This is a genomic window from Alloyangia pacifica (assembly GCF_003111685.1).
Classification (GTDB): Bacteria; Pseudomonadota; Alphaproteobacteria; order Rhodobacterales; family Rhodobacteraceae; genus Salipiger; species Salipiger pacificus_A.
Genome location: NZ_CP022189.1, coordinates 1,390,936 through 1,447,420 on the forward strand (window position 1 = coordinate 1,390,936; position 56,485 = coordinate 1,447,420).

Genomic DNA, 56,485 nt, shown 5'->3' on the forward strand with positions numbered 1-56,485 from the left:
CCAGAGGTCTTCTGAAATCGACGACCATCCTCGCGCTCGCCGCGAGCCTCGCCATGCCCGTGGCGGCCCAAAGCCAGCTGGCCGAGGTCGATTGTGCGCAGACGCCCGACGCCAAGGCTTGCCAGGACGCAGAGCCCAAGGCCAAGGGCGAGGAGGCTGGCAATAAGGAGGCCGGCATCAAGGAGGGTGAGGTCGCCGCCGAGACCGGAGCTTCCGCCGAGACACCCTCTGCCGAGGCAGATGTGAAGGCCGGCGTCGAAGCTGAAGCCGAGACCAACGGCGCGATCGAGACTCCCGAAGCGAGCGTCGAGACCAGCGCCCCCACCGAGGAAGCCCCCGCCGCCGCAGCGCAGGCGGAGCCCGAGCGAGCCCCCGCCGACGCAGCGCAGGCAGAGCCCGAGAAAGCCCAGACTGAGACTGAGCAGCAGACTGAGCAGCAGGCCGAGGCACCCGCGCCCAAGGCCGAAGCCGAGACCCTGAGCGCCGAAGAGGCGCCGGCCCCGGAGGCCGCGCAGGCAAAGACCAGCGACTCCGCCGCAGCACCCGCAGCTGAAACCGAGCCGCAAGCCGCCGAGACCGAGGGTTCGGACGAGCTGAAGCAGGCGCTCGAGGCGGAGCAGGCAGCCCAGGGCGAAGCGACTTCGGAGCCGAAAGCCGAGGCAACCGCTGAGTCCCCGTCGGAACCTGCCACGGCAGAAAGCTCGGACGAGCTGAAAAAAGCCCTCGAGGCTGAACAATCGGCAGACGCCGAGGCGACCGCCGCCCCGACCGAGGCCCCCGAGGCTGATGCTGCGACGGACACCACCGCCGAAGCCGAGGCGACGCCGGAGGAGGCCGAAGGCGCAGACGAGCTGAAGCAGGCGCTCGAGGCAGAGCAGGCAGCCCAGGGCGACGCGACCGTGACGCCGGACGCACCCGTTGAGGAGGCCGCCACCGGCGATGCCGCTGCGGAGCCCTCCGCAGCCGAGGCGGAGGCCGAGCAACAGGCGGCCACGCCCGACGCCGAGACCGAGCCGCAGACCACCGAAGCCGAGCCCGAGGCGCCGAGCGACGAGCAGCAGGCCGAGGCCGTCGCCCGCGAGGAAGAGCAGGCGCAGACCGCGGCGGCCGCCGCGTCGTCCGAGGAAACCCCGGAGGATGCCGAACTGGTCGAGGAAACCCTGACCGAGGCCGACGTGCGCGCCTCTGACGAGGATTTCGCCACCGACCTGCGCACGCAGGCAGAGCCCGAGCAGCAGGCCGAGGAAAGCGCCAAGGCCAAGAAGAAAGACGACGACGAAGACGGCCTCAGCAACTTCGAGAAGGCTGCGCTCGTCGGTCTGGGCACCTTCGCGCTGAGCCAGATCCTCGATGATGGCGCGCAGGTTGTGCAGAACACCGGCGACCGCGTCGTGGTCGAGCAGGACGGCCAGTACCGCGTGCTGCGCAACGACGACGTGCTGCTGCGCCAGCCCGGCTCGGACGTGAAGACCTACCGCTACAACGACGGCTCGACCCGCACCGTTGTCGCCTATGGCGACGGCACTTCGGTCGAGACGATCAAGACCGCCGATGGCCGCGTGCTGCGCCGTGCGCGCATCCTGCCGGACGGTCAGCAGGTCGTGCTCTTTGACGACACGCAAAGCGCGCAGCAGGTGGTTGTCAGCGAGTTGCCGCAGGCCCGGACCCAGCGCCTGAACTTCCGTGACCTGGAGGGCGAGGACCTTGCCGCCGCGCTGGCCTCGCGCGAGGCCGAAGGCGTGAACCGGGCCTTCTCGCTCAACCAGATCCGCAACATCGACCGTGTGCGTCATCTCGTCCCCGAGATCTCGGTGGACACGGTGACCTTCCAGACCAACTCCGCGGCGATCCGCCCGGGTGAGGCAGAAGAGCTGGCCGCGCTTGGCAATGCGATGAAGCGGATGATCGAGCAGAACCCCTCGGAGGTCTTCCTGATCGAGGGCCATACCGATGCCACCGGCCCGGCGAGCTACAACCTTGCCCTTTCGGACCGTCGCGCGGAATCCGTGGCCCTGGCGCTGACCGAGTACTTCAAGGTTCCGGCTGCCAACATGGTGCTTCAGGGGTACGGCGAGAGCGATCTCGCGGTGCAGACGTCGGGTGACGAGCGCGAGAACCGCCGCGCCGCGGTGCGCCGCATCACCCCGCTGTTGCAAGGCAACTGATCCGCGGCGGCCTGACCCTAAACGAAAAACGAAAACGCCCGCCCGGTTTATCCGTGGCGGGCGTCTTCACGACCGGCTCTTCTTTTTTGAAAATACGCAGGGGTGAGCTGCAGAGCGGCAAGGGGGCAGCGCCCCCTGCGCGCGCGGGATCAGCCGCCGGTGTGGCTCATGTGGCGCGACACGCGGCCGTCCACCGATTGCCGGGAATAGTCGAAATCATGCCCCTTGGGCTTGCGCAGGATCGCCGCGCGGATCGCCTCTTCGAGCGGAGCGTCGGTGTCGGGGTGGTTGCGCAGCGGCGCGCGCAGATCGGCGTTGTCTTCCTGACCGAGGCACATGAAGAGCTCGCCGGTGCAGGTCAGCCGAACCCTGTTGCAGCTTTCGCAGAAGTTGTGGGTCAGCGGGGTGATGAAGCCGATCTTCTGGCCGGTCTCTTCAAGCCGCACGTAGCGGGCCGGGCCGCCGGTGCTCTCGGGCAGGTCGGTGAGCGTGTACTGCTCTGAAAGCTTGGCGCGCACGTCCGAGAGTTTCCAGTACTGGCCGAGCCGGTCCTCGTTGCCGATATCGCCCATCGGCATGACCTCGATCCAGGTCAGATCGATGCCGCGCGCAGCGCACCATTCGGTCATCGAGAAAAGTTCGTCTTCGTTGAAGCCCTTCAGCGCGACGGCGTTGAGCTTGACGCGCATGCCGACCTTCTGCGCCGCGTCGATGCCGCGCAACACCTGTGGCAGGCGGCCCCAGCGTGTGATGTCGGCGAATTTGCCTTCGTCCAGCGTGTCGAGCGAGACGTTGACCCGCCGCACGCCCGCGTCCCAGAGCGGCTGCGCGAAGCGTTCGAGCTGCGAGCCGTTGGTTGTCAGCGTCAGCTCTTTCAACGCGCCAGATTCGAGATGCCGAGTCATGGCGTTGAAGAAAGTCATGATCTCGCGTCGCACCAAGGGCTCGCCGCCGGTGATGCGCAGCTTTTCGACCCCGAGGCCGACGAAGGCCGAGCAGAGGCGGTCCAGCTCCTCGAGCGTCAGAAGCTCCTTCTTGGGCAGGAAGCTCATGTTCTCGGACATGCAATAAACGCAGCGGAAGTCGCAGCGGTCAGTGACCGAGACCCGCAGGTAGGAGATCGGCCGCAGGAACGGATCGACGAGGGGTGTGATGGGCGAAGTCATGACACGAATGTATGCGCGAAACCCTGCCGGGACAAGCATCTGCGCGATTGCCAGAGGCAGGGGGGCGGCCTAGCTTCGTACACATGAGAGTGATCCTTACCCTTCCCGCCCTTGTTCTTCCGGCGTTGCTGGCGGCCTGCGCGCAGCAGGCGCCGCAAAGCTCCGCGCCAACACCGGCGCCGACAACCCCCACGGCCGCCTCGGCAACTCTGCGTCCGCCCAGCAATGCGCGGACCGAGGAGCAGTTCGACACCACCAGCGCCGAGGAGCGCAGCGCCGCCGCGGCGGCGCCTGCGGCCGCCGAGCGCAATCTCGGGAGCACCGTCGCCTCGCTCGGGGATCCCACCGATCCGGGGTTCTGGCTCGAGACACCGCTGGTTTCGAGCGTCACCAAGGGCAGAGTGGTCTACCCGGCAAACGGTAAGTCGGCGCAGGTCGAGCTGCGGCCGATCGAGGGGCCTGCCTCGGGTGGCAGCCGGATCTCGCTGCCGGCGATGCGGCTCATCGGCGCGTCGCTCACCGATCTTCCGACGCTGACGGTCTACGCGGGCGGGGCCACGGGCTGAGGCCTGCTGCCGCGGTCTTGGGATCGCGCGCGCCCGGTGCCTCTGGCAATTCCGGGCGCGGCAGGACCTGTGCGCTGCCTCGACGCTTGAAGGCACCCCGGCGCTGGTTTATGTCCCCCCAGAACCAAGACGTCCCATTCGCAGGAACATCCGCATGCGCGCCGAGACCCAGAACACCGTCGAGAAAATCCGCAAGTCCCTCGGCCTGTTGGAGCAGCGGCTCGACTGGGAAACCGCGGAGTTCCGGCTCGAGGAATTCAACGCCCGTGTCGAAGACCCGAACCTCTGGGATGATCCAGCCGCCGCGCAGAAGCTGATGCGCGAGCGCCAGCAGCTGGTGGATGCCATCGACACCTACAAGTCGATCAAGCAAGAGCTGGCCGACCAGATCGAACTCATCGAGCTCGGCGAGATGGAAGAGGACGACGAGGTGGTGAACGAGGCCGAGGCGGCGCTGAAGGCGCTGGCCGAGACCGCGGGCACCAAGGAACTCGAAGCGCTGCTCGACGGCGAGGCGGATGCCAATGACACCTTCCTCGAGATCAACGCCGGGGCCGGCGGCACCGAGGCCTGCGACTGGGCCGCGATGCTGCAGCGCATGTACGTCCGTTGGGCGGAAAAGCGCGGCTACGAGGTCGAGTTGCAGTCGGAAGAAGCGGGCGCCGAAGCGGGCATCAAGTCCTGCGCCTACAAGATCTCCGGCCAGAACGCCTATGGCTGGCTGAAGTCCGAGAGCGGCGTGCACAGGTTGGTGCGCATCTCGCCCTTCGGCAAGGGCACGCGCGAGACCTCCTTTGCCTCGGTCTGGGTCTACCCGGTGGTTGACGACAACATCGAGATCGAGGTGAACCCGGCCGACATCCGCGTCGACACTTACCGTTCCTCCGGCGCCGGCGGCCAGCACGTCAACACCACCGACTCGGCCGTCCGGATCACCCACCATCCCACGGGCATCGTGGTGACCTCGTCGGAGAAGTCGCAGCACCAGAACCGCGACATCGCGATGAAGGCCCTGAAGTCGCGGCTCTACCAGATGGAGCTCGACAAGCGGAACGCGGCGATCAACGAGGCGCATGAGAACAAGGGCTCGGCGGGCTGGGGCAACCAGATCCGCTCCTACGTCCTGCAGCCCTACCAGATGGTCAAGGACCTGCGCACCAACCACGAGACCTCGGACACGCAAGGCGTTCTCGACGGCGATCTCGATCCTTTCATGGGCGCGACGCTGGCGCAGCAGGTCTCGGGCAAGTCCCGCGCCGACGCGCGCGAGGACTGAGCGGGCCGCAGCGAGGACGCGTTTCGGCAGGCCGCTCCGGGGCGCTCCGGGGCGCCACCGTTCAGCCACTTGCCACATGGCGTACATCTCGGCTTAAATCCTTGGCAGCAGGGGGTTTGAGGGAGAGGCGCCATGGAAACCGTCATGAGCGACGATGCGGCTCCGCCGGGGGTGCCGGAGTTCTCGGAGGTGAGCTTTGCCACGCTGAGAACGGCCTTGCGACTCGGACTGAGCGATCTGATCTTCGCGCCCGGTTTCGCGCTGGTCTTCGGCGGGGTCTACGTGGCGGCGGGACTGTTCCTGACATGGCTGACCCTGGCCACCGGCACAAGCTATTGGCTGGTGCTGGCGGCGATCGGCTTCCCGCTGTTCAGCCCCTTCGCGGCGGTGGGCTTTTACGAAGTCTCGCGGCGGCTGGAACGCGGCCAGCCGCTCGAGTGGATGCAGGTCTTCAGCGTCATCCTGCGCCAGTCGAAGCGCCAGTTGCCCTCGCTCTGCGCGGTGATCGTGATCGTCTTCCTGTTCTGGTTCTTCCTCGGGCACATGATCTTTGCGCTCTTCCTCGGGCTTTCGCCGATGACCAATGTCAGCTCGAGCCTCGATGTCTTCCTGACGCCGAACGGGCTGGCCATGCTGGCAGTGGGAACGCTTGTGGGCGCAGGCTTTGCGCTGCTGATCTACATGATCACCGTGCTGGCGTTGCCGCTGCTGCTCGACCGGGACGTGGATTTCGTCACGGCGATGATCACCTCCTTTGACTACGTGCAGCGCCATCCGCTGCCGATGCTGGCCTGGGGGGCGTTCTTGGCGCTGGTGACCTTCGCGGCGATGCTGCCGTTTTTTCTCGGGCTTTTCGTCGCGCTTCCGGTGCTGGGCCATGCGACCTGGCACCTCTACGACCAGCTCAGGCTGCCGGAGGAAGATTGACGTGGAACCGGCACCGCTACGGCGGTGCCGGCGCTGCTGGTCAGCGGAAATCCTCGTCGACGCGAAGCTGTTGACGGTGGAAGGGAACCAGTTCCTTTGCGGTGCGGTAGCCGGTCCCTCGTGCAGCCGCGAGCACCTTGTGCCTGTCGTTGCCCAGATACTCGTAGACCAGTCGCGCGGCGCGGCGGCCGGAGGGGTTCTCGGGTGTGGTGCGCACGGCGTAGCCGACCCAGAAATGGTTGGTGAGCCCGCCCGTCTTCGACAGATAGTTGAACGAGGTGGTGATGGCGCCCCGGCGGCTGACAAGCGCTGCAATGCCTTCGGCCTGGCGCAGCACCAGTCCGCGGTATTCGCGCGACGCGGCGTCGGTCGGCAGGTCGTACATGGCCAGCGCTTCCTTTGGCTCGAAGCCGCGCAGGAAAGTCATGCCGTCTTTCCGGAAGATGCGGACCAGACCCACGACGAACCGGGATTCCTCGGAGAAAGCAGCGCGGGAGAAGCGATACAAGCCCGAAGGGAATTCATCCTCGCTCAGCCCCAGCAGCCCGGCGCCGACAAAATCGGCCAGGTAGGGGTGCTGCAGGAGGCTGGCGGGTTCATTGCGGATCTCCTCCACCGGTTCCAGCAAGATGCGCGCGTCCACGCCGAAGAAACTGCAAATCCGGTGCAGCACGTCGGGCCGCGGAAAGGATTCTCCGGCCAGATACCTGTTGAACTGCGTGCGGTTGATTCCGAGGTCCCGGCAAAGAGCCGAGATGGAGGCCGCGCTGCTTCCGAGCTTCCGGAGATTGGCTCCGAAGACGCTGCGCAGCTCTGCCGGACTTGGGGGCGGTGCCTGATCCCTGGGCGCGGTGGACATTCCGTTTTCTTTCGTGCTTGCGACAGTTCTTTTCAAGGTGACGCCTTCCACGCGTAGTCCCTCCCTGTGAACTTCTTCTTGTTGCTATATAGCGTCACTGCTGATGCCATATGGAGACAATCGTGATTGATGCAGACACAAAAATCAAGCATACGTCACGTTTCGCCGCATGTGAGCGATCCGGCATCTGCGTCAGTCTTGTCAGGGGCGAGATGTGGGGAAATGTATGTCACAGAAGATGATAGGAGTTGTGCTCTGGTCTGATCGGACGGATCACAAAGCGGTAATCTGGTGCGAAGATCACGGCGAACTCGCGTTCTGGCATGAACCCGAGAATGGCCCGGAGGGCGGAACTCCGCTCAACGTGGGCGACCTGGTCGCGTTCGACATGCATGACGTCGAGAACCTGCGTCATGCAAGCAACCCCCATAGGCTTGAAGAGAAAAAGTTTTTTGGATTGGTGGAGACGCTGTTCAGCGCCGATCCGCGCCCTGCGGGAGGACTTTCAGGCGCGGGCTCGAGGGGGCGCGTCATTGCCTTTCGCGATGCGCAGCGGCCCGAAAGAGATGTCGCCTGAGCAAGATCCACCGGCGGAGCGCACAGCCAAACGGGCCCGAAGTATCGGGCCCGTCAGCGTTTCTGGGGTGAGGTGTGAGGCCGCGCGGCTCAGGCCTTGCCGCGGGCGAGGGCGGCGACGCCGGTTCGCGCCACTTGGACCAGCCCGAGGGGACGCATCAACTCGGCGAAGGCGTCGATCTTGTCGGGCGTGCCGGTCAGCTGGAAGACGAAGCTCTCGAGCGTGCTGTCGACCACCTGCGCGCGGAAGATGTCGGCCAGCCGCAGGGCCTCGACCCGCTTGTCGCCGGTGCTGGCGACCTTCAGCAGCGCCAGCTCGCGCTCGACCGAACTGCCCTCGGCGGTAAGATCGTGCACGTCGCGCACCGACACGATCCGGCCGAGCTGCGCCTTGATCTGCTCGATCACCTGCGGCGTGCCGGTGGTCACGATGGTGATGCGCGACAGGTGCCCCTCGTGGTCCACCTCGGCCACGGTCAGACTGTCGATGTTGTAGCCCCGGCCAGAGAAGAGGCCGATGACGCGGGCCAGAACCCCGGGCTCGTTCTCGACGAGAACGGTGATGGTATGGGTTTCCTGAACGTCCGAGAAGGTGGGCCGTAGGTTGTAGGCCGAATGCTTGGACGAGCCCTTCTTGATCTGTAGCGCGGACATGGATTTCAGCTCCTGAGTTGTCTTGTGCGGAATGGTGGTCGTCGCGGTGGCGGACGGGGCGGGGCCTCGTCCGCGCGAGCCGTCAGACCAGCACCGCACCCTTGCCGGCGATGGCGTTGGTGGCCTGCGCGTCGCCGAGCAGCATCTTGTTGTGCGGCTCGCCCGACGGGATCATCGGGAAGCAGTTCTCGTGCTTCTCGACGAGGCAGTCGAAGATCACCGGCCCGTCATGATCGAGCATCTCCATGATCGCGTCATCGAGATCGGCGGGATCCTTGCAGATGATGCCCTTGGCGCCGAAGGCCTCGGCGAGCTTGACGAAATCGGGCAGCGCCTCGGACCAGCTCTGCGAATAGCGCTCGCCGTGCAGCAACTGCTGCCACTGGCGCACCATGCCCAGTCGCTCGTTGTTGAGGATGAACTGCTTCACCGGCAGGTTGAACTGCACCGCGGTGCCCATCTCCTGCATGTTCATCAGCCACGAGGCTTCGCCCGCGACGTTGATCACCAACGCCTCGGGGTGGGCGACCTGCACCCCGACCGAGGCCGGGAAGCCATAGCCCATAGTGCCGAGCCCGCCGGAGGTCATCCAGCGGTTCGGATCCTCGAAGCCGAGGTATTGCGCCGCCCACATCTGGTGCTGGCCGACCTCGGTGGTGATGTAGCGGTCACGGCCCTTGGTCAGCGCCTCGAGGCGCTCGAGCGCGTACTGCGGCTTGATGACCGTCTCGGACTGCTTGTAGGTCAGGCATTTGACCTTCTTCCACTCCTCGATCTGCTGCCACCACTTGGCAATTGCCTCGCGGTTGATCTTACGGCCGCGCGCCTTCCAGATCTTCAGCACGTCTTCGAGCACGTGGCCAACGTCACCGACGATCGGCATGTCCGCTTTGATCACCTTGTTGATCGACGACGGATCAATGTCGATATGCGCCTTCTTCGAGCGCGGCGAGAAGGCGTCGAGCCGGCCGGTGATGCGGTCGTCAAAGCGCGCGCCGATGTTGATCATCAGATCGCAGCCGTGCATCGCGAGGTTGGCCTCGTAGAGACCATGCATGCCGAGCATCCCGAGCCAGGACTTGCCCGAGGCCGGGTAGGCGCCGAGGCCCATCAGCGTCGAGGTGATCGGGAAGCCCGTGGCCTCGACGATCTCGCGCAGCAACTGGCTGGCGCCGGGGCCCGAGTTGATCACGCCGCCGCCGGTGTAGAACACCGGGCGCTCGGCCTTCTCGATGGCCTCGACGAGCTGGGTGATCGTCTCGATGTCGCCCTTCACCTGCGGCTGGTAGTGGCCGACGGGCGCCTGCGGCTTGGCGGTGTACTCACCCGTGGCGAATTGCACGTCCTTGGGGATGTCGACCAGAACCGGTCCCGGGCGGCCCGAGGTCGCCACGTGGAACGCCTGGTGCATGATGCTTGAGAGCTTGTCGGTCTCCTTCACCAGCCAGTTGTGCTTGGTGCAGGGGCGGGTGATGCCGACGGTATCCGCCTCCTGGAAAGCGTCCGAGCCGATCATGAAGGTCGGCACCTGGCCCGAGAGAACCACGATCGGGATCGAGTCCAGCAGCGCGTCGGTCAGGCCGGTCACGGCATTGGTCGCGCCGGGGCCCGATGTCACCAGCGCGACACCCGGCTTGCCGGTCGAGCGGGCATACCCCTCGGCGGCATGGATCGCCGCCTGCTCGTGCCGGACGAGAATGTGCCGGATATCGTTCTGCTGGAAGATTTCGTCGTAAATCGGTAGCACCGCGCCCCCGGGGTAGCCGAATACCGTGTCCACACCCTGATCCTTCAGGGCTTGAACCACCATCTTCGCTCCGGTCATCTGACGTGTCATCGCGGTCTCCGTTACAGACGTCATTTCGATTTTACTTCTCATTTGCGCACAAAAAAGCCCCCGAGGATTTCGGGGGCGCATGGGGGTCCATTATGGTTCCGGTTACCGGCCCATGCGCCATGTCTCTACGATAATTACAAGTAGGCCCATCTGGCGGACTCCCTTCGTGCGTGGGGCGGACCATAGGCGGCAGGGGCCGGAGGGTCAACACCTATCGGCTCAGAAAAAGTGCTCTGGATGCGAGATATTTGTACTTTTATTGCGTTTGATAGGGTGTATCGCGCAGTTTCGCGAAAAATGGCCGAAGCTGCGCCATGTTTCGCGCAATGTTTCGGGCTTCACACGGGCTTGCGTGAAGTCGTGAATTGCCGTGGGTTGAAAGCGCTGCAATACTGAACTGAAGGGTTCACTTGTGTGCAGGAGGCTGTCATGGCGCAGTATCAAAGGTTCTATCGTCACGCTCGGGATTTCAGCGCGCTGAAGGCTGTGGCGCTGGTGGGACTGCTGGTCCTCACCCAAGCGTTGGCCACCGTCGAGCGGCATCGCAACGCCGAGGAGGCGGCCTTCGACGGCGTGCAGATCCCGCAGGTCATGCCGGCGGAGTTCCATGCTGCCGAAGACCTGGTGATCCGCGTCGGCAAGATGATCTGAGCGCCTGTCGTGGCCGGCACGCGGGGGCTCTGCCTCCGTCTGCCGGCGCCGACTCCCCGGAATATTTGTGCTCGGAACGAATTGCCCGCTGACACTCGCGGCGTCCGCTGCGGAAGACGTCAGCTGTTGACGCCGGTGCCCTGCAGTACGCCATGCTCCAGCGCGTAGCGGGTAAGCCCGGCGGTGGAGCTGATCCCGAGCTTGCGCTTGATATTCTTGCGGTGGGTCTCGACCGTGCGCACCGAGATATCGAGCACCTGCGCGACTTCCTTGTTCGACTTGCCCTGCGCCAGCTGCAGCAGGATGGTCTGCTCGCGGTTGGTGAGCTGCTCGCGACCGCCGGTCATCACCGGGGCCAGCGCCCCCTCGGCGCCGGTGCAGAGATAGCGCTTGCCCTGCATGACGGTGTCGATGGCGGTCTTGATCTCCTCGGTGGGCACATCCTTGAGAAGATAGCCCGAAGCGCCATGGCCGAGTGCGGTGGTGATATACTGCGGCGTGTCGTGCATCGAGAGCACCAGCACGCGGGTCTCTGGGCGGCGCTCGAGGATCATCTCGGTGGCCGAGAGACCGCCGAGTCCGGGCATGTTGAGATCCATCAAGATGACGTCGGGCGTAAGTTCGTCGAGCCGGTCGATCATCTGCTGGCCGTCCGAGACCGTCGCCAGCACGGTGATGTCATCGTAGCTTTCCAAGAGTGCCTCGATGCCCTCGGCGACCAGCGGGTGATCATCGACGATGACGACTTTGGTAGGTTCGGTCATGCGCTTGCCTTGGGTCTGGATGTGGAGGCGCCCTCTTCGGGAGGAAGCAGGTGCGACAGGGGGATCTGTGCCTCGATAACCGTGCCGGATCTGGAGGACAAGATTCGCAGGTGTCCGCCGAGTTGGTCCATGCGCTCCTGCATGTTCCTCAGGCCGATGCCACGCTGGCCGCGGACCTTGTCGGGGTCGATGCCATGGCCATTGTCCTCGATCCGCAGGGTTGCGCCGCGGCGGTGGCCGCGCAGGTCGAGCGTGACCTCGGTGGCACCGGAGTGGCGCTCGATATTGGTCAGCGCCTCTTGGGCTATGCGGTAGAGCGCGATGCGCCCCTCCTGGTCGACGCGGTTGCGGAAGACCACGGTCTCGAGCGTGGTTTCGATGCCGGTGCGCGCCTCGAAGTCGTCGATCAGCGCTTTCAGCGCCGGGCCGAGGCCGAGGTCGTCGAGCACCCCGGGGCGCAGGTCGCGGCTGATCCGGCGCACCTCCTGGATGGCGCCGGTGAGCGCCTCGTGACCGCGCTCGAGCGTGTCCATGGCGCGCGGATCCTCTTGTGCGAGGCGGCGCTTGGTGATGTCGAGCGCGTATTTCACCCCGACGAGGATCTGGCTGATGCCGTCGTGCAGCTCGCGCGCGACACGGCGGCGCTCGTCCTCCTGGGCGTCGAACACCCGCTGGGTCAGCTCCTTGAGCTTGGCATCCGCCAGCCGTCGCTCGCGCAGGTTCATCGCGAGCCCCGAGAAGAAGACCACCAGCAGGGCGCCAAGGGTGATGCCGCCGATATAGAGGAAGGTGCGGCGGATGCGGGCCTGCACCTCGGCCCGGCTGGCACTGACCGTGGCCAGCACGTCGTCGATCCAAACACCGGTGCCCACCGCCCATTGCCAGTCCTGGAAGCCGAGCACGAAGGCGATCATCTCGGCCTCCTCTCCGGTGGAGGGCTTGGGCCAGAGAAACGACAGGTAGCCCGAGCCCTGCCGGGCGATCTTGATCATCGGATCGACGATGGGCGTGCCGGCGCTGTCGGTGAGGCCGGACCAATTGCGGCCTATCATGTCGGTGCGGCGCGGCGAGACGAGGTTGGTGCCGTCGTAATCGTAGACGAAGAAAGAGCCGTCCTCGCCGTAGATCATCGCCGCGAGGATCTGCGCGACCTGGGTCTTGGCTTCGTCGTCGTCCGGGGCGGCGGCGCCGTAGATAAAGTAGAAGCCGTTGCGCGCCTGGGTGACGTAATTGCGCAGCTCCTGCTTCTTGGCCTCGAGCAACTCGTTCTCGAGCTGCCGGATTTCGCGCTCTGCAAGCATGCGCGACTGGAAGGCGACGAGAAGGGCGATGGCGGCGCAGGCGAGGATGAGCGGCACCGAGGCCAGAAGAAAGAGCTTCTGTCCGTAGCTGAGCCTGAAGGACTGCCGGAGATTCTGAATGATCGCGCCCATTCCCTTTGAATTACGTCATGATTCGGCGTCTTGGGAAGGCGCGAGCGCGCATTCGCTTAGGAGTGCCGCAACGGAAGGCAAGGGGAGGCTACGTTTTTGTGACGTGATGGGCAAGTTTATGACCCATTCTACGCAGTGCTGGGTATTTCGCTTGCGCAATAAAATGTCCTAGGGTGCCCGAACCGTAACGATCCGCGCCGGGACGGAGGAGACCGCCAGGCGCCGAATAATCTATGGGAGGATTTACATGGATCGTCGTTCTTTTCTGAGGGCTTCCACCGCAGGTGGCGCAGCCGCCGCTGCAACCGCGCTCGCCGCTCCGGCGATCGCACAGGGCCGCCGCACCCTCACTCTCGTGACCACCTGGGGCCGTGGCCTCGCCGGTGTGCATGACAGCGCGCAATATTGCGCCGACCAGATCACCGCGGCCACCGATGGCGAGCTGACCGTCGAGCTGAAGGCGGCGGGTGAACTCGTCGGTGCCTTCGAGGTCTTCGACGCCGTGTCCGCTGGCCAGGCCGACATGTACCATGGCGTGGACTACTATTTCCTCGGCCAGCACCCGGCGCTGTCGTTCTTCAGCCAGGTGCCCTTCGGCATGAACTTCATGGAATATTCCAACTGGATCTACCATGACGGCGGCAACGAGCTGGCGGACGAGCTCTACTCGATCTTTGGCCTCAAGGCCTTTGCAGCCGGCAACACCGGCCCGCAGTCGGGTGGCTGGTTCAAGAAAGAGATCAACTCGCCCGAAGACTTCCAGGGTCTGAAGTTCCGCATGCCCGGCCAGGGCGGCCAGGTGCTCGGCAAGCTCGGCGCCTCGGTGCAGAACCTGCCCGGCGCGGAAGTGTACCAGGCGCTGTCCTCGGGTGCGATCGACGGCACCGAGTGGATCGGTCCCTGGGCGGACGAGAAGGCCGGTTTCCAGGAAATCACCAAGACCTACTACACCGCCGGCTTCCACGAGCCGGGTCCGAACCTGAACCTGACGATGAACCTCGAGGTCTTCGAAAGCCTGAGCCCGACGCAGCAGAAGATCGTCGAGCAGGTGGCGCGCGCGTCCAACCTCTGGACCATGTCGCTGTTCATGGCGAACAACTCGGCGGCCCTGCAGCGTCTGCAGTCCGGCGGCGTGAAGCTCGTCGAATTCCCCGACAGCGTCTGGGACGCCTTCGGCGCCGCAGCCAAGGAAGTGGTCGAGGAGCCCATGGGCGACGAGATCTACAAGAAGTGCTACGACAGCTACTACCAGTCGATGAAGTCCTCGGCTCAGTGGATCAGCCGCTCGGAAGGCGCCTTCTCGGCCCAGCGTAACCGCGTCATGGGTCTCTGATCCGCCCAATCGCGTGTCTGTCGCCCCCGCGGTTCGCGGGGGCGCTCCTGCTTTGAAGACACAGCCCTGTCCCGGCCGGCAGGAGACGCCGGCCGGGCAGGGCACCCAACAAGACCAACAAGAGACATAAGGGGGCACAGGTCATGGAAGAGACAGCCTCGGGCGGGGCATTCGGTGCGATACTGGATGGCCTGACCTGGTTCTTCGGCAATATCGCCATGTCCTTCTGGAACCTCGGCTACGCTGTGACGCATCCGTCGAGCTGGCTGAACTGGACGGACAACGAGGCGGTGATGCGCTTCGTCTATTACGGCGCGTCGGTGGAACTGTTGTTCGTGGTGCTGACCGCCTTCTTGGTGCTCACAGCGATCGGCATGTGGCGGCACAGCTTCATGTGGGGCATGGTGCGCGGGCTCGAGGGCTTCCACAACACCGTGGGGCGCATCGCAGCCTGGGCCGGCCTCATCATGGTGCTGCAGCAGGTGATCATCATCCTCGTGCAGCGGGTCTTCGCCCGTCCAGACCTGTCGTTCGGCTTCGGTGTGCCGGTGAGCTTCGACGTCAGCTGGTGGTCCGAAGAGCTCAAGCTCTACAACGCCATCGTCGTGGCGCTCTGCCTGGCCTACACCTTCGTGCAGGGCGGGCATGTGCGCGTCGATCTGGTCTATTCGCCGGTCAGCTACCGCGCGAAGAAGATCATCGACATGTTCGGCAGCCTGTTCTTCATGATGCCGATGGCGGTGCTGGTCTGGCTCTATTCGTGGTACTTCCTGTGGCGCCACCTGATCGTGCCCAAGCCCTCGGCCTCGGAAGGCCTCGAGCGGCTGGTGATGAAGGCGCGCGCTCTGCGCTGGAACGTCGAGACCATTGGCTTCAGCCCCAACGGCTTTTCCGCCTACTTCCTGTTCAAGATCCTGATCGTGCTGATGTGCGGCTTCATCTTCCTGCAGGGGGTCGTCTTCTTCTGGCGCTCCTACCTCGAATGGCGCGAAGGCCCGGAGAGCGAAGGCAAATATCACGATCATGACCGGGTCGAGGCAGGCGAAGAAGCCTACGACCACGCGGAATTCTGAGAGGGACATAGGTAAATGCTATTCGGACTCGATGGCGTCGAGATCGGCCTGATCATCGTCTTTCTCACGCTTTTCTCGGCGATCCTTTCCGGCTTCCCGGTGGCCTTTGCCATCGGCGGGGCGGGGGTGATCTCCTTCTTCATCATCGCGGCGCTCGACAGCGCCGGCCTGCTCGTGCACCAGGCCATCGACACCGGATCCGAGGCCTATCGGACGCTGGTCGCCAGCGGCGTGCGCGAGGACGCCATCTCCATCTTCCGCTACCCGGACCTGCCACGCTACGCGATGCCGGTTTTCGACCGCGGCTGGGAAGTGGCGCTCGATCGCAACGTGTCGTTCATCGTCAACCGCATCAACGAGCGGGTCATCGCGGGCCAGTCCATCGAGACGCTGCTCGCGGTGCTGATGTTCGTGATGATGGGCATCGTGCTGGAACGCTCGAAGATCGCCAACGACCTGCTGACCACTATGGCGCGCGTCTTCGGACCGCTGCCGGGCGGCCTTGCGGTGTCGATCGTGGTCGTGGGCGCGTTCCTCGCGGCCTCCACCGGCATCGTCGGCGCAACCGTGGTGACGATGGGCCTGTTGGCGCTGCCGACCATGCTGCGCAACAACTACTCGCCCGAGCTGGCGACGGGGGTCATCGCCGCGTCGGGAACGCTCGGCCAGATCATCCCGCCGTCGATCGTCATCGTTCTGCTGGGTACGCTCGCGGGGGATCTTTACGCCACCGCCCAAGAAGACCGCGCGCAGCTTGCCGGCTGCACCGACGCGCTGACCCTGCTGGGCGAGCCGGCGGTGGTTTCCGTGGGCACGCTTTTCCAGGCGGCGCTGTTGCCGGGCATTCTGCTGGCGGTTCTCTACGCGCTCTATGCCTTTGGCTTTGCCATGTTCCGCCCGCAGTCCGCGCCTCCGGTGCAGATCGAAGGCGGCGGCGGCGAGCCGGTGACCCGCGGTGAGGCCTTCACCTGGTACCTCGGCGTTCCGGCGCTGCTGATCGTCGGCACCATCGTGCTTGGTCAGATGGGCGTGGTGGGCTCGCAGTCGACGCGGATCGACAGCTACTCCGACAGCGGCCAGATGGCCTCGCTGCGCACCAACGTCGGCCCCGAGTGCCAGGCGGCGATGATCGACCTGCACGGCCAGGAGGCATGGGACACGGCGGTTGCCGAGCAGCAAGCCATCGACGAGGCCGGCGGCGTGGAGCAATCGCACCGTCTCAGCCCCGAGGAGATCGACGCGGCGCGCGCCGCCAAGATCGCCAAGGCCGCACCCATCGGCACCGGCCTCGCGGTGATCGCGGTGATCCTCGGCATCGTGCTGGCCTGGGCGCGGGCGGTCTCGCCGTCTTCTGATCCCAGGCCGCTGCTCATCGGTGCGGGCGGGATCGTGCTCGGCCTGCTGGTGGATGTGCTCTTCATCCATCCCAACACCTCGCCGCTGGCGACGGTGCTGATGATGCTGATCCCTTGGGCGATCTCCTTCTGGGCCGCAGGCAAGGCGGCGGCAATGCTGGCGAAGAACGATCTCATCCGCGTGGTCTTCCCGCCGTTGGTGCTGATCGTCGCGGTGCTGGGCTCGATCCTCGGCGGCATCACCAACCCGACGCCCGCCGCGGCGCTCGGTGCGGCCGGTGCGATCATGCTCGCGGCCTACCGCAAGCTGAACGAGGACGGCCGCTCGCCCAAGATCATCCTGATGTCGACCTTCGCGGTTGCGATCATGATCCTCATCGGGATGAACTTCGACCTGCGGGTCGGCACCGAGGGCGCAAATTACGAAACCTGGATCGCCTTCGTGGTGGCACAGGCGGCGTATCTCTATGCGCTTTTCGGGCTGCTGTTCGCCTGCTGGGTGCTCTTTAAGGCAGGGGTGCTGACCCCGGCGGTGCGCGAGACGGCGAAGGTGACCTCAATGGTCTTCACCATCCTCGTGGCCTCGCAGCTGCTGAACCTGGTGGTGATCTCCTTCGGCGGCGAGCACTACATCCAGAGCTTCCTGAAAAGCTTCGATGACGAGCACAAGGTCTTCCTGATCGTCATGCTGGTGCTGTTCATCCTCGGCTTCGTGCTCGACTTCCTCGAGATCATCTACATCGTGGTGCCCATCGTCGGCCCGGTGATCTACGGCGGCAGCTTCGATCCGAAGTGGGTGACCATCATGATCGCTGTCAACCTGCAGACCTCGTTCCTGACGCCGCCCTTTGGCTTCGCGCTGTTCTACCTGCGCGGCGTGGCCCCGGCGTCTGTGACCACCGGGCACATCTACCGTGGGGTCATCCCCTTCGTGCTGATCCAGGTGGCGGGGCTTGCGCTGCTGTGGTTCGCACCGGGCATCGTCACCATCGTGCCGGACCTGATCCCGAACTGATCGGGCAGGCATGAGACAAAGAAGGGGCGGGCCGTTGGGTCCGCCCCTTTGCGTTGCAGAGGCACACCCCCCGGTCGGCGATGTGCCACTTCTTGAGCCGGTTTCATGATAACGATGATTATTATGAGATGGCCCTCAGAGGCCCGGATCGCTAGAGACGGCGCAACCAATGCTTGCCCCACGCCCGGAGTCCGTCATGTCCGCTTCCCTTCCGACCCGCTCTGCGGTCTTCGACCGTCTCGAGGCCGCCGCGCGCGAGCGCATCCTGATCCTCGACGGGGCCATGGGCACGCAGATCCAGAAGCTCGGCCTCTCGGAGGGCGACTTCCAGGGCTGCGGCGGCGGGGCCTGCACCTGCCACCTGCCGCATTCGAGCGACAAGCCGCAGCAGGGCAACAACGACCTGCTGAACCTGACGCGCCCCGACGCGATCGAGGAGATCCACTTTCAATACGCCATGGCGGGCGCCGATATCGCCGAGACCAACACCTTCTCGTCGACCACCATCGCGCAGGCCGATTACGACATGCAGGCGGCGGTCTATGACCTGAACTTCGAGGGCGCGCGGCTGGCGCGCAAGGCCATGGACCGGGCCGAGGCCGAGGACGGGCGCGCGCGCTTCGTCGCCGGCGCGCTCGGACCGACCAACCGTACCGCCTCGATCAGCCCCGACGTGAACAACCCCGGCTACCGCGCGGTGACCTTCGATCAGCTGCGCGAGGCCTATGCCCAGCAGGCGCGGGCGCTGATCGACGGCGGCGTCGACATCCTGCTGATCGAGACGATCTTCGACACGCTCAACGCCAAGGCCGCGATCTTCGCCTGCGAGGAGGTCTTCGCGGAGCGCGGCGAGCGGCTGCCGGTGATGATCTCGGGCACGATCACCGACCTTTCGGGCCGGACCCTGTCGGGCCAGACGCCGACCGCCTTCTGGCACTCGGTGCGCCATGCCGAGCCGCTGACCATCGGTCTGAACTGCGCGCTCGGGGCCAATGCCATGCGCCCGCACCTTGCAGAGCTCTCGTCGGTCGCCGACACGCTGATCTGCGCCTATCCCAACGCCGGCCTGCCCAACGAGATGGGCGAATATGACGAGACGCCCGAGCAGATGGCCGAGCAGGTCGCCGGTTTCGCCCGCGACGGTCTGGTGAACATCGTCGGCGGCTGCTGCGGCTCGACCTTCGAGCACATCCGCGCCATTGCGAAGGCCGTGGCGGACTACAAGCCGCGCGCGATCCCCGAGCATATCCCGCAGATGCGTCTTTCGGGACTGGAGCCCTTCACGCTCACCGACACGATCCCCTTCGTCAACGTCGGCGAGCGGACCAATGTCACCGGCTCGGCCAAGTTCCGCAAGCTCATCACCAATGGCGATTACGCCACCGCGCTGGAGGTTGCGCTCAATCAGGTCGAGAACGGCGCGCAGGTGATCGACATCAACATGGACGAGGGGCTCATCGACTCCAAGCAGGCGATGATTGAGTTCCTCAACCTCATTGCCGCCGAGCCCGACATCGCCCGCGTGCCGATCATGATCGACAGCTCCAAGTGGGAAGTGATCGAGGCCGGCCTGCAATGCGTGCAGGGCAAGTCCATCGTCAACTCGATCTCTCTGAAGGAAGGCGAGGAGAGCTTCCTGCATCAGGCGCGTCTCTGCCGCGCCTATGGGGCGGCCGTGGTGGTCATGGCCTTTGACGAGACCGGCCAGGCCGACACCGAGGACCGCAAGGTCGAGATCTGCCAGCGCGCCTACAAGATCCTCACCGAGGAAGTGGGCTTCCCGCCCGAGGACATCATCTTCGATCCCAACGTCTTTGCCGTCGCCACCGGCATCGAGGAGCATGACAACTACGGCGTCGACTTCATCGAGGCCACCCGCCGCATCACCGAGACCTGCCCGCACGTCCATATCTCGGGCGGCGTGTCGAACCTGTCGTTCTCCTTCCGGGGCAACGAGCCGGTGCGCGAGGCGATGCATGCGGTGTTCCTCTACCACGCCATCCAGAACGGCATGGACATGGGCATCGTCAACGCCGGCCAGCTGGCGGTCTACGACCAGATCGACGCCAGGCTGCGCGAGGCCTGCGAGGATGTGGTGCTGAACCGCGCCCCTGCCAACGGCGGCACGGCGACCGAGAACATGCTGGAGCTGGCCGAGGAATACCGCGGGCAGGGCGGCGCCAAGGGCCGCGAAAAGGACATGAGCTGGCGCGAGCTGCCGGTCGAAAAACGCCTCGAGCACGCGCTGGTCAACGGCATCACCGAATTCATCGACGCCGACACCGAGGAAGCCCGGCAGGCCGCCGAGCGCCCGCTGCACGTCATCGAAGGGCCGCTCATGGCCGGGATGAACGTGGTCGGAGATCTCTTCGGCGCGGGCAAGATGTTCCTGCCGCAGGTGGTGAAATCGGCCCGCGTGATGAAACAGGCCGTGGCCGTGCTGCTGCCCTACATGGAAGAGGAAAAGCGCCTGAGCGGCGGGGATGGCCGCGAGAGCGCCGGCAAGGTGCTGATGGCCACGGTGAAGGGCGACGTGCACGACATCGGCAAGAACATTGTCGGCGTCGTGCTGGCCTGCAACAACTACGAGATCATCGACCTTGGCGTCATGGTCCCGGCCGAGAAGATCCTCGCCACCGCGCGCGAACGGAACGTCGATGTGATCGGTCTTTCGGGCCTCATTACCCCGTCGCTCGACGAGATGGTGCATGTGGCCTCGGAAATGGAGCGGCAGGGCTTCGACATCCCACTGCTGATCGGCGGCGCGACCACCAGCCGGGTGCATACGGCGGTAAAGATCCACCCGCGCTACGGTGCCGGTCAGGCGGTGCACGTCAACGACGCCTCGCGCGCGGTGGGCGTGGTCTCGTCGCTGCTCTCGCCGGTGCAGAAGCCCGCCTATGTCGCCAACGTGCAGAGCGAATACGCCGATGTCGCCGAGAAGCACGCGCGCGCCGAGCTGGCCAAGAAGCGCCTGCCGCTGGAGGCGGCCCGCGCCAATGCGCTGAAGCTCGAGTTCACGCCGCAGCACGCGCCGAGCTTCCTCGGCACCAAGGCGTTCGACGACTGGGACCTTGCCGAGCTGGCGCGCTACATCGACTGGACGCCGTTCTTCCAGACCTGGGAGATGAAGGGCGTCTACCCGAAGATCCTCGATGATGAGAAGCAGGGCGAGGCGGCGCGGGCGCTGTTTGCCGACGCGCAGGCGATGCTGAAGCGGATCATCGACGAGAAATGGTTCAACCCGCGCGCAGTGGTCGGCTTCTGGCCTGCAAACGCCGTCGGCGATGACATCCGCCTCTACAAGGACGAGAGCCGCGCCGAAGAGCTTGCGACCTTCTTCACCCTGCGCCAGCAGACCGCCAAGCGCGGTGACCGGCCCAACGTGGCGATGTCGGATTTCGTCGCGCCCGAAGGCACGCCGGACTATCTCGGCGGCTTCGTGGTGACGGCGGGCATCGAGGAAGAGCGCATCGCCAAGGAGTTCGAGGCCAAGAACGACGACTATTCGTCGATCCTCGTGAAGGCACTGGCCGACCGGTTCGCCGAAGCGTTTGCCGAGCGCATGCACGAGATGGTGCGCCGCGAGCTCTGGGGCTACGCGCCAGACGAGGCCTGCACCCCCGAGGAGCTGATCGCCGAGAAATACGCCGGTATCCGCCCCGCGCCGGGCTATCCCGCGCAGCCCGACCACACCGAGAAGACCACGCTGTTCGAGCTACTGGACGCGACCAATGCCACCGGCGTCGAACTGACCGAGAGCTACGCCATGTGGCCGGGCTCGTCGGTGTCGGGGCTCTATATCGGCCACCCCGAGAGCTATTACTTCGGCGTCGCCAAGGTCGAGCGCGATCAGGTCGAGGATTACGCGGTGCGCAAGGGCATGCCGGTGGCGGAGGCCGAGCGCTGGCTTGCGCCGATCTTGAACTACGTGCCGGGCGGCGTGGCTGTCGTCGCCGCGGAGTAAAGGCCGGGCGTGCGCCGGGCGGGCAGGCGCTCACCCGGCGGCCTCGCCTTGAGGCGGCACGGTTCATCCCCCTGACAGTGACGCAAAAGGCCGCCGCGATCTCTCGCGGCGGCCTTTGCAATTTGCGTCCGAAGCAGCCCGTCAGGCCTCGACTTCGACCTTGCCGATGGGGTGCGAACAGCAGGCCAGCACGTAGCCCTCGGCGATGTCGTCCTCGGTGATGCCGCCGTTGTGCACCATGTGCACCTGGCCCGAGGTCTTCTTGATCTTGCAGGTCCCGCAGACGCCGAAGGTGCACCCCGAGGGAATGTTGAGCCCGGCCGCACGCGCGGTGGCGAGGATCGTGTCGGTTTCCTTGCAGGTCTGGACGACCCCGGAGGTCGCGAAGCTGACCTCGGCCTTCGCGTCCTCGGGCACGACGTCGCCCTCGGTCGCATCGCGGTCTTCCTCCTCCAGCGAGGGCTGGAAGCTCTCCTGGTGGTAGTGGTCCATGTCGAAACCGAGACCGGCCAGCGCGTCGCGCACCGCCTGCATGAAGGGCTCGGGACCGCAGCAGAAGACCTCGCGCTCGAGGTAGTCGGGCGCGGTCAGGCCCAGCATGAGCTGGTTGAACATCCCCTTGTAGCCGGTCCAGGGCTGGAAGCGGTCGCCTTCCTCCACCACCCAGCGCAGCTCGATGCCGTCGATGCGGCTGGCGATATGCTCGAGCCGCTCGCGGAACACGATGTCAGAGGGACGCTTGGCGCAGTTCACGAAGACCACGTCGGGAATACGCCCGAGGTCGTACATATAGGTGACCATCGACATCATCGGAGTGATGCCCGAGCCCGCCGAGATGAACAGGAACTTCGCTGCCGGGTGATGGTGCGAGGTGAAATGCCCCGCCGGTCCGAGCGCCTTGATCCGCATCCCGGGGCGCAGGTTGTCGAGCATCCAGCGCGTGCCGATGGAATTGGGCTGTGCTTTCACCGTGACGGTGATGGAAAGCGGCCGCGACGGCGAGGAGGAGATCGTGTAGGTCCGGTAGAGCGGCCCGCCCGGCACCGGCAGTTCGAGCGTGACGAACTGGCCGGGCAGGTAGGAAAACAGCGCGCCCGAGGGGGCCACGAAGCAGAAGGTGCAGACGTTCGGCGCCTCGGGGATGACCGAGACACATTCCAGCATCTCGGCATCGTTCCAGTAGCGCACGGCGGCAGAGGGCAGGGAGCTGTCCGCCGCCATTATTCCGCGGCCATCCGTGCGGGGGCGAGACGCTTGCCGAGCGTGGTGCAATACCAGTCGACGAACTGGTTCACACCGTCCTCGTGGCTGGCCGAATAGGGGCCGGGCTCATAGGCGGGCGAGTTGATGCCCTGCTGGTTGTCCTCGACCACGGTGCGGTCCTCGTCGTTGGTGTGTTCCCAGACGGTGATGAGGTTTTCCAGATCGTAATCCACGCCCTCGACCGCGTCCTTGTGCACGAGCCAGGTGGTCTGCACTTCGGTCTCGGTCGGGCTGATCGGGGTCACGCGGAAAGTGATCGAGTGATCCGACAGAAAGTGGTTCCAGGTGGTTGGGTAGTGGTACTTGAGCAGCGTACCTGCATCGAGGAAGGGGACCCGGCCAAGGCGCTTTTGCACCGCGATCTTGCCGTTCATCGTGTAGCTCTCGGCGCCATCGAGCAGCGGCATCCGCGCGAGGCGATACTGGCCGTCCTCGGACAACCGGAAGCGCGACGGGGCGCCTGCAGCCTCGAGCCGGTTGAAATGCGCCTCGACCTTGGGCGGGAAGGTGCCGTCGGCGGAGACCCCTGTGATCGTGGGATCCTCGGGATAGGTGCGGCAGAGCGACGGGTGGTTGCCGGCGCAGTGGTAGCACTCGCGATTGTTCTCCCAGACGAGCTTCCAGTTGCCGTTCTCGATGATGGTGGACTGATGCGCCACCTTGGCTTCGGTGAGGTCGTGCACGGCGAGATAGGGCTCGGCCATCTTGGCAAAGGTGTCGAAATCGGGCGCCTCGTCGGCAAGGCAGATGTACACGAGGCCGGCGACCTCGCGGCAATGCACCGGCTTCAGACCATGCGCCGAGGCGTCGAAATCGCTGCCCATGTCGCGCGCCCACAGCAGGCGGCCGTCAAGCTCGTAGGTCCACTGGTGATAGGGGCAGACCAGCTTGGCGACCTGACCCGAGGCGGCCTTGCAGATCACCGAGCCGCGATGGCGGCAGGTGTTGTGGAAGGCGCGCACCGAACCGTCCGGCCCGCGCACGATCACCACGCGATAGGGGCCGACCTTCTGTGTCACGTAGCTGCCGGTCTTCGGCAGCGCCACCACGGGCGTGGCGAAGAGCCATTCGCGGTACCAGATCTGCTCGAGATCCTGCGCGTAGATGCCGGGATCGGTGTAGAAGGCCTGTTCGAGGGCGTGGCCGGGCTTGCGGCGGCTCAGCAGGTCGAGGGTCGTGGCGTCAGCAGTCATGGCCGAACTCCGTAGGCCGGGCGCGGGGCCCGTGCGGGTCTCATGCAGAGAAGCGGCCGGCGTCCGGCCTTTCCTCCACGGTGGTGCGTCCCGCCGAGCCGGCCCGTCCGCGCGTTGAAATCGCGTCGCGAAAGTCGGGCCGGATCGGGCGATCTACGGCAAGGAATATCGTGCCCGCGACGATTCTGAGGGCTGGATGCGACATGGTGGGTTTCGAAACAGACTTGCAGCAGAATTCCGCGTCGGGGTGTTTCTGCGTTGCAGCAGGTGCTGCCTGAAAATACGGCAGAGTTGAATCGTTTCGCTGCGGTTGCAGGGTGTTGCCACGGCGGGTCCGGTGGCTGCTTGCGCAGCAGGCGCGCGGCTTATCCAGTGGCCGGGCGCGAGGGAATTGCGCCCGGCCATAGTGGGGGCAGCGTCCCGCCGGACTGCGACGCTGCTTGACCGGTTCGGATCAGATCCGCATGCGCGGGACATCGTTCGGATCGAGGCGCAGCTCGATCAGCAGAGGGCGATCGCGGGACTCGATGGCGTCGATGGCGGCCTGCAGCTCGTCGTCCGAGCGGACGAGGATGCCCTTGCCGCCGAGCGAGGTTGCCACCTCGGCGAAGCAGGGCCAGTCGAACTGTGTGAGGCCCGGGTCCATCTTGCGGTCGATGAACTGGATGTGTTCGGCGCCATAGGCGCTGTCGTTGCACAGGATCACCACCATGTCCTGCTTGAGCCGCACCGCGGTGTTGAACTCGCCAAGACCGCCCATCATGAACCCCCCGTCGCCGGAGAAGAGCACCACCGGCCGGTCGGGCGCCGCCACCGCGGCGCCGATTGCCTCCTGCAGGCCGAGCCCGATGGAGCCGAAGTTGGCGGTCACCACGAAGCTGCGCGGATCGGGGGCCGAGATGCGGCACCAGACTTCGGTCATGAAGCGCCCGCCGTCGGTGACGAGGATGCGGTCCTTGGGCAGGGCCTCTTCCAGCCGCTCGAGCGCCGCCACGTAGTTGACGCTGGCCTCGGGGGTCTTGTTGACGCGCGCGGGCGGATGGCGGCGCAATTCCTCGCCGTTGAGCTCGGCGGTGAAGCGGCTGCCGGGAATCTCGGCCTCGTCGAGCCAATGCACGAAGTTGTCGGCGGTGAGCCCCGCGTCGGCGATCAGCGCGGCGTCGGGGTGCAGGGTCCGGCCGATGGCGCTGCGGTCGCTGTCGATCTGCACCAGCCGCTTGCCCGCCAGCAGCTTGCCGCGGTCGGTGGTGAACTCGTGCAGCGACGCGCCGAAGCTGATGATGCAGTCGGACTTGCCGATGACGTCATAGGCGGCAGGGGTGCTCAGCGTGCCGAAGATGTCGATGTCATGCGGGTGGCCGCGGAACAGGCCCTTGGCCTTGAGCGTGGTGGCAAGCGGCGCCTCGAGCCGGTCGGCGAGGCGGATGATCTGTTCGCGGGCGTCATACGCCCCGGCTCCGGCGAGGATCATCGGCCGCCGCGCGCTGGCGATCATGCCGATCGCCTCGTCAAGCGCCTCGCCTTCGGGCACGAAGCTGCGGGTCTCGAAAACACTGAGCACGTAAGGCTCATAGGGGGCTTCCTGCCACATGAACTCGGCGGGCATGTTGAGCACGATGGGACGACGCTCGACCTTGGCGCGGTAGAAGGCGCGCGCGACATCGCGCACCGCCAGCTCGGGCGAGCGCATCTGCTCGAAGCCGGCGCCGGTCGAGAGCACGACGGCGCGTTGGTCGATGCCCTGCAGGTGGCGCGGGTTGGCGACGGGCGTGTCGCCCGCCAGCAGCACCATCGGGATCTGTCCACGCGCACCCTCGGTCAGCGCGGTCACGCAATTGGTCAGGGCAGGGCCATGAGTGACCGTGGCGACGCCCACCTTGCCGGCGACATGCGCGTAGGCCAGCGCCATCAGCACCGAGCTGCCCTCATGCGCCGCGGGCACGAAACGCCCGCCGCAGCCACGCGCGAAATGATCGGCAATGAAGAGGTTGGCGTCGCCCATCAGGCCGAACATCGTGTCGATCCCATGGTCATGTACTGCTTGCGCGATGGCCTGATGCACATGGGTGGGGCCGGCGTCGAACATCTTTTCACTCCCGTTTGTCATGGGCGCAGGATAGCGCGAAGGTGCTGCAAGAGGTGTGCAATTGCATGCAGCGCAAGACGAAGATATGCGTTTTGGTGCGCATGAAGTGATGCTACATGCGTGAAACGTGCATCATTAAGCCCAAACCTGCGCGAGGTGACCTGCCATGCCGCTCGACCGCTACGACCGCCTGATCCTCGACGCGCTGCAAAAGGACGGGGCGCTCACCAATGCGCAGCTCTCCGAGCGTGTGCATCTCTCGGCCTCGCAATGCTCGCGCCGTCGCGCCGCGCTCGAGTCCGCAGGGGTGATCGAGGGGTACCGGGCCCGGCTCAACGCCGGAAAGCTCGGGCTTGGAATCCGCGTCGTGGTGCGGGTGAACTTGCGCACTCATGCCAAGACCGCCGACATGGATTTCTCGGCCTGGATCGAACGCCAACCGGAGGTCCAGGCGGCCTTTTCGGTCTCGGGTGACGCCGACTACGTGCTGCACGTGCGGGCAAGCGATCTCGAGAGCTTCTCGAACTTCCTGCACGAGCGGCTGCTGCTGCGCCCTGACATCGCGCAGGTGCGCTCGGACTTCGTGCTGAAGACGCTGAAGGACAGCGACGCGCTTGACCTGTCAAACCTCGGTTGACCCGGCGGCGGCCTTTGGGGTTCCATTTTTCTGCGCCAGGATGTAGGAGCGCCGCTTGCGACGCCGGAGCGTTCCGGCGGGATGATTGCATAAGCCCAAGGCTGCCGGAGGCCCGACGTGACGACCCCTGAGAAATCGACCCTTCACGCGGCTGCCCGCTTGAGCGTGGCCCCGATGATGGACTGGACTGATCGGCACTGCCGTTACCTGCACCGCATCCTCTCGGGGCAAACGCTGCTCTATACAGAGATGGTCACCTCGCCGGCGCTGGTGCGTGGTGGCGCGCTGCACCTGCTCAAGTTCGACCCCTCCGAGCACCCGGTGGCGCTTCAGCTCGGGGGCTCGGATCCGGTCGAGCTGGCGCAGGCGGCAAAGCTGGGGGCCGAGGCGGGGTATGACGAGATCAACCTCAATTGCGGCTGCCCCTCGGACCGGGTGCAATCGGGCACCTTCGGGGCGGTGCTGATGAAGCACCCCGAACTGGTGGCCGACTGCGTCGCCGCGATGCGCGCCGCCGTTGACGTCGAGGTGACAGTGAAATGCCGCATCGGTGTCGACGAGCAGGAGCCGCGCGAGGTTGTGCCGGACTTTCTCGAGAAGATCGCCGCGGCAGGTTGCGAGAGGGTGACCATCCACGCCCGCAAGGCCTGGCTGCAGGGACTGAGCCCCAAGGAGAACCGCGATGTCCCGCCGCTCGACTACGAGCTCGTGCACGCGATGAAGGCGGCCTTCCCTCAGTTGCACCTGTCGATCAACGGCGGCGTGCAGAGCCTCGACGAGGCCGAGGCGCATCTGGCGCGTGGGCTCGATGGGGTGATGATCGGCCGCTCGGGCTACCATACCCCCTGGGACGTGCTGGCGGAGGCGGACGCGCGGATCTACGGCAGCGCGCGCGAGACCGTCTCGCCCGACGCGGCTGTCGCCGCGATGGTGCCCTACATCGAGCGTCACATTGCCGATGGCGGGCGGCTACATCAGGTCACGCGCCACATGCTCGGGCTTTTCGCAGGTCGCCCGGGGGCGCGCAAATGGCGGCAGGTGCTGTCGGAGAAAGCCTCGCGCGAGGGCGCTGGCACCGAGGTGCTGGACGAGGCGCTGGGGCGGATGCGCGAGGCGGCCTGAGCCGCCTCAGCTTTCGCGTTTGAGCCGACCCGCCCGGCCGCCGCGGCGCTGGCGGAGCAGCGCCTTGCGCTCAGGCAGCTCCTGCATGATGGCGCGGCGCTCTTCCGGGGTGTAGCCCGCCCAGCCGGCGATCTCGTCCAGCGTGCGCAGGCAGCCGGTGCAGAGCCCGCTCTCGCGGTGCACCACGCAGATGTTCACGCAGGGCGTTTCGACAGGCCCGCCCATCAGCCGGTCCGCAGGTGCCGAAGCCGGTCGAGCGCGCCCTGAAGGATGAAGCTCGCGGCCACGTGGTCGATCAGCTCGGCGCGCTTCTTGCGCGAGGTGTCGGCCTCGAGCAGCGCCCGCTCGGCAGCGACGGTGGAAAGCCGCTCGTCCCAGAAGCCGATCGGCCCGTCCCAGAGGTTCGACAGGTTGCGCGCGAAGGCGCGGGTGGATTGTGCACGGGGCCCCTCGGAGCCGTCCATGTTGCGCGGCAGCCCGAGGATGATCCCGCCGATCTCGCGGCTCGTGACGATCTTCAGCAGCGCCATGGCATCGAGGGTGAACTTCTTGCGCTTGATCGTCTCGGTCGGCGTTGCCACCGAGAGCAGCCGGTCCGAGAGCGCCACGCCGATGGTCTTGGTGCCGAGGTCGAGCCCTGCGATGGCCTGCATCGGCGGCAGGGCGGCGGCGAAGTCGGAGATGTCTTCGTGGATCATCGGCGAGGTCCTCTGGGGTGCTGCGCTGTCCCTACCTCAGGCGTGGGTCCGAGGGAAGGGAGCGCCCCGGGACATTACCCCCTGGAAGGAAGGGCGGGCGCGTCACTCGGTGGCAAGACCGGCGCGGGCGGCGCCGGCGCGGACGGTGTCGAGGGCCTCGGGGCGGGTGGCAAAGACCTGCTGGGCCTCGGTCCAGATAGCGGCGGCGCGGTCGGTCTGGCCGAGCACGCCGAGCGCGGTCAGCAGCCGGGCCCATTCCTCGGGGCTTCCGCCCTGACTGGCGAGGCGCTCGGAGAGCGAGTCGACCATACCCTCGATCATCGCCTGGCGGTCGGCCTCGGACATTTCGGAGGCGGCCTGCATGTCCCCGGCGCTGGGGCCGGGCAGGGCGGGGGGGGTCTCTCCCCGGAGCGCCGCGCTGGCGACATCGGGCAAAGCGTAGTCATTGATCCCGGCGCGGAGCGCCAGCTCGGAGATCTGTGCGGCAATTGCGGGCACCCAGGGTGCGTCGGGCGGGCTGTCCCGCAGCAGCGTGTCCCAGATGCGGAAGGCGCTGTCCGGGCGCCCGGTCTGGGCCATCATCAGACCGCCGTAGTAGCGCGCGACGCCGTTGTGCGGATCGCGCTGCATCACCTCGTCGAGCACGGTCTCGGCCTCGGGCGAAACGTAACCACCGGCGGCCAGCACGAGCATGTCGGCCAAATCGGCGTAATCCGAGGCGCTGGCCTCTTCGCCGCGCAGCTCGATCACCCTGCGCTGCGCCGCATGGGCCGCCGGGTAATTGCCGAGCGCCGCCTCGGAGCGCGCGAGCAGCGCCTGACCCTGCAGATCGTCCGGCCGCGCGGCGACGGCCTCGCGCAGGCGGGTGACAAGCTGAGCGTATTCCTCGGGGGCGTCCTCGAGCGGCGGGCTGGCCGCGGACGCCTCGGCCTCGGCCTGAGAGGGGCGGCTGGCGCGCAGCTCTTCGGCGGCCTCGATGCGGGTGCCGAGCGACAGATCGCCGTAGCCCGGTGCGCCGAGCTGCAGGTAAAGCGCGTAGCTGCCGCCGAGCAGCGCGAGCAGCACGAGGCCGGCGGCGATGCGGCGCGGGCCGGAGCGGGCGATCCCGGTGCCACGGCCGCCAGGGGCGGGCTGATGCGCGCGGCTGTCGGCGGCCAGGATGCGGCGCGAGACCTCGGTGCGCAGCCGCTCGGCCTCGGCCTCGCCGATGGTGCCGCGGGCGCAGTCGCGGTCGATCTCGGAGAGCTGGTCGCGGTAGACCTTGAGGTCGAACGCCTCGGCCCCGGCGATCTCGGCCTGGCCGCGCAGCAGCGCCAGCAACAATGGTGCCGAGACAGCCAGAACCGCCAGCGCGGTCACGATCCAGAATGTGGTCATTAAAACTCTCCCCTTCTTGCCATTGTGTAGCCGCGCGGCGCGCGGGAAAAAAGAGGCAAGGGGCGCGGCATTTGGGCCGCTCTCGGGGCTGTGACTCCTGGCCTGGGGGAAACGGATGCGCCGGGGCGCGTCCGTTTCCTGCCGATCGGGCAGGGTGTTGGCGCCCGGGAGGTTGCAGATGGCTTCGGCTCGTGCAGGTATCGGGTAACCCGAAGGGACAACAGGGGCGGATTCGACGACCATGAAACGCTATTCGGTTTTTGCAATCGCTCGCGAGGCCATGCGATACCACACCGGCTGGGGTCGCGCCTGGCGCAAGCCGGACCCCAAGCGGCGCTACCAGGTGGTGATCGTCGGGGCGGGTGGCCACGGGCTCGCCACCGCCTACTACCTCGGCAAGAATTTCGGCATCACCGATGTGGCCATCCTCGAGAAGGGCTGGCTCGGCGGCGGCAACACCGGGCGCAACACAACGATCATCCGCTCGAACTACCTGCAGGATCCCTCGGCCGCGATCTACGAGAAGGCGCGCGCGCTCTACGAGGGGCTGAGCCAGGAGCTCAACTACAACGTCATGTTCAGCCCGCGCGGCGTGATGATGCTGGCGCAGACCGAGCACGAGCTGCGCGGCTATCAGCGCACGGTGCACGCCAACCGGCTGCAGGGGATCGAGACCGAGATGATCGGCCCGCGCGAGGTCAAGCGGCTCTGCCCGATCATGAACGTCGACGGGCCGCGCTACCCGGTGCTGGGCGCGCTGTGGCAGGCGCGCGGCGGCACCGCGCGGCACGACGCCGTGGCCTGGGGATATGCGCGGGCCTGCTCGGACATGGGCATGGACATCGTGCAGAACTGCGAGGTCACCGCGGTGCGCTCCGAGGGCGGCAAGGTGCAGGGGGTGACCACCACCAAGGGCGAGATAGACTGCGACAAGCTCGGTATCGTGGTGGCGGGGCACTCGGGTGTCATGGCCGAGAAGGCCGGCTTTCGACTGCCCATCGAGTCGGTGGCGCTGCAGGCTCTGGTCAGCGAGCCGATCAAGCCCTGCATGGACGTGGTGGTCATGGCCAATACCGTGCATGGCTACATGAGCCAGTCCGACAAGGGCGAGATGGTGATCGGCGGCGGCACCGACGGCTTCGTCAACTACACCCAGCGCGGCTCCTTCCAGCACATCGAGGAGACCGTGCGGGCGCTGACCGAGACCTTCCCGATGATCAGCCGCCTCAAGATGCTGCGGCAATGGGGCGGCATTGTCGATGTGACCGGCGACCGCTCGCCGATCCTGTCGAAGACGCCGCTCGAGAACTGCTATCTCAACTGCGGCTGGGGCACCGGTGGGTTCAAGGCGATCCCCGGCTCGGGCTGGGGCTTCGCCGAGTTGATGGCCAAGGGATATTCACCACTGACCTCCGAGTTCGGCCTCGAGCGCTTCCGCGAGGGGCGGTTCATCGACGAGAGCGTCGCGGCCGGGGTGGCGCATTGAGCGCCCGCGCGAGGGCCGCTGCCGCGCCGGGCTCAGTGCCCGGGCGTGCTGCGCGGCAAGGTGACCGGCAGCGGGCCGGCGAGCTCCATGAGGCCGGCGTGTCCGCCCTGTGCGCCGTGCCCGTCGTTGCAGGGCGGGCGCCAGCTCTGGATGAACTCCTGCGCCACGGCCTGTCGATCCTCGGGCCGCGACAGGGCCACCGCGCCGATGGCGTCAAAGCCCAGCTCGTCGGCCCGCGCCCAGGGCCCGCCTGGAAGCTTGTCCCGCGCAAGCCGCGCACCGAGCGCACAGGTCTCGCCGACATAGAGGATCTGCGCCTGCACGGCGCGCCCCTCGGGCAGCCGCAAAAGCATGTAGACCGCGCCTTCCTCCGCCAGCTCGGTGTCGCGGGTGAACAGCTCCACCGGGTAACGCCGTCCGCGATGGCTGGTCAGGGTCGTTGTCAGAAGTCTGCTCATGGGGCCTCGTCTTGCTCGGGGGTCGTCTTGTTGCTTTCGGGAACCGCGCGCCACGCAGGGCAGGGGTATCTCCGCTGTTTTCCGACGATAGGGTCGTTCCGGCTACAAACAGGGATCGGCGACCACCGGGCGGTGAATACCTCGTGTAAAGCGGCGCCACGCCGGGAATTGAGGCGGGCCGCAGGGGCCTCTGCCTCATCGATAGGCGGAAAACTGAGCATGCCTCGGGGGCGCGGGAACGGGCCGCGCGGCATGGACGTTCCACTTCCAGTCACGAAATGCACTGGAGAAGAGCCATGTCCGACTACACCACAGATACGCGCAATACCCGCACGCCCCGCCCCGAGCCGCGCCCGGTGCACGACCACACCACAACGACCACGACGACCACGACCAAGAGCGGCGCAGGCGCCGGGATGGCCTTCATCCTCGGCATCGTCGTTGTTGTGCTGGCGGTGCTCGCCTGGGCCATGTTCGGGGGCGATGACGCCGCGACCACGACCGCACCCGCCGATGACGTCAACGTCACGATCGAGGACGGTACCGCGTCTTCCGGCACCGCAGCTCCCGTCGAGACTGCCCCGGCAGAGCAGGCTGCACCCGTCGAGACCGCTCCGGAAGCCGCACCCGAGGCTGCTCCCGAGGCCGCTCCGGCCACGGACGGCGCTGCCGAACAGACCGGCGGCAACTGATCCGCGCCGCGCCCCTCGGGGCGTGACGCCGCACACGTTTGGAAGGCCCGGCCCCGTTTTCGCGGCCGGGCCTTTTGCGTGTCCGCGTCTCGCGGCACAAGGTCTCGCCACCACACCCTGTCGAAATCGAAATGGAGAGGCCGCATGCTGATGCTCACCTGTCCCTGTTGCGGCCTCGAGGCCGCGGAGATCGAGCTTGCCCCGGGCGGCGAAGCGCATCTGAAGCGTTTCGGCCCGGGCAGCAGCGATGCGGAACTGGAGGGGTACCTGTTCGCCCGCCACGCGGCGAAGGGGCCGGTGCTGGAACGCTGGCGCCACGCCTATGGCTGCGGCAAGTGGTTCCTCGCGGCGCGCGACAGCGTGACCATGGAGGTCTACGGCACCTATGCTGCGCGGCTCCCCGAGCCGCCCGAGGAGGTGCTCGCCCGGATCCGCGCCCGCCACCCCGGCTGGCAGCTGCCCGCATGAGCCTTCTTCTCTTTCAAAATACGCCCGCGCCCTCCCTCTCAAAGGGATGTGACACTGGGCACACCCGCACGAGGTCCAGCAGATGAGCACCCGTCTGGCCAAGGGCGGTCGTTTTCTCGACCGCTCCCGCAAGATCCGTTTCACCTTCGACGGCGTTGCGATGAGCGCCCATCCCGGCGACACGCTCGCCTCGGCGCTGATCGCCAATGACCACCTTCTGGTGGGGCGCAGCTTCAAGTACCACCGCCCGCGTGGGGTGATCGCCTCGGGCGCGGAGGAGCCGAACGCGCTCGTCGGGCTCGGCGCGGGACCACGCTTCGAGCCGAACCAGCGCGCGACCACCACCGAGCTCTTCGACGGGCTCACCGCTGAAAGCCAGAACCGGTGGCCGAGCCTCGAGCAGGACGTGGGCGCGGTGAACGCGGCCTTGTCGCGTTTTCTGCCGGCGGGCTTTTACTACAAGACCTTCCTTTGGCCGCGTGCCTTCTGGAAGCACCTCTACGAGCCTTTCATCCGCCGCGCGGCGGGGCTTGGCAAGGCGCCGCACCCGGAGAGCCGCGATTCCGACAGCTACGAACATTTCCATGCCCATGTCGATGTGCTGGTGGTCGGCGGCGGGGTGGCCGGGCTGCTGGCGGCGAAAGTGGCGGCCGAGAGCGGCGCGCAGGTTCTGCTGATCGAGCAGTCTGCCCATTGGGGCGGGCGGGCGCCCGTGGATGGCGGCACGATCGACGGCATGACGCCCGAAGCCTGGATCGCGCAGACATTGGCGGAACTCGACGCGCTGCCGAACCTGCGCCGCGTTGTGCGCTGCATGGGCGCGGCGGTGCAGGACCACGGTTACGTGCTTGGCTACGAGCGGCTGACCGACCACGCGCCGGGCACCATCGGGCCGCGTCACCGGCTCTGGCGGATCCGGGCAAAGCAGATCATCGCCGCCACCGGTGCCATCGAGCGCCCGCTGAACTTTGCCGGCAACGACGTGCCGGGGGTGATGCTGGCCTCGGCGATGCGCGATTACGTGGTCAACTACGGCGTGACGCCCGGCCGGCGGGTCGTTCTGCTGACCAACAACGACGATGGCTACCGCACGGCTCTGGTGCTCCACGAGGCGGGTGTCGAGGTGGTTCGCGTGCTCGATGCACGGCCCATGGGCGGCGGCAAGCTGATGGAGCGGGTGCGCGAGATCGGCATCCGCGTCGATCCTGGGCGCGCCATCGCCAAGGTCAGCGGCGGCAAGCGGGTGCGAATGGTGCACAGCTGCCTTGCGGACGGGATGGGCAACGTGCTCGAGGACATCCCCTGCGACGCGGTGGCCATGTCGGGCGGCTGGTCGCCGGTGGTGCATCTTTGGTCTCATTGCGGCGGCAAGCTTCGCTGGGACGAGCCGGGGGCTTTCTTCCGTCCCGATCCCGAGCGCGCGGCGACGGGCGCCGATGGTCTGCCCATGGTCGTCGTGGCGGGCTCGGCCAATGGTGAGTTTGCCCTGAGGAGCGTGCTTGAAGATGCCGTAAAGGCGGGGAAAAACGTCGCTCTTAACGTTGGGTGTGAAGTTGGGAAAATAGGAGCACCGGTCGGAGAGTCGGAACCGGAGGCTGCGCTCCTGCCGCTCTGGATCGTGCCCGCAAAGGCGACGCCCGATCTGCGGATGAAGGCCTTCCTGGATTACCAGAATGATGTGAAGGTTTCGGACCTCCAGCTTGCTGCCCGCGAGGGCTACGAAAGCGTTGAACACGCCAAGCGCTACACCACTCTCGGCATGGCAACAGATCAGGGTAAGCTTAGCAATATCAATGGTCTTGCGGTGCTTTCTGAGACATTGGGTGAGGCGATTCCCCAGGTCGGCACCACCACCTTCAGGCCGCCTTACACGCCGATCTCCTTTGGCGCGATCACCGGCGAGGCGCGGGGCGAGCTGTTCCAGCCCCTGCGCCGCACACCGATGGATGCCTGGCACGACGCCAATGGTGCCCAATGGGAGCCCGTGGGCCATTGGCGCAGACCCTATTGCTATCGCCGTCCCGGCGAGACCACCGAGATGGCGGTGAACCGCGAGATCCTCGCCACCCGCCAGAGCCTTGGCCTGCTCGACGCCTCGACGCTGGGCAAGATCGTGGTGAAAGGGCCGGACGCAGGCAGGTTCCTCGACATGCTCTACACCAACATGATGAGCACCTTGCCGATCGGAAAGTGCCGCTACGGGCTGATGTGCACTGAAAACGGCTTCCTGATGGATGACGGCGTCGTCGTGCGGCTCGCCGAGGACACATGGCTTTGCCACACCACCACGGGCGGGGCTGACCGGATCCATGCTCACATGGAAGATTGGCTGCAATGTGAATGGTTTGACTGGCGAGTTTACACCGCCAACGTGACCGAGCAATACGCGCAGGTCGCGGTGGTCGGCCCCGAGGCGCGCCGGCTTCTGGAAAAGCTCGGCGGGATGGATGTCTCGAAAGAAGCGCTGCCTTTCATGACCTTCGCCGAAGGCACGCTCGGCGGGTTTCCGGCGCGCGTCTACCGCATCTCCTTCTCGGGAGAGCTGAGCTACGAGGTAGCGGTGCCCGCCCATCTGGGCCGCGCCTTCTGGGGAAGGCTGCTCGAACTGGGCGCGGAATGGGATGTGACTCCCTATGGCACCGAGGCGCTTCACGTGATGCGGGCCGAGAAGGGCTTCATCATGATCGGCGACGAGACCGATGGCACGGTGATCCCGCAGGATCTGAACCTCGGGTGGGCACTTTCGAAGAAGAAGGACGACTTCCTCGGCAAGCGCGCGCAGGAGCGGGTGCACATGGCCGATCCGAAGCGCTGGAAGCTGGTCGGCCTCGAGACGCCCGACGGCGGCGTGCTGCCAACCGGCGCGCTCGCCCTCGCGCCGGGCAAGAACGCCAACGGTCAGCGCAATACGCAGGGGCGGGTGACCTCCTCCTACTTCTCGCCCACGCTGGGTCGGGGCATCGCCATGGCGCTGGTGCTCGACGGGCCGCAGCGGATGGGCGAGGAACTCACCTTCACCACCGACGACTACGACGCGGCCGACGAGGCGAAGACGACCTTGAAGGCCACGATTGTCGATCCGGTCTTCTACGATCCCGAGGGGGCAAGAAACGATGCCTGAATTCAGTCTTGAGCCGATGAGCCCGCTGATGGGCGCCATCTCCCAAGGCGCGCTGACAGTGCGCGAGGAGGGGCCGACGGGGATGATCGCCCTGCGTGGCGACCTTTCCGATCCCGCCTTCACCGCGCCGGTCGAGGCGCTGGCGGGCTGCCGGGTTCCTGGCGTTTGGCAATCCAGCGGCAGCGACACCCGTGGGCTGCTGTGGATGTCGCCGGACGAGCTTTTGCTGCTCATGCCCTATGGCGACGCGCGCAGCGCCGCGCCGCAGCTTCAGGCCGAGCTCGACCGGCAGACCGTGTTCGCACTGGTGCAGGACGTGTCGGACATGCGGGTGCGGCTTCGGATCGAGGGTCCGCAGATGCGCGAGGCGCTGGCGCGGCTGACGCCCGCCGACGTCTCGCCCTCGGCATTGTCCGTCGGGAGCCTGCGCCGCACCCGCATCGCCCAGGTTGCGGCTGCGATCCACGTGCTCTCGGCCGAGCAGGCTGAGGTCTTCTGCTTCCGGTCCGTGGCAGACTACGCCTTCCGGCTGCTGAGCGGCGCGGCGCGAAATGCGCCTGAATTCGAATATTTCTGAGCCGCCCCGCATTGCACCCGGAGCCCGGCACCCGTAGCGTCGGCCACGGCGACGTTTCAGGAAGGGGCGAACGGATGAGAGTATTTGCGCGGTCCGTTGCCCTCTGCCTGGGCCTTGCCTTTCCGGCGGCGCCGGCGGCGGCGGACTCGGTGCCGGAGCGGCTCTTGTTGGCGGTCGAGGAACCCATAGCGGGCCAATTGGTCTCGAAGCAGTCCGTGGGCTACCTGTGCCAGCTCGACGTGCCCTACAGCCAGCGCTGGGTGCCGCCGATCCTGTTCATTGCCCATGATCCTGAAACCGGGCGGGTGGTGATCTCGGATCCTATCGCGCTCTTTCACAACGCCGGGCTGCCGGTGCTTGGCAAGCGCGCCTCCGAGACCGCCGATCGGATCAGCTTCACCTGGAATTACCCCGTCGGCGTGAACGCGCAGCAGACCCGAAAGATGCTTTATCGCGCCAGCATCGACAAGGCGAGCGGCAGGGCCACGGTCACTGCCATCCCGGCGGGATTTGATTCGGTGTTTCAGGCAGATGGTCGATGCGAGGCGCAGCCGCTCGAGGAGCTGTCCGCACAGCCCTGAGTGCAATGGTACACCATACTTCGCTTGACCTCGCCGATGGCAGGTCTAGGAATACTGGCAATCTCACCGACAGGCGAAAGGAAACGCATATGTCCTTCGAACTTCCCGATCTTCCCTATGCTCACGATGCGCTCGCGTCCAAGGGCATGTCCAAGGAAACGCTGGAGTATCACCACGACCTGCACCACAACGCCTATGTCACCACGCTGAACAAGCTGGTCGAGGGCACCGAATGGGCCGACAAGTCGCTGGAAGAGATCGTCAAAGGCACCTATGAGGCCGGCGCGGTTGCCCAGAGCGGCATCTTCAACAACGCCTCGCAGCACTGGAACCACAGCCAGTTCTGGGAAATGATGGGCCCAGGCGAGAACGCCATGCCGGGCGAGCTCGAGAAGGCGATCACCGAGTCCTTCGGCACCTTCGACAAGTTCAAGGAAGAGTTTTCGGCAGCGGGCGCCGGCCAGTTCGGTTCGGGCTGGGCGTGGCTCGTCAAGGACACCGACGGTGGTCTCAAGATCACCAAGACCGAGAACGGCGTGAACCCGCTCTGCTTCGGCCAGACCGCGCTGCTCGGCTGCGACGTGTGGGAGCACTCCTACTACATCGACTTCCGCAACAAGCGCCCGGCGTACCTGGCGAACTTCCTCGACAACCTGGTGAACTGGGAAAACGTGGCCTCGCGCCTGTGATCTCCTGACCCAGCTTGAAATTTCGACGCCCCGTGCAGAAAGGTGCGGGGCGTTTTCCTTTGGCGGGGGCCGGCTGCCGGCGCGACAGGGACGTCTTGCACCGCTTCCTCCGGCGGCGTAGCACGGGGCGCACCGCTTACGCCGCATACGGAGGCCCCATGCCCGGTTTTGTCAGTTTCGTCTCCTCGGGTCCCGGGGATCCCGACCTGCTGACCGTGCGGGCGCTGAAGTGCCTTCAGAAGGCCGATGCGGTGCTCTACGACGACCTTGCCTCGGGACCGATCCTCGATCTTTGCGCCGAGGGCACCGAGATGGTAGCCGTCGGCAAGCGCGCAGGCTGCCCTTCGCCGAAACAGGAATTCGTCAGCGCGCTTCTGGTCCAGCACGCGCTGGCGGGCCAGCACGTGGTGCGGCTGAAATCGGGAGATGCGGGCATCTTCGGGCGGCTCGAGGAAGAGATCGCCGCGGTGACCGAGGCGGGGCTGCCCTTCGAGGTGGTGCCGGGTGTGACCTCGGCTTCGGCCGCGGCTGCGGCGGCCGCCATGCCGCTCACACGCAGGCTCACCGCGCGCCGGTTGCAGTTTGTCACGGGCCATGACGTGACCGGCGCATTGCCCGAAGAGATGAACATGGCCGCGCTCGCCGATCCCGAGGCGGTGACCTGCCTCTACATGGGGCGGCGCACCTTCTCGAAGCTGGCCGAGAGGCTGATCGCCGCCGGCATGCCGCCGGAGACGCCGGCGCTGATGGCCGAGAACGTCAGCAAGGAGGGCCAGCGCATGGTCTCCTCGACCGTGGCTGACCTGGGAGAGGCGCTGCGGGAGGCGCCGAGCCGGGCGGTTGTGATGATCCTCTACGGTGCGCTCGGCACGCCCGTGCTCGACGCGGCGGAGCGCACGCCTCCGGCCTGAGACCGCCCTGACGCAACGTTCCGTGCTGCTGCGCTGGACGCGGCGCGGTCGCTGCGGTTCAACTCCGCCCCGAGGATAAATCGGGAGGAATTTTATGCAGATCGGTGCAACAACCGTGGCCGTGGTATCGGGCGGTGCTTCGGGCCTCGGGGCTGCGACGGCGGCGCGGCTGGCAGGCCTTGGCGCTAAGGTCACGCTGCTCGACAGGGACGCCGAGCGCGGCCCGGTCACGGCGCAGGAGATCGGCGGGCGGTTCATCGAGGCCGATGTCACCAACCCCGAAAGCATCGCTGCCGCGCTGGCCGGGGTGATGGAGGCCGAGGGCGCGCTGCACGTGGCGGTGAGCTGCGCGGGCATCGCGCCGGGCGCCAAGACCGTGTCGCGCGGGGAGCCGCATGACCCGGCGCTCTTCGCCAAGGCCATCGCCATCAACCTCACCGGAACATTCAACCTCGCGTCGCAGGCGGCGGCGCTGATGGCCAAGAACGCGCCTCTGGATACCGACGGCAATCGCGGCGTGATCGTCAACACGGCCTCGGTCGCGGCCTATGAGGGTCAGGTGGGGCAGGTGGCCTACGCGGCCTCGAAGGGCGGCGTGGTGGGGATGACCCTGCCGATGGCGCGCGATCTGGCCGCGCTGGGGATCCGCGTCTGCGCCATCGCGCCGGGGCTGTTCCTGACGCCGATGATGCAGGGGTTGCCGCAGGAGGTGCAGGACAGCCTCGGCCAGCAGGTGCCCTTCCCGGCGCGGCTCGGCAGCCCGTCGGAATACGCGGCGCTGGTGCAGCATATCGTCGAGAACCCGATGCTGAACGGCGAGGTGATCCGCCTCGACGGGGCGATCCGCATGGCCGCGCGCTGACCAAACTTGCGCGGGCGCAGAGCGTCGCCTTTGTGCAGGCGCACAGGGAAGGTGCTCCTTTGTGCGTCTGCGCAGGGTGACCCTGCGGGGAGGCGGCTCCTATATCTGGCACCAACACGACCTAGAGGTGCCGCATGACCCGCATTCCCTTCAGCCTTCTCGATCTCTCGCCGGTGCCCGAGGGCAGCACCCCGGCGCAGGCACTGGCCAATACGATCACCCTTGCGCGCCACGCCGAAGACTGGGGCTATCAGCGCTACTGGCTCGCTGAGCACCACAACATGCGCGGCATCGCCTCGGCGGCGACGGCGGTGGTGATCGGGCAGGTGGCTGCGGCGACCAAGACCATCCGCGTCGGCGCGGGCGGCATCATGCTGCCCAACCACGCGCCGCTGGTGATCGCCGAGCAGTTCGGCACGCTGGAAACGCTCTTCCCGGGGCGGATCGATTTGGGCCTTGGCCGTGCGCCGGGCTCGGATCAGGTGACCGCCATGGCGCTGCGTCGCAACATGAGCACCGCCGCGGACCGCTTCCCCGAGGACGTGATCGAGCTCTTGGGCTATTTCCAGGAAGCCGACGAGACCCAGTCGGTGATCGCCGTGCCGGGCGAGGGCACCCATGTGCCGGTCTGGATGCTGGGCTCCTCGCTCTACGGCGCGCAGCTCGCTGCGCATCTCGGGCTGCCCTATGCCTTCGCCTCGCATTTCGCCCCCGATGCGCTCGAACAGGCCATCGAGGTCTACCGAAGCCGTTTCCAGCCCGGCATCACCCGAGAGCCGCGCTTCATGCTGGCCGCCAACGTCTGGGCGGCGCAGACCACCGAAGAGGCGATCCGGCTGAAGAGCTCGCAGCAGCAGGCCTTCATCAACCTGCGCACCGGGCGCCCGGGGCGGCTGCCGCGGCCGGTGGTCGACATCTCGGCGCAGACCGACCCGCGCTTCCTTGCGGCGGCGAACTCGGCGTTGAGCGTCTCGGCCGCGGGTGATCGTGACAAGGTCGGCGAGGAGCTCGAGGCGCTGATTGTGCGCTATCAGCCGGACGAGCTGATCCTCACCGGCATGATCCACGATCCTGCCGCGCGCCTGCGCAGCTTCGAGATCGCCGCCGAGGTGCTCGGACAGGAAAAAGGCGCAGCGACCGAACGCTGCGCCTGATCCCAAGCCTTGGTGTGCGCCGGGCCTAGGGCTTGGCGCGCAGCGACTGAATCTGCGTCTGCAGGCGCGCCAGCACCGCCGACAGGAGCATGCTCTCGCGGGTGCTCTGTTCTTCTCGCGGGTAGACCATCTGGCCGTCCGCCAGCGCCGTCGCGGCGCGGATGAGACGCTGGAAGGGCCGGGTGAGGTAGTGGAAGAGCACCAGCGTCGCGGCAAGCACGCTGATCCCGACCGCAGCGAGGATCATGTTGACATTCTTCACGAATTGCGGGAAGGCCGCCCCGAAACTGTCTTCGCGGACATCGACGATCAGCGTCCAGCCGAAGCCCGGCATGGAGTTGAGCGTGAAATTGGGCAGCACCGCATAGAGGTGCCCGGCGTCGCTGCGATGCAGCCGCGTGCGGTCGGCATCGGGCCGGCCGGCAAGGATCAACCCCTCGACGCGGGCGGGTAGGTCACTGCCGGCCTCGGGCCGCGTGTCAACCAGCGTCTGCCCCTTGCGGTCGCGGATGAGCGCGCTGAGTTCGAGCTCTTGCGCCGCCTCGGCCATGTAGTCGGCGACCCAGGAAATGCGCACGCTGTACACCGCCACGGCCTGCGTGTTGCCGAAGCTGTCCTTCACCGGCATCGACAGGTTGATGAGGCTGATCTCCTCGTTGGTGCCCTCGTTCTTGGTATAGGCCGTGCCGACGGTCTCGCCGCTGAACCCCGCCCGGAACCAGTTGCGTTGCGAGACGTCTTCGCCCATCCGTTCGCCGCGCGAGCCCGCGATGATCACCCCGTCGGGCGAGGCAAAGCCCACCCAGGCAATCTGTCCGCCGGCGCGCACCACCGCATTGGCAAAATCCTGCATCTCGGCAGGCTCGGCATAGGCGGTGCGGGAGGCGACGGCGCGCAGCGAGTCCCATTCCCGGCTGATGGCCTTGTTAAAGGTCTGCGCCAGTGCCTGGGCACCGCGCAGGCCCAACTCGCGCTGCAACTGTACTTGGTATTCCTGCGCCTGCCAGCGCACGCCAAAGATCGCCGCGGCGGTCGCCGTGATCAGAACAACGCCGAGGATCCCGAGAAAAGAGGTGTTCATCTTTGGGTGACGGTCGAGACGATCCGGCATGGGGGTACCCTTTCTCACTCACGTAAACTGCTCGGCGCCATAAGCTGCCGCGAGGGCTGGCCTTGGCGATCTTGGTTAACCGATCACTAGATGAGGGACGGGGAAAAACTGTGATTGAACTGTGGCGCAAATGGGTCAAATTCGCCGCGATGGTCAGGGATTGTTGATTAGAGCGGTACGAGTACCTGCGTTGTCCGCGTAATGGTCGCGGTTGAGCGTGCAGTGCTGAAAAAGATCAACGTCACGCCGCCGCCAAGGCCGGAGGGTTTGCTTGGCTTGCATCGCTCGCGGGCGGGTGGCCTTCACGAGGTCAGGGCGATGCGAGGAAAGGGTCGCCGTAGGCGTCCTGACGAAGGATTTTGGGTGATCTGGTAGGCCCGGCAGGACTTGAACCCGCAACCAAGGCGTTATGAGCGCCCTGCTCTAACCAATTGAGCTACAGGCCCACCGTGGCGCCTGAGTAGCATTCCCTCCGCGCCGGTCAAGTGGCCTTGTGGCCTACGGAGGCTTGCCGTGGCGCCGCGGCCGGGCAGGGGGATTTCAACTTTCTGAGGATCGGTGCCTTTACCTCACGCAATTGTGCCCTAGGTCGATCCATATCGGCGGAACACCGCTGTCCAAGGGCGGCGTGCAGCGCGGCCCTGCGATGCTGGCGCGGGAAGGTCCGCGGGAGGCGTCGGACGTCCTTGGAGACTGCCGGGCAGAGGCCGTGGTGGTTCCCGAGGCTGGAATCTCGCAGGTCCGGGGAAGCCGGGCCGCCCAAGACGGAGGGACCTATGTTCAATCGCATCATGGTGCCGGTTGACCTGACGCATGCGGATCGGCTCGCGAAAGCGCTCAACGTGGCCGGTGATCTTGCCGCGCACTATGGGGCGCACCTCGTCTATGTGGGCGTCACTGCCTCGACGCCATCGTCGATCGCGCATACCCCCAAGGAGTACGGCGAGAAGCTCGCGGCCTTCGCCAAGGCGCAGGGCCTGGCCGCCGGGGCGACGGCCGAGGCGCATCCGGTCACAACCCACGACCCGGCGGTGGATCTCGATCCGGCGCTGGTGAAGGCCGCGGAGGAGACCGGCGCCGACCTCGTCGTCATGGCCAGCCACATCCCCGGCATCGCCGATCATTTCTGGCCTTCCAACGGTGGAACCATCGCCTCTCGGGCCAGGGTCTCGGTCATGGTGGTGCGCTGAGGCCCGCGGGCCTTGGCGCGTTGCCAAAGACAAGACTGTCACAACTTGAACTAAGAATGAAAAAAGGAGGGTCCACGCGTGAGTGACGCAGCAGAGACTGACACTGCGGACCAAGGGATCCCGGCGCCCGAGGGCGCGTCGGAGATCATCGAGACCGATTACGAGATCGGTCAGGACAATTTCGAGGCACAGATCGGCCCGTTCGGGCTCGACGTGCACAACCCCGTGTTCGCGATTTCGGGCGCCGTCGTGGTCGCCTTCGTGTTTTACACGCTGGCATTGCCAGAGCAGGCGGGAAGCATCTTCAGCTGGCTGTTCTCCTTCGCCACGAAGACCTTCGACTGGTTCTTCCTCGGCGCGGCCAATATCTTCGTGATCTTCTGCCTGGTGCTGATCGTCTCGCCGCTCGGTTCGGTCAGGCTTGGCGGCGCCGAGGCGTCGCCCGACTACGGCTACGCGGGCTGGTTCGCCATGCTCTTTGCCGCCGGCATGGGCATTGGCCTCATGTTCTTCGGCGTGCTCGAGCCGGTCTACCACATGGCGGTCAGCTCTCCGCTTGGCGTTCCGTCGCCCTTTGACGCCGATGGCAACCTGATCCCCGAGAATGTCGACGCCGCCAAGGCCATGGGCCTTGCCGCGACGATCTTCCACTGGGGGCTGCACCCTTGGGCGATCTATGCCGTGATGGCACTGGCGCTGGCGCTCTTCTCCTACAACAAGGGGCTGCCGCTGACCGTGCGCTCGGCCTTCTATCCGTTGCTTGGCGATCGTGTCTGGGGCTGGTGGGGCCATATCATCGACATCCTCGCGGTCTTCGCCACCCTCTTCGGTCTTGCAACGTCGCTCGGTTTCGGCGCGCAACAGGTGAATGCCGGTCTCAACCACGTCTTCGGCCTGCCGATCAGCCCGACCATGCAGGTTCTGATCATCACCTTCATCACTGCGATTGCGCTTGTTTCGGTGGTGCGCGGCCTCGACGGCGGGGTGAAGGTGCTCTCGGAGATCAACATGTTCCTCGCTGCGGCGCTGCTGGTCTTCGTGCTGCTGGTCGGCCCGACGATTCTGATCTTCAAAGACTTCCTTGGTGGTCTCTGGGCCTACATCGTCGACCTGGTGCCGCTGTCGAACCCCGTCGGGCGCGAGGATACCGATTTCGTGCAGGGCTGGACCTCGTTCTACTGGGCGTGGTGGATCAGCTGGTCGCCGTTTGTCGGCATGTTCATCGCCCGCGTCAGCCGCGGCCGCACGGTGCGCGAGTTCATCACCTGCGTGCTGATCATCCCGAGCCTTGTCTGCGTGCTGTGGATGGCGGTCTTCGGCGGCGTGGCCATCGACCAGGTGCTGAGCGATCCGGCCACCAGCATGGTGAAGGCCAATGTCATCGACAGCTACAACCCGCCGCTGTCGCTCTTTGCCATGCTCGAGGCGCTGCCGCTGTCGTCGATCACCTCGGTGCTCGCAGTGGTGCTGGTCATCGTCTTCTTCGTGACCTCCTCGGACTCCGGCTCGCTGGTGATCGACACGATCACCGCCGGTGGCAAAGTCGACGCCCCGGTGCCGCAGCGCGTGTTCTGGGCCTGTTTCGAGGGGGCTGTGGCCATCGTGCTGCTGCTCTCGGCGGGCGGGCTCTCGTCCCTGCAGTCGATGGTGATCTCGACCGGCCTGCCGTTCACGCTGGTGCTGCTGGTGATGTGCATCGCCATCTGGCGCGGCCTGCAGGCAGAGCGCCGGCTCTGATCCGCATCGCGTGACGATCAAGACGCGGACCCCTCGGGGCCCGCGTTTTGCGTTGCCAGCGCGGTCAGTCCAACCCGAATGCGGGATGGAACCTGAGCGCCCCCTGCGGCAGGTCCGGGCCGAAGGGCAGGGCAAGGAGCACCTCGGGCGGTATGCCGTCAAGCTGCAGCCCCGGGGCCCGCCGAAATCCGAAATGCCCGTAAAAGGCCGGATCGCCCACCAGCACGACGCCGGGCGCATGCGAGGCCCGGACCTCGGCCAGCGCCGCGCGCATCAGGGCCGTGCCAATTCCTTTGCGCCGCCGCTCCGGCGTGACCGAGATCGGCCCCAGCCCCTGCCAGCCGTGGTGGCCACCGATCTCCACCGGCGAGACCGCGACATGGCCAATCAGCGCTCCGTTCTCCTCGGCAACGAGCGAGACGGTCAGCGCCCCTGCGGCGCGAAGCCGCTCGATGATCTGCGCCTCGGTGCCGCTCGCCTGCGCGGCCGTTTCGAACGCCCGGGTGGTGAGTGCCGAGATCGCCGCGGCCTCCTCCGGTCCCTCGGTCCTGATGTGCATGGTGCTCCTCCCGCGGTTTGTGGGGCCTCTCGCCGCGATCTCATCGGGCAGCTTAGGCGCTCGACCCCGATCTTGGCGCTGATCCAGTCCGGCGCAATACGCGTATTCGCAAAGAGATGAAGACGGCGGGTCCGTGCCAGAGTCCTTGACGGACCCGGCGGGCGGGCCAGTTTGCCCGCGAAACCCGAGGTTCCAGGAGGCCCCATGCACGATGTTTCCCCGACGCTTGTCTGGTTTCGGCGCGATTTGCGCCTGTCGGATCATGCGGCGCTGAGCGCGGCGGTGGCGCGCGGCGGTCCCGTGATCCCGGTCTTCCTCCGCGACCACACGGTCGATGCGTTGGGGGCGGCGCCCAAGTGGCGGCTGGAGCGGGGGCTAGAGGTCTTCATGGCGGCGCTCGAAGAGGCGGGCTCGCGGCTGATCCTGCGGGCCGGGCCGGCACGTGAGGTGATCCCCGAGCTGCTGCGCGAGACTGGGGCCGGGGCGGTCTACTGGCAGCGCGCCTACGATCCGGCCTCGGTTGAGCGCGACACCGACGTCAAGGCGCGGCTCAAGGAGGAGGGGATCGAGGCGGAGAGCTTTGCCGGGCACCTGCTTTTCGAACCCTGGACGGTGGAGACCAAACAGGGGGGCTATTACAAGGTTTACAGCCCCTATTGGCGGGCGGTGAAGGATCGCGAGGTGGCCGCACCCGAAGCGGCGCCCTCGGATATCGCCGCTCCCGGCGAGTGGCCCGACAGCGCGGTGCTGGCGGATTGGAACCTTGGGGGCGCGATGAACCGGGGCGCGGCGGTGCTGGCCAAGCATGTGTCCGCAGGCGAGCAGGCGGCGCAGACGCGGCTTGGCACTTTCATGCGCGACGGTGTTGCGGATTATGGCAAGGCTCGCGACCGGCTGGACGTGGACGGCACATCTCGGATGTCCGAGTACCTCAGCCTCGGCGAGATCAGCCCGGCGCGCTGCTGGCACGCCGGCCTGCGGGCGCAGGCCGAGGGCAAAGCCGGGGCAGGCAAGTTCCTAGCAGAGCTTGCCTGGCGTGACTTTGCCTATCACCTGATGTGGCACACGCCGCATATCCTCGAGGAAAACTGGCGCAGGGAATGGCGCGCCTTCCCCTGGAAAGAGGACCGCCGGTTGCGCGAGGTGCGACTCTGGGAACAGGCGCGGACCGGCATGGAGGTGGTCGATGCGGCGCTGCGCGAGATGTATGTCACCGGCTACATGCACAACCGTGCGCGGATGATCGTGGCAAGCTACCTGACCAAGCACCTGATGGTGCACTGGCGCGTCGGGCAGGCGTGGTTCGACGATTGCCTGATCGATTGGGACCCGGCATCGAACGCGATGGGCTGGCAATGGGTGGCGGGCTGCGGGCCGGACGCCGCGCCCTACTTCCGCGTCTTCAATCCCGAGAGCCAGGCTGAGAAGTTCGACCCCAAGGGCGCCTACCGCCGCAAGTGGATCGCCGAAGGGCAGGCGCAGGCGCCGCAAAGCGCGCTCGACTACTTCGACGCGGTGCCGCGCAGCTGGGGGCTGGACGGGTCGGACGCCTATCCCGAGCCCGTGGTGTCGGCCCGCGAGGGCCGCCAGGCGGCGCTGGAGGCCTATGAGAACCGAGATTTCTGACACCGGTGGGCATCATAATTTCATAAAAACGGCGCATTCCGGGCCAATCTGCTGTTGCAGGGTGACGTCGCCGCCCCATGGGTTTTCGCCATCTTGCGTCCGGGGGGCGCGCGGCGTTTATTGACAGCAAACAAGTAATTGGTGTTCGGGGAGTATTCAGATGACCACTGCTGCGCGCCTCGTGGCAGCGCTCTGCCTCGCGTTTCTGGCCTTTGTCGGGTCACGCTACATCATGACCCGCGTCATGCCCGAGACCACGGCCTTTGGCGGGTTTCTTTGGCTCAACCTGCTGCTCGGGCTGACGGCGGGCTGGCGGGTCCTCGGCACGCGGGTCGGGCGCGGCATGGCAAACGGCATCTCGGCCGGGATCACCGCCACGGCCATGCTGGTGCTCTGGGGGATCCTGGCGCAGGCGATCTACGAGATGTTCCGGCTGGCCATGCGGCACCGCTACGACGGCCCGGCGGAGGCCTTCGTCGCGATTTTCGATCTGGCCCTTGATTTCGGGGCGCATCTGCTGGACGGAGGGTTCATCGGGCTGATGGTCCTGGGCGCGGTCCTGTCCGGCGCCCTGGCGGAGCTGGCCGCACGAAACTGGAGATAACCCGCATGAAGGTCTTCCTGTCCGGCGCACTGGCGGATCCGGCCCTGCTTGAGATCGTGCTCGGCCGCCCGGTGGAGACCCCTGCGACACGTCTGCCCGGCCACGCGGTGCTGGACCCGGAGGGCGGGGCGGACCGGCTGACACTGCTCTGCGCGGCGCCCGGGTCCGAGGCGGCGGGTCTGTTGCCCGAGCTGACCGAGGCCGATGTCGCCCGGCTGTGCTATTTCACCGGCTGGTACGCCGAAGACCTCGCCGAGATCGCCATTCCCGGCGAGGCGGAAGCGGTCTACGCACGGATCGACCCTGCGTCCGGCAGCCCTTGGGATGCCGCGCGATGGTGCGCGCAGAACGCCGCGCTCGGCTGCGAGATCGCGCGCGAGATCATGCTCGGCTACGGTCGGCGCCCGGCGGAGATGGTGCGCAGGATCCGGCCCTATCTCGCGGCCCGCGCCTGGTCGCGGGCGCTGGCGGGGCGGGAGACGCCCTGCACGCTGCGCTCGGACCGCACCCGCGAGGGCGCGGTGCGAATCCTCTCCGATCGCCGCGCCCACGACGGCTTCTTCGGGATGCGCGATTTCACGCTGCAGCACGAGCGCTTCGACGGCGCCATGTCCGAGGTGATCCACCGCGAGGGCTTTGTGGCCTATGACGCGGCGCTGGTACTGCCTTATGATCCGGAGCGCGACCTAGTGCTGCTGATCGAGCAGATGCGCTACGGGCCGCTTCTGCGCGAGGACCGCCACCCCTGGGTGCTCGAGCCGGTCGCGGGGCTGGTGGATGCCGGCGAAAGCCCCGAGGATTGTGCCCGCCGCGAGGCGGTCGAGGAGGCGGGGCTGTGCCTCGGAAGGCTCGAGCCGATGCTGCGGGTCTATGCATCCCCGGGGTATACCAGCGAGTTCTTCCACTGCTTCCTTGGCCTGTGCGATCTTGGTGATCATCATGGCGGGATCAACGGGCTCGACAGCGAAAACGAGGACATCCGCAGCCATGTTCTGCCTTTTGAGGCGGCCGTGGACCTCGTCGAGAGCGGCGAGGTCAACGCCGGGCCGTTGGCGATGATGCTTCTGTGGTTGGCACGGGCGCGTGAGCGCCTCCGTTCGGCGGCTTGAGTTCACCCGGCGTCCGCCCTACACCTGTCCACCAACGAATTGACGAAGTGGAGATACCCATGCGCGTGGCACAGGATCTGGCGCAGGCGGTCGGACATACCCCGATGATCCGCCTGAAGAAAGCCAGCGAGATGACGGGCTGCGAGATCCTCGCCAAGGCCGAGTTCATGAACCCCGGCCAGTCGGTGAAGGACCGCGCGGCGCTCTACATCATCAAGGATGCGATGGAGAAAGGGCTGCTTGAGCCCGGCGGCACCATCGTCGAAGGCACGGCGGGCAACACCGGCATCGGTCTCGCGCTGGTCGGCGCATCCATGGGCTTCCGCACGGTGATCGTGATCCCCGAGACCCAGTCTCAGGAAAAGAAGGACATGATCCGTCTTGCCGGCGCCGAGCTGGTGCAGGTCCCGGCGGCGCCCTACCGCAACCCGAACAACTACGTGCGCTACTCGGGCCGCCTGGCCGAGCAGCTGGCCAAGACCGAAACGCACGGCGCGATCTGGGCCAACCAGTTCGACAACGTCGCCAACCGGCTGGCCCATGTGGAAACCACTGGCCCCGAGATCTGGGAGCAGACCGGCGGCAAGGTCGACGGGTTCATCTGCGCCGTGGGATCGGGCGGCACGCTGGCGGGGGTTGCGGGCGCACTGCAGTCCAAGGGTGTGAAGATCGGTCTGGCCGATCCGATGGGCGCGGCGCTCTACAGCTATTACACCACCGGCGAGCTGAAATCCGAGGGCGACTCGATCACCGAGGGCATCGGACAAGGCCGGATCACCGCCAACCTCGAGGGGTTCACCCCCGACTTCGCCTACCAGGTGCCCGACGCCGAGGCGCTGCCGGTGGTCTTTGACCTGCTCTCCGAGGAGGGTCTCTGCGTTGGCGGCTCATCCGGCATCAACGTTGCCGGCGCGATCCGCATGGCCAAGGAAATGGGCCCGGGACACACCATCGTCACCGTGCTCTGCGACTACGGCACGCGTTACCAGTCCAAGCTTTTCAACCCGAGCTTCCTGCGCTCGCGCGATCTGCCGGTGCCGGGCTGGCTCGACCGCTCGCCCGCTTCGATCCCCGGCGTCTTCGAGGACGTATGAGTGCCCTGATCCGGCGTGTCCTTGCCGCCTGCGCGATGACTTTGCTCTGCGCGACCCTGGCGGTCGCGCAGGCACAGGACATTGATTACGCCACCTGGACGAAACTCGCGGAGCAGGCCGACGGTCTGCTGGACGGCGAGGATGTCACCGTCAAGCAATACGAGGATCTGCGCAGCCAGATCGCGGGTTGGCGGGACAGCTTCCTACGGGCTGAAAGCACCAATGCCTCGCGCATCGACACGTTGCAGCAGCAGCTCGACACGCTCGGCCCGGCCCCCGCCGAGGGCGAGAGCGAGGCCGAGGACATCGCCAATCGGCGGGCCGACCTGACCAAGCAACTTGCCGATGCGCAGGCGCCGGTGCGCCGCGCTCAGGAGGCCTACACTCAGGCCAACGGGCTGATCGGCGAGATCGACACCAAGATCCGCGAGATGCAGACCAGCCGCCTGCTGACCCTCGGGCCGTCGCCGCTGAACTTCCAGCTCTGGGCTCCTGCGGCGAACGACGTGGTCGCGGCAGGCACGTCGCTGGTGCAGGAGGTGCGCGACAACTTCGCCTCCGAAAGCCAGCGCGCGGCGGCGCGCGAGAACCTTCCGGTGATCATCCTGCTGGTAGGCCTGTCGGGCCTTCTGGTGATCCGCGGCCCGGCGTGGGTGCGGCGGATCGAGGAATGGCTGCGGCGACGCACACGCCGGGGCACGGGTGTCTGGCGCTTCGTCGCCTCGCTCGGTTCGATCGTGGTGCCGCTCGGCGGGCTCATCCTGCTGGTGGTGGCGGCGACGATCTCTGGGCTGCCTGGACAGAACCTGACAGTGGTGATGTACACCGTGCCGATTTGGGGGCTGGTGCTGCTCTACATCCGCTGGCTGGCGGGCGAGAGCTTCAACAGCGACGACGCGGTCGCCACGATGCCCCTGCCCAATTGGCAGCGCACCGAGGCCTGGCTCTATTCGTCGGTCCTCGCGCTGCTCTACGTGCTTCGCGGCATGGGCCAGACGCTCTCGGAGATTTTCAAATTCTCCGACGCGACAAACGCGGTGCTCGATTTCCCGCTGATCGTGCTCACGGCGCTGATGCTGTTCCGCCTCGGGCACATCCTGTCCGGGCTGAGCCGCAGTGAGCCCGAGGAGGGCGACGGCACGCTGCTCGATGGCTCGACCTTCCGGATGCAGCTGGCGCGGCTGATTGGCCGACTGTCGATGCTGCTGGCGGTCTTCGGACCGATCATGGCGGCGGTCGGCTATCACCGGGTCGGGCAGGGGATGGTGTTTCCTGCAGTGGTGTCGCTGTCGTTGCTGGCTCTTGTGCTGGTGCTGCAGCGCTTCGTCAAGGACCTCTATGAGCTGATCACCCGCAAGGATCCCGACGACAGCCTGATGACCGTGCTTGCTGGCGTGGTGCTGATCGTTCTGGCATTGCCGATGCTGGCGCTCATCTGGGGCGCGCGGGTCGCAGATCTCACAGAACTCTGGGCGCGCTTCCAAGAGGGTTTCCTGCTTGGCGACGCGCGCATTTCGCCGACCAGCTTCCTGACCATGCTGGTGGTCTTCGCCGTGGGCTACGGCGTCACCCGCCTGCTGCAAAGCGGGCTGCGCAGCTCGATCCTGCCGAAGACCAAGCTCGACATCGGCGGGCAGAATGCGGTCATCTCGGGGCTTGGCTACGCCGGGGTGATGCTGGCGGCGGTGGTTGCGATCACGGCAGCGGGGATCAACCTCACCGCGCTCGGCTACGTGATCTCGGCGCTGTCGGTCGGGATCGGTTTCGGCCTGCAGAACATCGTGCAGAACTTCGTCTCGGGGATCATCCTGCTCATCGAGCGGCCGATCAGCCAGGGCGACTGGATCGAGGTCGGCCCCAATATGGGCATCGTCAAGGACATCTCGGTGCGCGCAACGCGGATCGAGACCTTCGACCGCACCGACGTGATCGTGCCGAACTCGGACTTCATCTCGGGCACGGTGACCAACTTCACCCGTGGCAACGTCGTCGGCAGGGTCTTCACCACGGTCGGCGTCGCCTATGGCAGCGACACCCGCAAGGTCGAGAGCATCCTACTGCGCATCGTGCGCGAGCATGACATGGTGTTTCTCAACCCCGAGCCCTCGGTTGTCTTTGCGCGCTTCGGCGCGGATTCGCTGGAGTTCGAGATCCGGGCCATCGTGCGGGACGTGAACCAGAAGATCAAAATTCTCTCGGACTTCAACCACGAGATCAATGCGCGTTTCGTGGCCGAGGGGATCGAGGTGCCCTTTGCGCAGCGGGATATCTGGCTGCGGAACCCCGAAGCGCTGTATCCCTCCGGGGACCGGTCGCCGCAGGGCGGCGCCGACGAGGGCACCGAGGATGACACGCCGGCGAAGCGGCAGGGCAAGAAGACCGGCGGCGGAGGCGATGCCTTTCCGACCGTCGGACCGGAAGACGAGTAGGAGAGCGAGTTGACGGAACGACTGTTCCTTGAAGACGCCTATCGCCGCGAGGCGCCGGGCGAGGTCATCGGGCTGACCGAGGAGGGCGGCATCATCCTTGATGCCTCGCTCTTTTACGCGACCAGCGGCGGCCAGCCCGGCGACAGCGGCCAATTGCGCTGGCCGGGCGGCTCGATCGAGATCGCGACGGCGGTGAAGGGTGAGGGCGAGACCATCGTGCTTGTCCCGGCCGAGCCCAAGCCGCTGCCCTATGTCGGCGCGCGCGTCACGCAGGTGCTCGACTGGGAACGCCGCCACAGGCACATGCGGGTGCACACGGCGCTGCACCTCTTGTCGGTGGCCCTGCCGTTGCCGGTAACCGGCGGGCAGATCAGCGCCGGCAAGGGCCGGCTCGACTTCCTGATGCCCGAGCCACCCGAGGACCGGGACGGGCTCGAGGCGATGCTGAACGAGTTCGTGGCCCGCGACCTGACGGTCTCGGAAAGCTGGATCACCGAGGCCGAACTCGACGCCAACCCCGAGCTGGTCAAGACCATGAGCGTTCAGCCGCCGCGTGGCGCCGGGCGGATCCGCTTGGTGCGGATCGGCGAGGGCGAGGGGCAGATCGACCTGCAGCCCTGCGGCGGCACCCATGTGGCGCGCACCGGCGAGATCGGGGACCTGCGGCTCGGCAAGATCGAGAACAAGGGCAAGCAGAACCGGAGGGTGAACCTGCTGGTCGGCTGAACCCGTTCGGCAGGTTGGGGTGTCAGGAGAGAGGGGGCTCTGCCCCCTCGGCACCGCGCGCCTCGCTGACGGGGTAGTTGGCGCTGGCAGGAACCCGGGCGGGTCTCGGGGCGCGGCGGCGGGTGGTCACGATGTAGAGCGCGAGGCTGATGACCACCAGCGCGCCGCCAAGCAGCATGCGCGGGCTCGGCGCCTCGCCAAGGAAGGCCCAGACCCAGACCGGGCCAAGCACCGTTTCGAGCAGCATCAGCAGGCTGACGTTGGCCGCGGCGGTGTGGCGCGAGGCGGAGCTGAGGCAAAAGAAGGAGACCGGCAGGATCACCGCGCCGGTGGCCAGGATCGGCAGCACATGGCCCTCGGTGAGTGCGCCCGCCGGCACCAGCGCCAGCCCGCAGAGCCCGGATATCAGCGCGCCCGTGCCCATGGCGGGCATCAGCGGCAGTGCCGGAGCGTGGCGCAGCGTGACGAAGCTGAGCCCGAGGGTGAGCGCGACACCAAATCCGCAGAGCGCCCCCACGAGCGTGCCGGGGCTGGCCGCGAGATCGCCCTTGCCGCTGACCGCGAGCCCGATGCCCAGCAGGACCGCGCCCATGGTGATCCAGGTGGCGCGGCTGGTCGGCTCGCCGTAGAGCAGCCGCGACAGCAGCGCGGCGCAGACCGGCATGGTCGCCACCGCCAGCAGCACCACCGCGACGGGCGCCACCGCGATGCCAAGCGAGAAGAGCGCGGCATTGGCGCTCTGGCAGGCGATCACCGTCAGCCCGGGGCGGGTCAGCAGAAGCCGCAGGTTGCGCGGGCCGCGTGTGGTGAGAAGAAAGATCGCCCAGAAGGTCGCCCCGAGCGCCAGCCCGCGCCAGGTCAGCATCGACAACCCCTCCATGCCCGACAGCCGCATCAGCAACGTGTCGGGCGTCAGGACGAGCGCGCCGAGGGCGGCGAGCCCAAGGCCGTAGAAGGGGTGTCTTTGCATGCGGGCCTTCGGTCTTGGGGCCGGAGGACCGGCGACTGTGTCAGGCGTAGAGCGGTTGCAGGCCCATCTGCATGTGAAGCGCGTTCACCGCAGTTTCCGGCAGCCCCATCGCCTTGGCGAGACGATCAAGGTATTCGGCCTCGTTCGGCGTGTCCACCGTGATCGCCATCAGCGAAGCGGCGTAGACTTGGGTCTTCTGCGCATCGGGCGTGTCCTTGGCCAGCGCCTCGGGGTCGAGCTTGGCGCCCAGCTGCTCCTTGAGAAAAGCGATGTCCTCGGGCGAGGCATCGGCGCCAAGCGTGTCGGTCAGCTTGGCCTTTTCGGCGGCGTCGATCTCGCCGTCGGCCTTGGCGGCCTGGATCATCGCGCGCAGCATCAGCCCGGCGGCGGTCTCGGCCTCGGGGGCGGCGTGCGTGGCGCTCATCTTGTCGAGCATGTCGCCGAGGTTCTTGCCGCCCATGTTGGCCGCCTTTGCCGCGGCCGCGAGCATCCCGGCGAGGCCCGTGCTGGCGGCCTGGCCGGCCTGATCCATGCCCGGCATGGTGCCGAGGCCGCTTTTCTTCAGTTGTTCCATGATGGCGCCAAGCGGGTTGCCGTTGCCGCCGAGCATCTTGCCCATCTGCGCCTGCAGCGATGTGCCGGGCTCTGAGCCGGGGATCTGGGCCTTGCCGCCGATCAGCGTGCCAAGGCCCTGGTCGCCGGAGAGACGGTCAACGCCGCGCGCGGCGGCATAGCCGACGGCAATCTTTGCCAGGGTTCCCATGAGACTCATCTTCGTGCTCCCTTCAACATGCATGCCGAGGTTGATGTCGCCGCCAGCTTGCCGGATGCGGTGACGTTGGGGAAGGAAAATTCCCGTATGGGCGGATTTGCGCGCTTTTACGAAGGAGTTGCCGGTCGTGCCGGCGCCGGCTCATGTGCCGCAGAAGGTCGCTTGAACAACCTCCGAGGGCAGCGGCGGGCGGCGCAGGTCGTCTGCCTCGGGCTGATCCTCGTAAGGCCGCGAGAGCACCACGTTGAGGTGATGAAAGAGGCTCTCGTCGCCCTCCATCGCGGCGGCGATCATCTGCTCGACGCGGTGATTGCGCGGGGTGAAGGCGGGGTTGGCCGCGCGCATCCGCGCTTCGGGAGCGCTTTCTTCGGAGATGCGCTCCTGCCAGCGGGCATGCCAGGCGTCATAGGCGGTGCGGTCGGCGATTTCGTCGCGGGCCGAGCCGCTGGCGAGGGCGCGGAAGGTGTTGGTGAAGTCCGAGCCGCCCGCCTGCATCATCTGCAGCAGGTCGGCGATCAGCCGCGCGTCCTCGGGGTCCGGCGCGCCAAGGCCGAGCTTGGCGCCAAAGCGGGTCAGCCAGGCACCCCGGATGAGGTTGGGCATGGCGTTGATGATCTCGGTGAACTCGGTCACCGCCGCATCTTGGTCCTGCACGAGCGGCACCATGGCGGTGGCAAGCTGGGCCATGTTCCACACGATGATGTCGGCCTGCGCCTGGTAGGCATAGCGCCCGTGCTGGTCGATCGAGGAATAGACCGTGTCCGGGTGATACTGGTCCATGAAGGCGCAGGGGCCGTAGTCGATGGTTTCGCCCGAGAGCGTGCAGTTGTCGGTGTTCATCACCCCGTGGATGAAGCCGAGCGACATCCACTGCGCCACCAGCTCGGCCTGGCGCTGACAGACGGCGGCAAGCATCTCGCCGGGGGTGCTGGTCTCGGGGTAGTGGCGCGCGCGGGTGTACTCGTAGAGCTGCTGCAGCTCTGGGTACTGCTGGCGCGAGGCGAAAAGCTGGAAGGTTCCGACGCGGATGTGGCTCGCGGCGACACGGGTGAAGACAGCGCCGGGCAGGATGGTCTCGCGGTAGACATCATCGCCGGTGCGCACCGCCGCAAGCGCGCGGGTGGTGGGCACGCCAAGCGAGTGCATCGCCTCGGACAGCACGTATTCTCGCAGCACTGGCCCCAGCGCCGCCCGCCCGTCGCCGCGGCGCGAAAAGGGGGTGGGGCCCGAGCCCTTGAGCTGGATGTCGCGGCGCAGGCCGGCCCTGTCGATCACCTCGCCGAGCAGCAGTGCCCGCCCGTCGCCGAGTTGCGGAGAGAAGCCGCCGAACTGGTGGCCGGCGTAGATCTGGGCGAGCGGGTTCGCCCCCTCGGGCAGCGTGTTGCCGGAGAAGATCGCCGCGAGCAGCGGATCATCCGTACCGGTGATGCCAAGCTCCCCGGCCAGTGCCGTATTGAAAGCGATGAGCTTCGGGGCGGCGACGCGGGCGGGCGCAACCCGCGCGTAGAAGGCCTCGGGCAGGCGGGCATAGCTGTTGTCGAAGGGGATCGAAAGGGTCATGACAGT

The 56,485-nt window shown here is 66.6% G+C and carries 48 protein-coding genes and 1 tRNA gene (1 of these 49 cut by a window edge); 30 read left to right on the plus strand and 19 right to left on the minus strand.

What is annotated here, in order from left to right; all coding sequences use genetic code 11:
• Positions 1-2,165, plus strand: partial view of an OmpA family protein gene (locus tag CEW88_RS06705; RefSeq protein ID WP_108965283.1) — the 3' portion only. The gene continues 4 nt to the left of window position 1, outside the view; only the last 2,165 of its 2,169 coding nucleotides appear in the window; the start codon falls outside the window, past its left edge; it ends in the stop codon at positions 2,163-2,165.
• 149 nt (positions 2,166-2,314) lie between these two features.
• Here CEW88_RS06705 and moaA read toward each other — a convergent pair whose 3' ends face one another.
• Positions 2,315-3,331, minus strand: coding sequence for a GTP 3',8-cyclase MoaA (gene moaA, locus CEW88_RS06710; RefSeq protein ID WP_108965285.1), 1,017 nt, complete (start codon positions 3,329-3,331; stop codon positions 2,315-2,317).
• Between the two features lie 83 nt (positions 3,332-3,414).
• Here moaA and CEW88_RS06715 point away from each other — a divergent pair, with 83 nt between their 5' ends.
• The 3 genes from CEW88_RS06715 to CEW88_RS06725 all read left to right on the plus strand — a co-directional run bounded on the left by CEW88_RS06715 (position 3,415) and on the right by CEW88_RS06725 (position 6,100).
• The gene (locus tag CEW88_RS06715; protein WP_108965287.1) at positions 3,415-3,897 is read left to right on the plus strand and encodes a hypothetical protein; all 483 of its coding nucleotides are present in this window, start codon (positions 3,415-3,417) and stop codon (positions 3,895-3,897) included.
• A gap of 154 nt (positions 3,898-4,051) precedes the next feature.
• Positions 4,052-5,173, plus strand: coding sequence for a peptide chain release factor 2 (gene prfB, locus CEW88_RS06720; protein ID WP_108965289.1), 1,122 nt, complete (start codon positions 4,052-4,054; stop codon positions 5,171-5,173).
• Positions 5,174-5,305: 132 nt separating this feature from the next.
• Entirely contained in the window at positions 5,306-6,100 is a 795-nt protein-coding gene (locus CEW88_RS06725; protein WP_108965291.1) for a DUF2189 domain-containing protein, read from the plus strand.
• A gap of 40 nt (positions 6,101-6,140) precedes the next feature.
• On the opposite strand, the gene CEW88_RS06730 is transcribed toward CEW88_RS06725, so the two are convergent.
• Positions 6,141-6,959 (minus strand): helix-turn-helix domain-containing protein, encoded by an 819-nt coding sequence (locus CEW88_RS06730; RefSeq protein ID WP_108965292.1) that lies wholly within the window; start codon positions 6,957-6,959, stop codon positions 6,141-6,143.
• Positions 6,960-7,185: 226 nt separating this feature from the next.
• Here CEW88_RS06730 and CEW88_RS24450 point away from each other — a divergent pair, with 226 nt between their 5' ends.
• A complete protein-coding gene (locus CEW88_RS24450; protein ID WP_159099568.1) occupies positions 7,186-7,536 on the plus strand; it encodes a hypothetical protein in 351 nt (116 codons plus the stop codon).
• A gap of 89 nt (positions 7,537-7,625) precedes the next feature.
• Here the strand turns inward: CEW88_RS24450 and ilvN are convergent, their stop codons facing one another.
• Positions 7,626-8,189 (minus strand): acetolactate synthase small subunit, encoded by a 564-nt coding sequence (ilvN, locus tag CEW88_RS06740; protein WP_108965297.1) that lies wholly within the window; start codon positions 8,187-8,189, stop codon positions 7,626-7,628.
• A gap of 82 nt (positions 8,190-8,271) precedes the next feature.
• The gene (locus CEW88_RS06745) at positions 8,272-10,026 is read right to left on the minus strand and encodes an acetolactate synthase 3 large subunit (protein ID WP_108965299.1); all 1,755 of its coding nucleotides are present in this window, start codon (positions 10,024-10,026) and stop codon (positions 8,272-8,274) included.
• Positions 10,027-10,455: 429 nt separating this feature from the next.
• On the opposite strand from CEW88_RS06745, the gene CEW88_RS06750 reads away from it, so the two are divergent.
• Positions 10,456-10,677 (plus strand): hypothetical protein, encoded by a 222-nt coding sequence (locus tag CEW88_RS06750; RefSeq protein WP_108965301.1) that lies wholly within the window; start codon positions 10,456-10,458, stop codon positions 10,675-10,677.
• A gap of 119 nt (positions 10,678-10,796) precedes the next feature.
• On the opposite strand, the gene CEW88_RS06755 is transcribed toward CEW88_RS06750, so the two are convergent.
• Positions 10,797-11,441, minus strand: a complete 645-nt coding sequence (locus tag CEW88_RS06755; protein WP_108965303.1) for a response regulator transcription factor — start codon at positions 11,439-11,441, stop codon at positions 10,797-10,799.
• A complete protein-coding gene (locus tag CEW88_RS06760) occupies positions 11,438-12,874 on the minus strand; it encodes a cache domain-containing protein (RefSeq protein WP_108965305.1) in 1,437 nt (478 codons plus the stop codon). The genes CEW88_RS06755 and CEW88_RS06760 overlap by 4 nt, the downstream gene beginning before the upstream one ends.
• Before the next feature lie 247 nt (positions 12,875-13,121).
• On the opposite strand from CEW88_RS06760, the gene CEW88_RS06765 reads away from it, so the two are divergent.
• From CEW88_RS06765 to metH, 4 genes are all read left to right on the plus strand, one after another.
• The gene (locus tag CEW88_RS06765; protein WP_108965306.1) at positions 13,122-14,207 is read left to right on the plus strand and encodes a TRAP transporter substrate-binding protein; all 1,086 of its coding nucleotides are present in this window, start codon (positions 13,122-13,124) and stop codon (positions 14,205-14,207) included.
• A 143-nt stretch (positions 14,208-14,350) separates the two neighbouring features.
• On the plus strand, positions 14,351-15,280 hold the full coding sequence (locus CEW88_RS06770) for a TRAP transporter small permease subunit (protein ID WP_108965308.1): 930 nt from the start codon (positions 14,351-14,353) through the stop codon (positions 15,278-15,280).
• Between the two features lie 15 nt (positions 15,281-15,295).
• Entirely contained in the window at positions 15,296-17,650 is a 2,355-nt protein-coding gene (locus CEW88_RS06775; RefSeq protein WP_108965310.1) for a TRAP transporter large permease, read from the plus strand.
• A gap of 196 nt (positions 17,651-17,846) precedes the next feature.
• Complete coding sequence (gene metH / locus CEW88_RS06780) at positions 17,847-21,617, plus strand: methionine synthase (RefSeq protein ID WP_108965312.1); 3,771 nt, start codon at positions 17,847-17,849, stop codon at positions 21,615-21,617.
• 141 nt (positions 21,618-21,758) lie between these two features.
• Here the strand turns inward: metH and CEW88_RS06785 are convergent, their stop codons facing one another.
• The 3 genes from CEW88_RS06785 to CEW88_RS06795 form a co-directional block, all read right to left on the minus strand.
• Positions 21,759-22,838: a 2Fe-2S iron-sulfur cluster-binding protein gene (locus CEW88_RS06785; RefSeq protein ID WP_108965314.1), complete on the minus strand. Its 1,080-nt coding sequence runs from the start codon at positions 22,836-22,838 to the stop codon at positions 21,759-21,761.
• Entirely contained in the window at positions 22,838-24,073 is a 1,236-nt protein-coding gene (locus tag CEW88_RS06790; protein WP_108965316.1) for an aromatic ring-hydroxylating oxygenase subunit alpha, read from the minus strand. The genes CEW88_RS06785 and CEW88_RS06790 overlap by 1 nt, the downstream gene beginning before the upstream one ends.
• Positions 24,074-24,527: 454 nt before the next feature.
• On the minus strand, positions 24,528-26,159 hold the full coding sequence (locus CEW88_RS06795; RefSeq protein WP_108965318.1) for a thiamine pyrophosphate-binding protein: 1,632 nt from the start codon (positions 26,157-26,159) through the stop codon (positions 24,528-24,530).
• Between the two features lie 166 nt (positions 26,160-26,325).
• Between CEW88_RS06795 and CEW88_RS06800 the strand changes: the two genes are divergently transcribed.
• Together CEW88_RS06800 and dusA are read left to right on the plus strand one after the other, a co-directional pair.
• A complete protein-coding gene (locus tag CEW88_RS06800; protein WP_108965320.1) occupies positions 26,326-26,796 on the plus strand; it encodes an Lrp/AsnC family transcriptional regulator in 471 nt (156 codons plus the stop codon).
• Positions 26,797-26,913: 117 nt separating this feature from the next.
• A complete protein-coding gene (gene dusA, locus CEW88_RS06805) occupies positions 26,914-27,918 on the plus strand; it encodes a tRNA dihydrouridine(20/20a) synthase DusA (protein ID WP_302664662.1) in 1,005 nt (334 codons plus the stop codon).
• 6 nt (positions 27,919-27,924) lie between these two features.
• Here the strand turns inward: dusA and CEW88_RS06810 are convergent, their stop codons facing one another.
• The 3 genes from CEW88_RS06810 to ccmI form a co-directional block, all read right to left on the minus strand.
• Positions 27,925-28,143 (minus strand): DUF1289 domain-containing protein, encoded by a 219-nt coding sequence (locus tag CEW88_RS06810; protein WP_108965322.1) that lies wholly within the window; start codon positions 28,141-28,143, stop codon positions 27,925-27,927.
• Positions 28,143-28,616, minus strand: a complete 474-nt coding sequence (ruvX, locus tag CEW88_RS06815; RefSeq protein ID WP_108965324.1) for a Holliday junction resolvase RuvX — start codon at positions 28,614-28,616, stop codon at positions 28,143-28,145. The genes CEW88_RS06810 and ruvX overlap by 1 nt, the downstream gene beginning before the upstream one ends.
• Positions 28,617-28,718: 102 nt before the next feature.
• Positions 28,719-29,993: a c-type cytochrome biogenesis protein CcmI gene (ccmI, locus tag CEW88_RS06820; RefSeq protein ID WP_108965326.1), complete on the minus strand. Its 1,275-nt coding sequence runs from the start codon at positions 29,991-29,993 to the stop codon at positions 28,719-28,721.
• A gap of 241 nt (positions 29,994-30,234) precedes the next feature.
• On the opposite strand from ccmI, the gene CEW88_RS06825 reads away from it, so the two are divergent.
• A complete protein-coding gene (locus tag CEW88_RS06825; RefSeq protein WP_108965328.1) occupies positions 30,235-31,479 on the plus strand; it encodes a sarcosine oxidase subunit beta family protein in 1,245 nt (414 codons plus the stop codon).
• A gap of 32 nt (positions 31,480-31,511) precedes the next feature.
• Here the strand turns inward: CEW88_RS06825 and CEW88_RS06830 are convergent, their stop codons facing one another.
• Positions 31,512-31,937 carry a hypothetical protein gene (locus tag CEW88_RS06830; RefSeq protein WP_108965330.1) on the minus strand — a complete coding sequence of 142 codons (426 nt, stop codon included), beginning with the start codon at positions 31,935-31,937 and terminating at the stop codon, positions 31,512-31,514.
• 296 nt (positions 31,938-32,233) lie between these two features.
• Between CEW88_RS06830 and CEW88_RS06835 the strand changes: the two genes are divergently transcribed.
• The 9 genes from CEW88_RS06835 (at position 32,234) to CEW88_RS06875 (ending at position 40,992) form a co-directional block, all read left to right on the plus strand.
• Entirely contained in the window at positions 32,234-32,629 is a 396-nt protein-coding gene (locus CEW88_RS06835; protein WP_108965332.1) for a hypothetical protein, read from the plus strand.
• Between the two features lie 144 nt (positions 32,630-32,773).
• Complete coding sequence (locus CEW88_RS06840; protein ID WP_108965334.1) at positions 32,774-33,097, plus strand: sarcosine oxidase subunit delta; 324 nt, start codon at positions 32,774-32,776, stop codon at positions 33,095-33,097.
• A gap of 82 nt (positions 33,098-33,179) precedes the next feature.
• Positions 33,180-36,218 carry a sarcosine oxidase subunit alpha family protein gene (locus CEW88_RS06845; protein ID WP_108965336.1) on the plus strand — a complete coding sequence of 1,013 codons (3,039 nt, stop codon included), beginning with the start codon at positions 33,180-33,182 and terminating at the stop codon, positions 36,216-36,218.
• Positions 36,211-36,795 carry a sarcosine oxidase subunit gamma gene (locus CEW88_RS06850; RefSeq protein WP_108965338.1) on the plus strand — a complete coding sequence of 195 codons (585 nt, stop codon included), beginning with the start codon at positions 36,211-36,213 and terminating at the stop codon, positions 36,793-36,795. Before CEW88_RS06845 ends, CEW88_RS06850 begins: the two co-directional genes overlap by 8 nt.
• Positions 36,796-36,869: 74 nt before the next feature.
• The gene (locus CEW88_RS06855; RefSeq protein ID WP_108965340.1) at positions 36,870-37,376 is read left to right on the plus strand and encodes a hypothetical protein; all 507 of its coding nucleotides are present in this window, start codon (positions 36,870-36,872) and stop codon (positions 37,374-37,376) included.
• 89 nt (positions 37,377-37,465) lie between these two features.
• A complete protein-coding gene (locus CEW88_RS06860) occupies positions 37,466-38,065 on the plus strand; it encodes a superoxide dismutase (RefSeq protein WP_108965342.1) in 600 nt (199 codons plus the stop codon).
• 158 nt (positions 38,066-38,223) lie between these two features.
• Complete coding sequence (gene cobA / locus CEW88_RS06865; RefSeq protein WP_108965344.1) at positions 38,224-38,976, plus strand: uroporphyrinogen-III C-methyltransferase; 753 nt, start codon at positions 38,224-38,226, stop codon at positions 38,974-38,976.
• A 94-nt stretch (positions 38,977-39,070) separates the two neighbouring features.
• Entirely contained in the window at positions 39,071-39,838 is a 768-nt protein-coding gene (locus CEW88_RS06870; protein WP_108965346.1) for an SDR family NAD(P)-dependent oxidoreductase, read from the plus strand.
• A 134-nt stretch (positions 39,839-39,972) separates the two neighbouring features.
• Positions 39,973-40,992: an LLM class flavin-dependent oxidoreductase gene (locus tag CEW88_RS06875; protein WP_108965348.1), complete on the plus strand. Its 1,020-nt coding sequence runs from the start codon at positions 39,973-39,975 to the stop codon at positions 40,990-40,992.
• Positions 40,993-41,017: 25 nt separating this feature from the next.
• Here the strand turns inward: CEW88_RS06875 and CEW88_RS06880 are convergent, their stop codons facing one another.
• Together CEW88_RS06880 and CEW88_RS06885 are read right to left on the minus strand one after the other, a co-directional pair.
• Positions 41,018-42,103, minus strand: a complete 1,086-nt coding sequence (locus CEW88_RS06880; RefSeq protein ID WP_108965351.1) for a cache domain-containing protein — start codon at positions 42,101-42,103, stop codon at positions 41,018-41,020.
• A gap of 369 nt (positions 42,104-42,472) precedes the next feature.
• Positions 42,473-42,549: transfer RNA gene (locus CEW88_RS06885), tRNA-Ile, on the minus strand.
• A 330-nt stretch (positions 42,550-42,879) separates the two neighbouring features.
• On the opposite strand from CEW88_RS06885, the gene CEW88_RS06890 reads away from it, so the two are divergent.
• Both CEW88_RS06890 and CEW88_RS06895 read left to right on the plus strand, forming a co-directional pair.
• Positions 42,880-43,293, plus strand: coding sequence for a universal stress protein (locus CEW88_RS06890; protein WP_108965353.1), 414 nt, complete (start codon positions 42,880-42,882; stop codon positions 43,291-43,293).
• 78 nt (positions 43,294-43,371) lie between these two features.
• The gene (locus CEW88_RS06895; protein WP_108965355.1) at positions 43,372-45,030 is read left to right on the plus strand and encodes a BCCT family transporter; all 1,659 of its coding nucleotides are present in this window, start codon (positions 43,372-43,374) and stop codon (positions 45,028-45,030) included.
• Positions 45,031-45,094: 64 nt separating this feature from the next.
• Here CEW88_RS06895 and CEW88_RS06900 read toward each other — a convergent pair whose 3' ends face one another.
• Positions 45,095-45,589, minus strand: a complete 495-nt coding sequence (locus tag CEW88_RS06900; protein WP_108965357.1) for a GNAT family N-acetyltransferase — start codon at positions 45,587-45,589, stop codon at positions 45,095-45,097.
• 204 nt (positions 45,590-45,793) lie between these two features.
• Between CEW88_RS06900 and CEW88_RS06905 the strand changes: the two genes are divergently transcribed.
• The 6 genes from CEW88_RS06905 to CEW88_RS06930 all read left to right on the plus strand — a co-directional run bounded on the left by CEW88_RS06905 (position 45,794) and on the right by CEW88_RS06930 (position 53,177).
• Positions 45,794-47,215 (plus strand): cryptochrome/photolyase family protein, encoded by a 1,422-nt coding sequence (locus CEW88_RS06905; protein WP_108965359.1) that lies wholly within the window; start codon positions 45,794-45,796, stop codon positions 47,213-47,215.
• A gap of 160 nt (positions 47,216-47,375) precedes the next feature.
• On the plus strand, positions 47,376-47,819 hold the full coding sequence (locus CEW88_RS06910) for a TrgA family protein (RefSeq protein ID WP_108965361.1): 444 nt from the start codon (positions 47,376-47,378) through the stop codon (positions 47,817-47,819).
• 5 nt (positions 47,820-47,824) lie between these two features.
• On the plus strand, positions 47,825-48,928 hold the full coding sequence (locus CEW88_RS06915; RefSeq protein WP_108965363.1) for an NUDIX domain-containing protein: 1,104 nt from the start codon (positions 47,825-47,827) through the stop codon (positions 48,926-48,928).
• Between the two features lie 59 nt (positions 48,929-48,987).
• Positions 48,988-50,022 carry a cysteine synthase A gene (locus CEW88_RS06920; protein WP_108965365.1) on the plus strand — a complete coding sequence of 345 codons (1,035 nt, stop codon included), beginning with the start codon at positions 48,988-48,990 and terminating at the stop codon, positions 50,020-50,022.
• Positions 50,019-52,451 (plus strand): DUF3772 domain-containing protein, encoded by a 2,433-nt coding sequence (locus CEW88_RS06925; protein ID WP_108965367.1) that lies wholly within the window; start codon positions 50,019-50,021, stop codon positions 52,449-52,451. Before CEW88_RS06920 ends, CEW88_RS06925 begins: the two co-directional genes overlap by 4 nt.
• 9 nt (positions 52,452-52,460) lie before the next feature.
• Positions 52,461-53,177, plus strand: coding sequence for an alanyl-tRNA editing protein (locus CEW88_RS06930; protein ID WP_108965369.1), 717 nt, complete (start codon positions 52,461-52,463; stop codon positions 53,175-53,177).
• Between the two features lie 22 nt (positions 53,178-53,199).
• Here the strand turns inward: CEW88_RS06930 and CEW88_RS06935 are convergent, their stop codons facing one another.
• The 3 genes from CEW88_RS06935 to CEW88_RS06945 all read right to left on the minus strand — a co-directional run bounded on the left by CEW88_RS06935 (position 53,200) and on the right by CEW88_RS06945 (position 56,479).
• Positions 53,200-54,147: a DMT family transporter gene (locus CEW88_RS06935; protein WP_108965371.1), complete on the minus strand. Its 948-nt coding sequence runs from the start codon at positions 54,145-54,147 to the stop codon at positions 53,200-53,202.
• A 40-nt stretch (positions 54,148-54,187) separates the two neighbouring features.
• Positions 54,188-54,919, minus strand: a complete 732-nt coding sequence (locus tag CEW88_RS06940) for a DUF533 domain-containing protein (RefSeq protein WP_108965373.1) — start codon at positions 54,917-54,919, stop codon at positions 54,188-54,190.
• Positions 54,920-55,060: 141 nt separating this feature from the next.
• Positions 55,061-56,479, minus strand: a complete 1,419-nt coding sequence (locus CEW88_RS06945; RefSeq protein ID WP_108965375.1) for a protein adenylyltransferase SelO — start codon at positions 56,477-56,479, stop codon at positions 55,061-55,063.
• Between the last annotated feature and the right edge of the window lie 6 nt (positions 56,480-56,485).

Excerpts from the sequence above, each read along its gene's own strand:
- CEW88_RS06855 (WP_108965340.1), top strand. The coding sequence starts at position 36,870 with ATGAGAGTATTTGCGCGGTCCGTTGCCCTCTGCCTGGGCCTTGCCTTT.
- ruvX (WP_108965324.1), bottom strand. The coding sequence starts at position 28,616 with ATGATCCACGAAGACATCTCCGACTTCGCCGCCGCCCTGCCGCCGATG.
- CEW88_RS06850 (WP_108965338.1), top strand. The coding sequence starts at position 36,211 with ATGCCTGAATTCAGTCTTGAGCCGATGAGCCCGCTGATGGGCGCCATC.
- CEW88_RS24450 (WP_159099568.1), top strand. The coding sequence starts at position 7,186 with ATGTCACAGAAGATGATAGGAGTTGTGCTCTGGTCTGATCGGACGGAT.
- CEW88_RS06830 (WP_108965330.1), bottom strand. The coding sequence starts at position 31,937 with ATGAGCAGACTTCTGACAACGACCCTGACCAGCCATCGCGGACGGCGT.
- CEW88_RS06925 (WP_108965367.1), top strand. The coding sequence starts at position 50,019 with ATGAGTGCCCTGATCCGGCGTGTCCTTGCCGCCTGCGCGATGACTTTG.
- CEW88_RS06860 (WP_108965342.1), top strand. The coding sequence starts at position 37,466 with ATGTCCTTCGAACTTCCCGATCTTCCCTATGCTCACGATGCGCTCGCG.
- metH (WP_108965312.1), top strand. The coding sequence starts at position 17,847 with ATGTCCGCTTCCCTTCCGACCCGCTCTGCGGTCTTCGACCGTCTCGAG.
- CEW88_RS06750 (WP_108965301.1), top strand. The coding sequence starts at position 10,456 with ATGGCGCAGTATCAAAGGTTCTATCGTCACGCTCGGGATTTCAGCGCG.
- CEW88_RS06900 (WP_108965357.1), bottom strand. The coding sequence starts at position 45,589 with ATGCACATCAGGACCGAGGGACCGGAGGAGGCCGCGGCGATCTCGGCA.
- CEW88_RS06910 (WP_108965361.1), top strand. The coding sequence starts at position 47,376 with ATGACCACTGCTGCGCGCCTCGTGGCAGCGCTCTGCCTCGCGTTTCTG.
- CEW88_RS06890 (WP_108965353.1), top strand. The coding sequence starts at position 42,880 with ATGTTCAATCGCATCATGGTGCCGGTTGACCTGACGCATGCGGATCGG.
- CEW88_RS06835 (WP_108965332.1), top strand. The coding sequence starts at position 32,234 with ATGTCCGACTACACCACAGATACGCGCAATACCCGCACGCCCCGCCCC.
- cobA (WP_108965344.1), top strand. The coding sequence starts at position 38,224 with ATGCCCGGTTTTGTCAGTTTCGTCTCCTCGGGTCCCGGGGATCCCGAC.
- CEW88_RS06945 (WP_108965375.1), bottom strand. The coding sequence starts at position 56,479 with ATGACCCTTTCGATCCCCTTCGACAACAGCTATGCCCGCCTGCCCGAG.
- CEW88_RS06755 (WP_108965303.1), bottom strand. The coding sequence starts at position 11,441 with ATGACCGAACCTACCAAAGTCGTCATCGTCGATGATCACCCGCTGGTC.
- CEW88_RS06875 (WP_108965348.1), top strand. The coding sequence starts at position 39,973 with ATGACCCGCATTCCCTTCAGCCTTCTCGATCTCTCGCCGGTGCCCGAG.
- CEW88_RS06905 (WP_108965359.1), top strand. The coding sequence starts at position 45,794 with ATGCACGATGTTTCCCCGACGCTTGTCTGGTTTCGGCGCGATTTGCGC.
- CEW88_RS06730 (WP_108965292.1), bottom strand. The coding sequence starts at position 6,959 with ATGTCCACCGCGCCCAGGGATCAGGCACCGCCCCCAAGTCCGGCAGAG.
- CEW88_RS06715 (WP_108965287.1), top strand. The coding sequence starts at position 3,415 with ATGAGAGTGATCCTTACCCTTCCCGCCCTTGTTCTTCCGGCGTTGCTG.
- CEW88_RS06920 (WP_108965365.1), top strand. The coding sequence starts at position 48,988 with ATGCGCGTGGCACAGGATCTGGCGCAGGCGGTCGGACATACCCCGATG.
- CEW88_RS06810 (WP_108965322.1), bottom strand. The coding sequence starts at position 28,143 with ATGGGCGGGCCTGTCGAAACGCCCTGCGTGAACATCTGCGTGGTGCAC.
- CEW88_RS06870 (WP_108965346.1), top strand. The coding sequence starts at position 39,071 with ATGCAGATCGGTGCAACAACCGTGGCCGTGGTATCGGGCGGTGCTTCG.
- CEW88_RS06915 (WP_108965363.1), top strand. The coding sequence starts at position 47,825 with ATGAAGGTCTTCCTGTCCGGCGCACTGGCGGATCCGGCCCTGCTTGAG.
- CEW88_RS06785 (WP_108965314.1), bottom strand. The coding sequence starts at position 22,838 with ATGGCGGCGGACAGCTCCCTGCCCTCTGCCGCCGTGCGCTACTGGAAC.
- CEW88_RS06940 (WP_108965373.1), bottom strand. The coding sequence starts at position 54,919 with ATGAGTCTCATGGGAACCCTGGCAAAGATTGCCGTCGGCTATGCCGCC.
- ilvN (WP_108965297.1), bottom strand. The coding sequence starts at position 8,189 with ATGTCCGCGCTACAGATCAAGAAGGGCTCGTCCAAGCATTCGGCCTAC.
- CEW88_RS06800 (WP_108965320.1), top strand. The coding sequence starts at position 26,326 with ATGCCGCTCGACCGCTACGACCGCCTGATCCTCGACGCGCTGCAAAAG.
- CEW88_RS06765 (WP_108965306.1), top strand. The coding sequence starts at position 13,122 with ATGGATCGTCGTTCTTTTCTGAGGGCTTCCACCGCAGGTGGCGCAGCC.
- CEW88_RS06935 (WP_108965371.1), bottom strand. The coding sequence starts at position 54,147 with ATGCAAAGACACCCCTTCTACGGCCTTGGGCTCGCCGCCCTCGGCGCG.
- CEW88_RS06745 (WP_108965299.1), bottom strand. The coding sequence starts at position 10,026 with ATGACACGTCAGATGACCGGAGCGAAGATGGTGGTTCAAGCCCTGAAG.
- CEW88_RS06795 (WP_108965318.1), bottom strand. The coding sequence starts at position 26,159 with ATGTTCGACGCCGGCCCCACCCATGTGCATCAGGCCATCGCGCAAGCA.
- CEW88_RS06790 (WP_108965316.1), bottom strand. The coding sequence starts at position 24,073 with ATGACTGCTGACGCCACGACCCTCGACCTGCTGAGCCGCCGCAAGCCC.
- CEW88_RS06845 (WP_108965336.1), top strand. The coding sequence starts at position 33,180 with ATGAGCACCCGTCTGGCCAAGGGCGGTCGTTTTCTCGACCGCTCCCGC.
- prfB (WP_108965289.1), top strand. The coding sequence starts at position 4,052 with ATGCGCGCCGAGACCCAGAACACCGTCGAGAAAATCCGCAAGTCCCTC.
- CEW88_RS06770 (WP_108965308.1), top strand. The coding sequence starts at position 14,351 with ATGGAAGAGACAGCCTCGGGCGGGGCATTCGGTGCGATACTGGATGGC.
- moaA (WP_108965285.1), bottom strand. The coding sequence starts at position 3,331 with ATGACTTCGCCCATCACACCCCTCGTCGATCCGTTCCTGCGGCCGATC.
- CEW88_RS06760 (WP_108965305.1), bottom strand. The coding sequence starts at position 12,874 with ATGGGCGCGATCATTCAGAATCTCCGGCAGTCCTTCAGGCTCAGCTAC.
- CEW88_RS06725 (WP_108965291.1), top strand. The coding sequence starts at position 5,306 with ATGGAAACCGTCATGAGCGACGATGCGGCTCCGCCGGGGGTGCCGGAG.
- CEW88_RS06775 (WP_108965310.1), top strand. The coding sequence starts at position 15,296 with ATGCTATTCGGACTCGATGGCGTCGAGATCGGCCTGATCATCGTCTTT.
- CEW88_RS06825 (WP_108965328.1), top strand. The coding sequence starts at position 30,235 with ATGAAACGCTATTCGGTTTTTGCAATCGCTCGCGAGGCCATGCGATAC.
- ccmI (WP_108965326.1), bottom strand. The coding sequence starts at position 29,993 with ATGACCACATTCTGGATCGTGACCGCGCTGGCGGTTCTGGCTGTCTCG.
- CEW88_RS06840 (WP_108965334.1), top strand. The coding sequence starts at position 32,774 with ATGCTGATGCTCACCTGTCCCTGTTGCGGCCTCGAGGCCGCGGAGATC.
- CEW88_RS06880 (WP_108965351.1), bottom strand. The coding sequence starts at position 42,103 with ATGCCGGATCGTCTCGACCGTCACCCAAAGATGAACACCTCTTTTCTC.